The sequence below is a fragment of the Streptomyces sp. MH60 genome, from assembly GCF_002939385.1.
Lineage (GTDB): Bacteria > Actinomycetota > Actinomycetes > Streptomycetales > Streptomycetaceae > Streptomyces.
In genome coordinates, this window is record NZ_MULI01000038.1 from 1 (window position 1) to 57,671 (window position 57,671).

Sequence of the window (57,671 nt, forward strand, 5' to 3'; positions counted from 1 at the left end):
AGCCCGGCGCCGGTGAGGGCCCCGGCGGCGGTCAGCGCGGCGGCGGGGCGGATGCGGCCGGACGGCAGGGGGCGGTGGGGGCGTTCCGCGGCGTCCTCCGCACGGTCGGCCCAGTCGTTGAGGGCCATGCCGGCCTCGTACAGACACAGGGAGGAGCCGATGGCGAGCAGGGTGCGGGGCCCGGGGCGCGCACCGGCCGCCGCCGCGCCGGCCAGGGCGTCCCCGGGGACGGTGAACAGGGCGGGCAGGCGCAGCAGTTCGGCCCAGGCGCCGGCGCGGGAGGAGCGGGTGCCGGGTGTGCTCCGCCCGGGACGGCCGGAGGGCGGTGCGGTGGTCCGGGAGCCGGGGGCGTCCTCCGTCGGCCGCGCTCCGGCCTCCCGCCGCGCTCCGGGCTCCCGTGCGGTCGTCTCCCCGCCGGTGGCGACGGTGCGGTTCATCGCCGCGCCCCGCCTTCGTCGGCGGCGTCGGCGGCGTCGGGGGCGTCGGGGGCGGAGTCGGCGCCGGCATCGTCCGCCAGCCGCCCGGCGAAGCGTTTCAGCTCCGTGTACTGCTCGGCCAGGGACGACGGTCCGTCCCCCACCGGGTCCTTGAAGAAGAAACCCAGTTCGCCCAGCGGACCGGACAGCCCCCGCTGGTGGGCGCGGGCGACCAGGCGGGCCAGGTCGAGGACGAGCGGCGCGGCGAGGGACGAGTCGCAGCCCTGCCAGGTGGTCTGGAGAATCATGCGGGCGCCGAGGAAGCCGTCGAAGGCGATGTGGTCCCAGGCGGTCTTCCAGTCGCCGAGCGCGGGCACGTCGTCGATGTGGACCTCGCCCTCGACGGGGGCGCCCAGGGTGTCGGCGAGGACGCGTTCCTTGCCGGCGTTCTTCGCCGCGGCGGCCGCCGGGTCGGCGAGGGCGGCGCCGTCGCCGCCGCCCAGCAGGTTCGTGCCCGACCAGGCGCGCACCGCCAGCGCCCGCTGCGTGAACATCGGGCCCAGCACCGAGCGCAGCAGCGTCTGCCCGGTCTTGCCGTCCCGGCCCGCGTAGGGCAGGCCGCTCACGGCTGCCGGTGCGGCCAGCGCCGGGTGGTGCAGACCGGTCGACGGGGTGAAGTTGACGTACGGGCAGCCGGCGCGCAGGGCGGCGGCCGCGTACAGCGAGCTGGCGGGGAGGGCGTCTCCGGTGGGCGCGGGCTCGGTGGAGGCCACGTTCACCACCACGGTCCGCTCCGCTCCCGCGCGTCGTGCGAAGTCGGTGATGTCCGCGGCGAACGCGGCGATCAGCGTCTCCTCGTCACGGGTGTCGCCGGGCAGCGGGCCGCCCGGGCGGATCTCGCGGTCGGCCGCGGCCAGTTCGGCACCGACGGCCGAGGGCAGTCCGTGCGGCAGCACGCCCCCCGCGGCCAGGGCCTCCGCCCGCTTGGGCAGGGGGCAGTCCACGGTGTCGTGACCGCCGAAGACGAGGGAGGAGAGCGCGGGCAGTGCGGTGCCGGCGAAGTCGGGGGTCTCGGTGACCATGCCGGTCGGGGGGTTCAGCCCCGCGGTCACGGCGGCGCAGCCCGCCACCACCGTGGTGGCGACGGAGCCGCGGGCTCCGATCAGCCAGACACCGGTACGGGAGCCACGGGAGGAAGCAGAGGGGGACGCGGACATGGGCAGCCTCCTTGTCGAGCGCGTCGGGCACACACGAGCGGTGGTACAGCCGGGGGTGTTCCGTTCGGGGTGACGGCGGGCGGAGGTCCGGCGTCCTCCGCCCGCCGCCGTTCCGGTCGCCCCCTCAGGGGCGGGTCCGCCCTAGGAGGGCAGTTCCTTCAGCTGGATGTCGCGGAAGGAGACCTGGTCGTCGGCGCCGTGGTTCTGGAGGCCGATGTAGCCGTCGGTCAGGCTCCGCTCGGGGTCCTTGTTGGTGAAGTCGTTGATCTTGACTCCGTTGAGGAACACCTGGAGGCGTTCGCCCTGGACCTTGATCTCGTAGGAGTTCCACTGGCCGGGCGGCCGCAGAACCTGGTCACGGGCCTTGATGTTCGCCGCCTTGAACGTGTAGATCGCACCGGTGGTGCGGTCCACGGCGTCCGTGGCGTCGATCTGGATCTCGTAGCCCTTGTTCACCGCGGACCAGGGGTCGTCGGAGGCCGGGAAGCCCACGAAGACACCGGAGTTGTCGTCGCCCCGCATCTTCCAGTCGAGCTTGAGGGAGTACGACTTCAGCTCCTTGGCCTGGTACCAGAGCAGGCCCATGCCGCCCTCGGACTCCAGGACGCCGTCCTTGACGTTGAACTTGCCGGGACCGGCCTGCTTCCAGCCGTCCAGGGTCTGGCCGTTGAAGATGTCCCGGTAGCCCTTGGCCGGCTTGCAGTCGGCCTTGGCCTGGCCGGTGGCGTACTGCATGCCGCCGAGCAGGTGGCCGCGGAAGGCCTCGTCCGCGTAGGACTCCTTGGTGTGGCCCATGCCGGTGTAGAAGGAGCGGCCGCCGCCGTAGCTCTGGCACCAGGCGATCGGGTGGTCGCCCTTCATGGTGCCGCCGGAGTAGGTCGTCTCGTCCAGGGTGGCGAGGACCTTGGCCTGCTCACGCGGGTTGGTGCGGTAGTTGTACCACTCGTCGGTGCGCTCCCAGGCGTCGTCCAGGTGCGCGGTGGCCGGGTGGTCGTGGTCCTCGACGCGGACGGTGGCCTTCTGGATGGCCGGGTGCGAGTCGAAGTAGGCGCCGACCAGGCCGCCGTAGAACTCCCAGTCGTACTCGGTGTCGGCGGCGGCGTGGATGCCCAGGTAGCCGCCGCCGTTCTTGACGTAGTTCTCGAACGCCTTCTGCTGGTCGGCGTTGAGGACGTCACCGGTGGTGGACAGGAAGGCGACCGCGTCGTACTTGGCGAGGTTGGCCGTGGTGAACTGCCCGGCCTCCTCGGTCGCGGTCACGGAGATGCCGGCCGGGGTGCCCAATTCCTTCAGGGCGGCGATGCCCGCCGGGATGGAGTCGTGGCGGAAGCCGGCGGTCTTGGAGAAGACCAGGACCTTCTTGCCGGCCGTGAACGGCTCCTTGGAGAACTCGAAGTCGTCGAGGTCGAACAGCGCGCCCTGGCCGCCCCGGAAGACCAGGTAGACGTCGGTGGTCTTCTTGGGCAGGGCCCGCAGCGGCACGTCGACGTTCTGGAAGGTCTCCCAGCTGCCGGTCGGCGGGATGTACGCCGAGCCGTGCAGCGGGCCGGTGGGCGAGCCGGTGCGCACCTCGACGTAGCCGCCGGCGCCACCGGAGGAGGCCCGTACGGTCAGCTTCTTCTGCCCGTCGAACTTGTAGGGGCTGAAGGAGATCCAGTCGCCGTCGTCGATGTTGCCGACGGTCTTGCCGCCGTTGGCGCCGGTCTTGTCGATCGGCGACACGCCCTGCTGGGCGGTGAAGTGCTCGGCCTGGCGGTGCGGGGGCTGGATCACGGTGCGGGCGGTTCCGGTCAGGGCCTCCTGGCCGTTGGCACCGCCGTCGGTGTAGCTGGCGCCGACGACGCCGTAGATGTTGGCGTTGGGGTCGTGGCCGCCGTCGCCCGGCGGCGGGTTGAGGGTGCCCTCACAGCCCATCTCGCTGGTCAGCTCGTGGGCGTGGGAGTCGTGGCCGAGGCTGTAGGCGACCTTGACCTTGGAGCAGTCGATCGTCTCCTCGGGGTCGGTGACCTTCACCTTGAAGGGAATGGGCTGCCCCATGGGGAGCAGGGTGCCGTTGCCGGGGGTCTCGATGACCACCTTGGGCTCGGTGTTGCCGACCACGATCCGGACGCTGGCGTGACCGGTGTTGCCCTCGGGGTCCGTGGCCGTGAAGGTCGCGGAGTAGGTGCCGACCTTCTTGTACTTGTGGGTGGGCGTGAGGCCCTCGCCCTTGGTGCCGTCGCCGAAGTCCCAGCTGTAGGTGAGGTCCGGGGAGTCGGCGTCCTTGGCGGAGCCGGTGAAGGCGACCTTCAGACCGGCCGCGCCGGACGTCTTGTCGGCGCTCACCTCGGCGATCGGGGAGAAGCCGTCGGAGGCGTTCTCGATCCGGTACAGGGCGGAGTCCTTGTCGCCCTGGAACCAGGACAGGCCGTAGTCCAGGACGTAGAGGGCGCCGTCGGGGCCGAACTCCATGTCCATGATCTGGGTGCCGGTCCACGGGAAGTCGTTGATCTTCGAGACCGCGCCGTCCTCGGTCTGCTCGATCCGCTTGATCCAGCGGCGGCCGAACTCGCCGGCGAAGAAGTCGCCGTCGTACTCCTCGGGGAACTTGACCTTGGAGTCGAGGTCCGGGTCGTAGCGGTAGACCGGGCCGCCCATCGGGGACTCGGAGCCGCTGCCGAACTCGGGCACGGAGTCGTCGTCGTACGGGATCCACGCGGCCTGCGCGGGCGGCAGGTCGGTGAGACCGGTGTTGTGCGGGGAGGTGTTCTTCGGGGCCGCGCAGTCGAAGGTCTCGCCGGAGGTCTTGGTCGCGAAGTCGTAGTCGACGTACGGGTCGTTGTCACCGGTGCAGAAGGGCCAGCCGAAGTTGGCGGCCTTGGTGACCTTGGCGAACTCGACCTGTCCCGCCGGGCCGCGCTTCGGGTCCGCGGCGCCCGCGTCGGGGCCGTAGTCGCCGACGTAGACCGTGCCGGTCTTCTTGTCGACGCTGATCCGGAACGGGTTGCGGAAGCCCATCGCGTAGATCTCGGGCCGGGTCTTCTCGGTGCCGGGCTCGAAGAGGTTGCCCTCCGGGATGGTGTACGAGCCGTCCTCGGCGACCTTGATGCGCAGCAGCTTGCCGCGCAGGTCGTTGGTGTTGCCGGCGCTGCGGCGGGCGTCGAAGGCCGGGTTGCGGTCCGCGCGCTCGTCGATCGGCGTGTAGCCGTCGGAGGCGAAGGGGTTGGTGTCGTCGCCGGTGGAGAGGTAGAGGTTGCCCTCGGCGTCGAAGGCGATGTCGCCGCCGACGTGGCAGCAGGTGCCTCGGGAGGCCGCGACGTCCAGGACCTTCTTCTCGCTGGCCATGTCCAGCGTGCCGTTGGCGTTCAGGACGAAGCGGGAGAGGCGGTTGACGCCGTCGAACTTCTTGAAGTCCTCGGCGGTGCCGTTCTCCGGGGCGTCGCCCGCGGGGGTGTCGAGCGGCGGGGCGTAGTAGAGGTAGATCGCCCGGTTGTTCTTGAAGTCCGGGTCGATGCCGACGCCCTGCAGGCCCTCCTCGTCGTGGTTGTAGACGGGGATCTTGCCGGCGACCTTGGTGACGCCGCCCTGGTCGGTCAGGCGCAGTGTGCCGTCGCGGGCGGTGTGCAGGACGCTGCGGTCCGGGAGCACCGCGAGCGACATCGGCTCGCCCATCTCGGGCTCGCCCTTGGCGAGCGGTACCTGCTGGAACTGACCCTCGGCGACGGGTGCCGTCTCGTCGTGCTCCGGGTGGCCCGGGTGGGCGCCGGCGACGGTCGCCGGGGTGCCCACGGCCAGCAGGAGGCCGGTGAACAGGGCGAGGGTGGTGCGAAGCCTGGGGCGCCTCGCGGTCGTGGTGCCGTTGAGTCTGGTTCTGTGCACGAAGTCCCTCCGGGAACGGGTGGCCGTACGGGATGGGTGCGGAGACGTGCGATGCGGGCGCCGGGGTGCGCCGTCACCCCGGAGGCGTGAGTGTCCTGAACACTTCAGGGACGGTAACCGCGTTCTTCCGCGGCCAACACCCCTTGGGCCAGGACCCGTTTAACTTTTACCCAACTCAGGACAAAGCGGGATTCGGGCAGCCCGGACCGGGGACCGGCGGTGCTCCGGTCCCCGTCCCGGCCTGCGCCGGGCGCGCGGATCAGCTGTTGAACGCGGCGTCGAAGGACGCGCTGGGCGGCTCGAAGTCGAAGGCCTTGAGCCGGCTCAGGGCCTCGGGCGCGCCCTGCAGCCGGTCCATGCCGGCGTCCTCCCACTCGACGGAGACGGGACCCTGGTAGTCGATGGAGCGCAGCATGCGGAACACGTCCTCCCAGGGGACGTCGCCGTGCCCGGCCGACACGAAGTCCCAGCCGCGCCGCGGGTCGCCCCACGGCAGGTGCGAGCCGAGCCGTCCGTTGCGGCCGTCGAGGCGCTTGCGGGCCTCCTTGCAGTCGACGTGGTAGACGCGGTCGCGGAAGTCCCACAGGAACCCGACGGGGTCGAGGTCCTGCCACACGAAGTGCGAGGGGTCGAAGTTCAGGCCGAACGCGGGCCGGTGGTCGACCGCCTCCAGGGCGCGCTGCGTGGTCCAGTAGTCGTAGGCGATCTCGCTGGGGTGCACCTCGTGGGCGAACCGCACGCCCTCGGCGTCGAAGACGTCGAGGATCGGGTTCCAGCGGTCCGCGAAGTCCTGGTAGCCGCGCTCGATCATCGACTCGGGGGCGGGCGGGAACATGGCCACCAGGTGCCAGATCGCCGAGCCGGTGAAGCCGATGACCGTGTCGACGCCCAGGCGGGCGGCGGCACGTGCGGTGTCCTTGATCTCGGCCGCGGCGCGCTGCCGTACGCCCTCCGCGTCGCCGTCGCCCCAGATGCGCGCGGGCAGGATCGCCTCGTGGCGTTCGTCGATGATGGCGTCGCAGACGGCCTGGCCGACCAGGTGGTTGGAGACGGCCCAGCACTTGAGGCCGTACTTGTCGAGCAGCTGGTGCCTGGATGCGACGTAGGAGGGGTCGGCCAGGGCCTTGTCGACCTCGAAGTGGTCGCCCCAGCAGGCGAGTTCCAGGCCGTCGTAGCCGAAGTCGCGGGCGAGGCGGCAGACCTCCTCCAGCGGCAGGTCCGCCCACTGTCCGGTGAAGAGCGTGAAGTTGCGTGGCATGGCGCTGCCGGCCTCCTCAGGGCATGATCGGGGTGTAGACGGAGTTCTTCTCGGCGCTCTCCTCCACGGCCGCGAGCACGCGCTGCACCTGCAGCCCGTCGGCGAAGGAGGGTTCGGGGCTGCGGCCCTCGGCGGCGGCGTGGACGAGGTCGCGCGCCTGGTGCACGAAGGTGTGCTCGTAGCCGAGCCCGTGGCCCGGCGGCCACCAGGCGTCCAGGTAGGGGTGTTCGGGTTCGGTGACGAGGATGCGGCGGAAGCCCGCGTGCTCCCCCGGCTCGGTGCCGTCGTGGTACTCCAGCTCGTTGAGCCGTTCCAGGTCGAAGGCGAGGGAGCCGCGCTCGCCGTTGAGTTCGATGCGCAGGGCGTTCTTGCGGCCGGTGGCGTACCGGGTGGCCTCGAAGGAGACCAGGGCGCCGGAGGTGAGGCGGCCGGTGAACACGGCGGCGTCGTCCACGGTGACCTGTCCCGTCACCCCGTCCGCCGAGCCCGCGGACAGGCCCCGGGAGGCGCCGGCGGGCAGCGGGCGTTCCCGTACGAAGGTCTCGGTGAGCGCGGAGACGCCCGCGATCCGCTCCCCCGACAGGTACTGGGCGAGGTCGACGATGTGGGCGCCGAGGTCGCCGAGCGCCCCCGACCCGGCCAGCTCCTTGCGCAGCCGCCAGGTGAGCGGGGCCTTCGGGTCGACCAGCCAGTCCTGGAGGTAGGTCACCCGCAGGTGCCGCAGCCGGCCGACGCGGCCCTCGGCGACCATCCGCCGGGCCAGCGCGGTGGCCGGCACCCGGCGGTAGTTGAAGCCGACCATCGCCAGCTGCCCGCGCGCCCCGGCCGCCTCGGCGGCGCGGGTCATCTCCTGCGCCTCCTCGACGGTGTTGGCCAGCGGCTTCTCGCACAGGACGTGTTTTCCGGCGGCGAGCGCGGCCAGTGCGATCTCGGCGTGGCTGTCGCCGGGGGTGCAGATGTCGACGAGGTCGATGTCGTCCCGTTCGACCAGGGTCCGCCAGTCGGTCTCGGTGCTCGCCCAGCCGTGCCGGTCGGCCGCGAGGCGGACGGCGTCGGCGTCCCGCCCGCAGATCGCGGCCAGCACCGGGTTCAGCGGCAGGTCGAAGACGCGGCCGGCGGTGCGCCAGCCCTGGGAGTGGGCGGCGCCCATGAAGGCGTAGCCGACCATGCCGACGCGCAGGGGCGGTCTGGTCGCGGACGCCCCCGTCGCCGCCCCGGCCCCGGCGTCGGTCCCGGTATCGGTCCCGCTGTCGGTCCCGGCGGCTGCCTCCTCGGCGCCGGCCCCCTCGGGCTGCTGCGGCTGTCCCATGCGGATGTCCTCCTCGTCGTGGTGGCGCGGTGGGGGTGGGCCCCGCCCCGGCGGACCGGCTGGTCAGGCCGCCGCCGGGGCGGCGCCCGTCACTTGAAGCCGGTGGACATGTACTGGTCGACGTTGCCCTTGTCGACGACGGCCGAGTAGCAGGTGACGGTCGAGGGGATCTCGAACTCGGCGAGACCGCTGACGCCCTTGCCCTGGCCGAGCGCGCGGGCCAGGTCGATCGCGGAGGCGGCCATGGTGGGCGGGTAGAGCACCGTCGCCTTCAGGACGCCGCGGTCGGCCTTGATGGCCTCGAAGGCGGAGAGCGCGCCCGCGCCGCCGACCATCAGGAAGTCGTCGCGTCCGGCCTGCTCGATGGCGCGCAGGGCGCCCACGCCCTGGTCGTCGTCGTGGTTCCACAGGGCGTCGAAGTCCGACTGGGCCTGGAGCAGCTGGGCCATCTTGGCCTGGCCGGACTCCACGGTGAACTCGGCGGCCTGGCGGGCCACCTTCTTGATGTTCGGGTAGTTCTTCAGTCCGTCGTCGAAGCCCTGGGTGCGCTGCTGGGTCAGTTCCAGGTTGTCGATGCCGGCCAGTTCTATGACCTTTGCGTTCGGCTTGTCCTTGAGCTTCTCGCCGATGTAGTGGGCGGCGTTGAGGCCCATGCCGTAGTTGTCACCGCCGACCCAGCAGCGGTACGCCTGGGGGCTGTTGAAGATGCGGTCCAGGTTGATGACGGGGATGCCGGCCCGCATCGCCTTCAGCCCGACCTGGGTGAGCGCCTTGCCGTCGGCGGGCAGCACCACCAGGACGTCGACCTTCTTGTTGATGAGGGTCTCGATCTGGCCGATCTGCTGCGCGGTGTCGTTGGACCCCTCGGTGACCTCGAGGGTGACCTCCGAGTACTTCTCCGCGCGCTTCTTGGCCTGGTCGTTGATGGCGTTGAGCCAGCCGTGGTCGGCCTGCGGTCCCGCGTAGCCGATGGTGATCGGCTTGCCGGGCTTGTCGTCCGCGGCCGGCTGGGTGTCCGCGGCGGCCTTGTCGTCGCCGTCGTCGGGGTCGTTGCTTGTGCACCCCGTGAGGACGGCACCGGCGGACACGGCGGCGGCTCCGAAGAGCAGCCCTCTGCGACTCGTGAGCTTCGTCATGACGGTGAACCCTTTCCTCAATGCGTGCTTGCGGTACGGCGCTGGACCAGCACGGCGGCGACGATGATCGCGCCCTTGGCGATCTGCTGCACGTCGGTCTGCAGGTTGTTCAGGGCGAAGATGTTGGTGATCGTGGTGAAGATCAGGACGCCCAGCACGGAGCCGAGGATGTGGCCCCGGCCGCCGGTCAGCAGGGTTCCGCCGATGATCGCGGCGGCGATGGCGTCGAGTTCGTAGAGGTTGCCGTTGGTGTTCTGGCCGGAGCCGGCCAGGACGATCAGCAGGAAGGCCGCGATGCCGCAGCACAGCCCGGACAGCAGGTAGAGGTAGAGCCGCTGGCGGCGGACGTCGATGCCGGCGAGACGGGCGGCCTCCGCGTTGCCGCCGACGGCGACGGTGCGCCGTCCGAAGGTGGTCCGGTTGAGCACCAGCCAGCCGATGACGGTGACGGCCGCGAACACCAGGACCAGCGGCGGGATGCCGAGGACGTAGGCGTCGCGTTCGCCGAGGTCCAGGACGCTGGAGACGGAGACGACCTGGGTGCGGCCGTCGGTGATCTGGAGCGCGAGGCCGCGCGCCGAGGCCAGCATGGCGAGGGTGGCGATGAACGGGACCATCTGGCCGAAGGCGATGAGCACCCCGTTGACCAGACCGCAGCCCACTCCCACCACGATCGCGGTGAACAGGATGCCGAAGAACCCGTACTCCTGGGTGGCGACCGTGGTCGCCCACACCGAGGCGAGGGCGACGATGGCGCCGACCGACAGGTCGATGCCCCCGGAGACGATGACGAAGGTCATGCCGACGGTGACGACGCCGATCACGGACGCCTGGGTGAGCACCAGCTGGAGGTTGCGGGTGTCGAGGAACGAGTCGGGCTGGGTGATGCCGCCGATGAGGACCAGTACGGCGAGCACGCCGAGCAGGGTGAGGGTGCGGACGTCGGCGCGGCCCAACCGGACCCGCCAGGCGGGCGGAGCGTCCACGGGTGCCGCCTTGCCGGTGCCGTCCCGCGGCGGGGACACGTGCTGCGTCATGACGCCGGACTTCCTTCCATCACGAGGTCGAGTACGCGGTGTTCGTCGAGTTCGCGGGCGGGGGCCTCGTGCACGACGCGGCCCTCGCGCAGTACCAGTACGCGGTCGGCGAGACCCAGTACCTCGGGCACCTCGCTGGAGACCAGCAGGACGGCGAGGCCCTCGTCGGCCAGGCGCCGGATGACGGCGTACAGCTCGGCGCGGGCGCCGACGTCGACGCCGCGGGTGGGTTCGTCGAGCAGCAGGACCCGGCAGCCGCGCAGCAGCCAGCGGGCGAGCACCGCCTTCTGCTGGTTGCCGCCGGAGAGGGTGCGCACGGGCACCGACGGGTTGTCGGGCCGCAGCGACAGCTCGCGGGTGGCCTCGCGGGCCGCTCCGAGTTCGGCGCCGCGGTCGATCCAGCCGCCGCGCGAGAAGCGGGACATGGCGGAGACCGACACGTTGCGGGTGACGGACTCCAGCATCAGCAGGGCCTGGGCCTTGCGTTCCTCGGGGGCGAGCCCGAGCCCGGCGCGCACCGCGGCGCGCACACTGCCCGGCCTGAGCGGTCGCCCGTCGACGAGGACCTGGCCGGCGCTCGCCTTCCGGGCTCCGTAGACCGTCTCCAGGATCTCGGAGCGGCCGGAGCCGACGAGTCCGGCGAGTCCGACGATCTCGCCGGGGCGCACCTCCAGGTCGAGCGGGGCGAACTCGCCCTGCCGGGCCAGGCCCCGGACGCTCAGCACGGGTTCGCCCGCGGGCGGTGCGGTGGGCCGGTCCGGGAAGACGTACTCGACGTTGCGTCCCGTCATCAGCGCCACCACCTCGCGGGTGGGCGTGGACTCGGCGGGCAGGCCGCGGGCCACCGCCCGGCCGTCCTTGAGGACGGTGACCCGGTCGCCGATGCGGCGGATCTCCTCCAGGCGGTGCGAGATGTAGACGACGGCGACTCCGTCGGCGGTGAGGTCGGCGACGATGCGGAAGAGGTTGTCGACCTCGTCCGGGTCGAGCGCGGCCGAGGGCTCGTCCATCACGATCAGCCGTACGTCGTGCGAGAGTGCCCGCGCCATGGACACGATCTGCTGCTGGGCGGCCGACAGTTCGCCGACCAGCCGCCCCGGGTCGACCTCGGGGTGCCCGAGCCGCTTGAGCAGCGCGGCAGTCGACGCCTTGGCCGCCCTGCCCCGTACGACGAAGCCGGCGGCGGTCGGCTCGTGTCCGAGGTGGACGTTCTCGGCGACCGACAGGTGCTCGACCAGGTCGAGTTCCTGGTAGATGGTGGCGATGCCCAGTCGCATGGCCGCGATGGGCGAGCGCAGGGTGACCTCCTCGCCGCGCCAGCGGATGGTGCCGGTGTCGGGCTGGTGGGCGCCGGCCAGCACCTTGATGAGGGTGGACTTCCCGGCGCCGTTCTGGCCGAGGAGGCAGTGCACCTCACCGGCCTGGACGTCGAGGTCGACGCCGTCCAGGGCCCGGACTCCGGGGAACGACTTGGTGATGCCGGACATGCTGAGCAGCGGTGGTTCTGGTGCCATGTGAGGTCCCCTCGGCGGGCGTGCGGGCCGGTGTCAGGGCAGAGCAGGGCGTGGCGGAACGGGGCGTGACGGAGCAGGACGGTACGGAGCAGGGCAGGGCTGAGCAGAGCGCTGTGCGGGTGGAGCTCGTGAACCGAACGGTGGTTACGCGGGTGAGAACAGGTGGTCGCTGATCAGCCGGGCCGCGCCGATGACTCCGGCGGTGGGTCCCAGCTCCCCGAGGACGATGGGCAGGTTGCCGGTCGCCAGGGGCAGCGACTGGCGGTAGACCTGGGTGCGGATCGCGGCGAGCAGGTTGTGGCCGAGGCCGGTCACCCCGCCGCCGATCACCACCAGGCCCGGGTTGAAGAAGCTGACCAGGCCGGCGATGACCTGGCCGGTGCTGCGGCCGCCCTCCCTGATCAGGTCCAGCGCGGTGGCGTCGCCCGCGGCGGCCGCGGCGGCGACGTCGGCGGCACTGAGGCCCCCGTTCGCCTCCAGCCGGTTCGCGAGCTCCGCCGACTGACCCTGCTGGGCGGCCTCCGTGGCGTCGCGGGCCAGGGCCGCGCCGCTGAAGTGGGCCTCCAGGCAGCCACGGTTGCCGCAGGCGCACTGGCGTCCGTCGGGCACCGCCTGGATGTGTCCGATGTCGCCCGCGCTGCCCGTGGTCCCGCGGTAGACCTCCCCGCCGACGACGATGCCGCAGCCGATGCCGGTGCCGATCTTGACGATGAGGAAGTCGTGCTGGGTACGGGCGACGCCCGCGTGCTGCTCGCCCAGCGCCATCAGGTTCACGTCGTTGTCGACCATGACCGGGCAGCCGAGTTCCTGGCTGAGTGCCTCCCGTACGGGGAAGCCGTCCCAGCCCGGCATGATCGGCGGAGCCACCGGCACGCCCTCGGGGAAGCGGACCGGTCCCGGGACGCCGATGCCGGCGCCGTCGAAGCCCTCCGCGAGCCCGGAGGCGCGCAGCTTGGCGGCCATGGACAGCACCTGCTCGAAGACCGCGACCGGGCCCTCGCGCACGTCCATGGGCTGGTTGATGTGCCCGAGGATCTCCAGCTCGGCGTTGGTGACGGCGACGTCGACCGAGGTCGCGCCGATGTCGACGCCGAGGAAGCGCAGTTCGGGGTTGAGGCGGACGTTGTGGCTGCGGCGCCCGCCGCGCGAGGCGGCGAGTCCGTCGGCCACGACGAGACCGGTCTCCAGCAGCCGGTCCACCTCGACGGCCAGTTTGGACCTGGAGAGGTCGACCTGGTCGCCCAGCTGGGCACGGGAGTTGGGCCCGCCGTCGCGCAACAGCTGGAGCAGTCGCGCTTGGTGGGCGTTCGCGGGTCGTGCGGTCATGCGTCTCACGAGCCCCTCCCCGCCTCAATCGGCCTTGAGTCCGCCGGTTTCCGGCCACGTCCCTGGCTTGCTTCCGTGGCGTGCTTTCGGAGGGAACGTAGCAGCGGGCGCCGGGTGTGGGAAGAAGTCACGCATGAATTGCTGCGAACTTTCTCCTCTGAGTGGACAAAGAAGTGCGCGGTATCCGACGGCCCCGGACACGGCGAGGCCGCCCGGCCAAGGTGCCGGACGGCCTGTGCACGCGTCCCGAACGGGCGCTGACCTCAGGACTCTCCGCGCTCGTGGTACGAGCGGCGGGTGTGCTCGGTGTGCTCGCGCATCAGCCGGGTCGCCGCCTGTTCGTCCCGTTCGGTGATGGCGGCGATCAGCTTGCGGTGCTCGATCCAGGACTGACGGCCGCGCTGCCGGGCGACCGGGGTGTAGTACCAGCGGACCCGGCGGTCGACCTGCGCGGCGAGTTCGGCCAGGACCGCGTTGCCCGCCAGCTCCATGACCTTGCCGTGGAAGCGGGCGTTGACGGCGACGGTGGCGTCCACGTCCTCGGCGGCGACGGCCCGCTCCCCCTCCTCGCACAGCTCCTCCAGCGCGGCGATGCCGGCACTGGAGGCGTTGGCCGCGGCGAGCCGGGCCGCTTCGGCCTCCAGGAGCGTGCGCACCGTCAGGAGCTGGTCCGCCTCCTCCTCCGTCGGCTCGTGCACGAACGCCCCCTGCGCGGGGCGCAGATCGACCCAGCCCTCGGTGTTGAGCCGCTGCAGCGCCTCGCGCACCGGCTGCCGCGACACCCCGAGGTGACCGGCGAGTTCGCTCTCGACGAGGTGCTGGCCGGGCCGCAGGGCCCGGGTGGTGATGAGTTCGAGCAGCGCCTCGTAGACACGGTCCCGCAGCGGGCCGGGCCGTTCGAGCCTGGGCACCGCGCCCTGCGGCAGTCCTGCGGACAACATCGGTCCCCCCTCGACGGCCGGAACACAACCAGTACGCGAAGTATTGATTGTCTTTCGTCTACAGTCTACGGCGCGCTCGGCCGCGGGACCGGGGTGTAGGCCACGTCACATCGGGGGCGCCGGGGTCCTCAGGGGCAGCGGACGACCTGTCCGGCGTAGGAGAGATTGCCGCCGAAGCCGAAGAGCAGCACCGGGTCGCCGGTGGTGATCTCGCCCCGCTCCACCAGCTTGGACAGCGCGAGCGGGATGCTCGCCGCGGAGGTGTTGCCGGACTCGACGACATCGCGGGCGATCACGGCGTTGACGGCACCGATCTTCGCGGCGAGGGGTTCGATGATGCGCAGGTTGGCCTGGTGCAGGACGACCGCGGCGAGGTCGGCCGGTTCGAGGCCGGACCGCTCGCAGGCCCGGCGCGCGATGGCGGGCAGCTTGGTGGTCGCCCAGCGGTAGACGCTCTGTCCCTCCTGCGCGAACCGCGGCGGCGTTCCCTCGATGCGGACCGCGTTGCCCATCTCGGGCACCGACCCCCACAGCACGGGACCGATCCCCGCCTCCTCGCCCGGCGCGCAGGCCTCGACGACGGCGGCCCCCGCCCCGTCGCCGACCAGTACACAGGTGGTGCGGTCGGTCCAGTCGACGACCTCGGTCATCTTGTCCGCGCCGACGACCAGTGCCCGGGTCGAGGAGCCGGCCTGTACGGCGTGGTCGGCGGTGGCCAGGGCGTGGGTGAAGCCCGCGCACACCACGTTGAGGTCCAGCGCGGCGGGGCCGGGGATGCCGAGGCGGGCGGCGACGCGGGCGGCGGTGTTCGGGGAGCGGTCGATCGCGGTGGAGGTGGCGACCACGACCAGGTCCACGTCGGCGGGGGTCAGCCCGGCCGCCGCGAGCGCCTTCGCGGCGGCGTGGCCGGCCAGCTCGTCGACCGGCTCGTCGGGTCCGGCGATCCGGCGCGAACGAATGCCCACCCGGCTCCTGATCCACTCGTCGCTGGTGTCGACCATGCCCGCCAGGTCCTCGTTGGTGAGGATCCGGGCGGGCTGGTAGTGGCCGACGGCGGTGATGCGGGAGCCGTGGTGCATGGGTGGAGTCCTCGCTGCCTCGGGGTACGGGATCCACCAGTGTGATCAGTGACCGACGGGTACGACGGCAGGTGATACGACAGGAATCCGCGGCCCGGCTTGTCGGCTTCGGTCAGCATCCTCCGCCGCCCCCGGCCGTCCGGCTCGCCGGCGTCCGCCCTCACCCGGTGAAGAGCTGGGTCGCCTTCCGCACGAGTTCGTACAGCCCGTAGGCGAGCGGCGCGCCCACCCAGAGCCAGGTGAAGGCGATCAGCGGCCGCCGGTCGGGCACCTCGGCCGCCTCAGGCGGACTCTGGCTGGTGTCGGGTGACATCGTTGCCCTCCTTCGGCGCGGGGGTGGTGGTCGCGGGTTCGTGGTGCCGGGCGTGGACGGGGCGGACGAGTTCGTTGGCGACGAAGCCGACCACCAGCAGCCCGATCATGATGAGGAAGGAGGTGCCGTACAGGGCCGAGCCGTGCCGCCCCGCCTCCTCCTGGTGGTCGGCGATCCAGTTCACGATCAGCGGCCCGAGGACGCCGGCGAGCGACCAGGCGGTGAGCAGCCGCCCGTGGATGGCGCCGACCTGGTAGGTGCCGAAGAGGTCCTTGAGGTAGGCGGGAGCCGTGGCGAAACCGCCGCCGTAGAAGGAGAGCACGACCAGGGCGCACAGGACGAACAGCGGCTTGGAGGCGTCGCCGAACAGCGCGATCAGGGTGTACATGAGCGCGCCGACGCCGAGGTAGACGCGGTAGATGTTCTTGCGCCCGATCAGGTCGGAGGCCGAGGACCAGCCGATCCGGCCCGCCATGTTGGCCGCCGACAGCAGGGCCACGAATCCGGCCGCCGCGGTCGCCGACACCGGGGTGGAGGTGTCGGCGAAGAAGTCCGTGATCATCGGCGCGGCCTTCTCCAGGATGCCGATGCCGGCCGTGACGTTCATGCAGAGCACGATCCACAGCAGCCAGAACTGCGGGGTGCGCATGGCCGAACGCGCCGAGACCTGGACCCCTTCGAGCGGGGCGGGCCGGCCGTCCGCCCCCTCCCTGGGACGCGGCACCCGCACCAGGAGCACGCCGAGCAACATGAAGACGGCGTACGTCAGTCCGTGGACGAGGAAGGCGAGGGCGATCCCCGAGCTGTCGGTGCCGAAGGACTCCAGCATCTGCGCCGACCAGGGCGAGGCGATGAGGGCGCCGCCGCCGAAGCCCATGATGGCGATCCCGGTGGCCATGCCGGGCCGGTCGGGGAACCACTTGATCAGCGTCGACACGGGCGAGATGTAGCCGATGCCGAGGCCGATCCCGCCGACGAAGCCGTAGCCGAGGACGATCAGCCAGTACTGCTCCACCGCCGCGCCGAGCGCGGAGAGCAGGAAGCCGGACGAGAAGCAGACCAGGGCGACGGTCATCGCCCAGCGCGGTCCGTGCCGTTCCACGAGCGTGCCGCCGAACGCGGCCGACAGACCGAGCATGACGATGCCGAGCTGGAAGGGCAGCGCGCTCTGCGTGCCGCTGAGGCCGAGCGCGGACTCCAGGGGCGGTTTGAACACGGACCAGGCGTAGGCCTGGCCGATGGAGAGGTGGACCGAGAGAGCGGCCGGGGGTACGAGCCAGCGGCTCCAGCCCGGGGGTGCGACGGGGGGACTCATGGGTCCCCAACCGTAGGCATCCGGAAAGCGCTTGAGAAGACTGTTGAGCCGACAACTACAGAAGCCGATCACCCGACTACAGACCACCACCACTCCTGCACAAAGCCTTGCCGCCCCAACTTCCATACTGTAGACAATATTTCGTCGACATCATCGAGACTTCCCCGACCGGTCTCCTCCCAGTTCCTCGGTATCCCTCGACCGAACGGAGCTCCCCCGCCATGAAAGTCGCAGTCCTCGGCGCCGGGGCGATCGGCGCCTACGTCGGCGCCGCGCTCCACCGTGCGGGCGCCGACGTGCATCTCATCGCCCGTGGACCGCATCTGGCGGCCATGAGGCAGTACGGAGTACGGGTGCGCAGCCCGCGCGGCGACTTCACCGCGCACCCGCGCGCCACCGACGACCCGGCCGAAGTCGGCCCGGTCGACTATGTGTTCCTGGGTCTGAAGGCCAACTCGTACGCGGCGTGCGGGCCGCTGATCGAGCCGCTGCTGCACGGGACCACGGCGGTCGTGGCCGCCCAGAACGGCATTCCCTGGTGGTACTTCCACCGGCACGGCGGCCCCTGGGACGGGCGTCGTCTGGAGAGCGTGGACCCGGCCGGCGCGGTCAGTGCGGTGCTCGCGCCCGAACGGGCCGTCGGCTGCGTCGTGTACGCGGCCACCGAACTGGAACAGCCGGGCGTCGTACGGCATGTGGAAGGCACCCGGTTCTCGATCGGCGAGCCCGGCCGGGAGGTCTCGCCGCGGTGCCTGGCGCTCAGCGAGGCGATGCGGTCGGGCGGCCTGAAGTGCCCGGTCGAGCCGGACCTGCGCAACGACATCTGGCTGAAGCTGCTGGGCAACATCTCCTTCAACCCGATCAGCGCCCTGGTCCGGGCCACCATGCGCCAGATGTGCCGGCACGGCGGCACCCGCGAGGTCATCGAGACCATGATGACCGAGACGCTGGCGGTCGCCGCGGCCCTCGGCTGCGAGGTCGGCGTCTCCATCGAACGCCGGCTCGCGGGCGCCGAGCGGGTCGGCGACCACCGCACCTCCACGCTCCAGGACCTGGAGCGCGGCAAGCCGCTCGAACTCGACGTCCTGCTCGCGGCGGTCGTCGAGCTGGCGGAGATCACCGGGGTCCCGGTGCCCACCCTGCGCACCGTGCACGCCCTGTCGGACCTGCTCGCGTCGAGGAGCGCCGCATGACGAAACGCGACCGAACCCCCAAGACCTACACCCGCCTCACCCACCCTCTGGTGCGGGACTCGCGCGAGGAGCCCTTCCGCCGGGCGACCTGGGAGGAGGCCCTGGACCGCACGGCCCGGGGCCTGGCGGCGGCGCGCGGCGCGTTCGGGATGTTCTCCTGCGCGCGGGCGACCAACGAGATGAACTACGTGGCGCAGAAGTTCGCCCGGGTGGTCATGGGCACCCACAACGTCGACTCCTGCAACCGCACCTGTCACGCGCCGAGCGTCGCGGGCCTGTCGGCCGCCTTCGGCTCGGGCGGCGGCACCTCCTCCTACGAGGAGATCGAGCACACCGACGTCATCGTGATGTGGGGCTCCAACGCCCGCTTCGCGCACCCGATCTTCTTCCAGCACGTGCTGAAGGGCATACGGGGCGGCGCCCGCATGTACGCCGTCGACCCGCGCCGCACCTCCACCGCCGAGTGGGCGGAGAGCTGGCTCGGGCCGAACGTGGGCACGGACATCCCGCTGGCACACGCGGTCGGCCGCGAGATCATCCACGCGGGCCTGGCCAACGAGGCCTTCATCGAACGCGCGACGACGGGCTACGACGACTACAAGGCCCTGGTCGAACCCTGGACCCTCTCCCTCGCCGAAAAGGTGACGGGCGTACCGGCCGCCGCCATCCGGGAGCTGGCGCACGCCTACGCCCGCGCCGAGCGCGCCCAGCTGTGCTGGACCCTGGGCATCACCGAGCACCACAACGGCACGGACAACGTCCGCGCCCTGATCAACCTCTCCCTGCTCACCGGCCACGTCGGCCGCTACGGCTCCGGCCTCCAGCCGCTGCGCGGCCAGAACAACGTGCAGGGCGGCGGCGACATGGGCGCCATCCCCAACCGGCTCCCGGGTTTCCAGGACGTGCTCGACCCGGAGGTCCGCCGGAAGTTCGAGACGGTGTGGGACACGGTGGTCGAGCCGCGCCACGGCCTCACCCTGACGGAGATGTTCGAGGCGATGGATGACGGCACGCTCCGCGCCGTCTACTGCATCGGCGAGAACCCGGCCCAGTCGGAGGCGGACGCCGAACAGGCGATACGCCGCCTGCGCGCACTGGACTTCCTGGTGGTCCAGGACATCTTCCTCACGAAGACCGCCGAACTGGCCGACGTGGTCCTCCCGGCGACGGCCGGCTGGGCGGAGACCGAGGGCACCACCACCAACAGCGAACGACGCGTCCAACGCGTGCGACGGGCCGTGACCCCGCCCGGAGAGGCCCGCGAGGACATCGACATCCTGTGCGACCTCGCCGCCCGCCTCGGCCACGACTGGAAGTACGCCGACGCGGAGGCGGTCTGGAACGAGCTGCGCTCCCTCTCCCCCGACCACCACGGAATGACGTACACCCGCCTGGCGGAGCACCAGGGCATCCAGTGGCCGTGCCCGAGCACGGAGGAACTGGAACCGCCGTACCTGCACGGCAGGCTGTGGGCCCGGGACCCGGCCGCCCGTGGCCGCCTCGCCCCCTTCGGCATCGTCCGGCACGACCCGCCGGTGGACCTCACCGACGAGCAGTACCCGATCCGGCTGACCACCGGACGCCGCCTCGACTCCTACAACACGGGGGTGCAGAGCGGGAGTTACGCCTCTCCGCTGCGCCGCGGCGAGTCCGTCGAACTCTGCCCGGAGGACGCCGAACGCTACGGGGTCGTGGTCGGCGAGGAGGTCCGGGTGACCTCACGGCGCGGCTCGTTGCTGGCCCCCGTCTGGGTCGACACGGCCCTGCGTCCGGGCCTGGCGTTCATGAGCTTCCACTTTCCCGACGAGGTGGACACCAACCAGCTGACCATCGAGGCCAACTGCCCGATCGCCGGGACGGCGGAGTTCAAGGCCTCGGCGATCCGGATCGAGAAGGTGAGCACCGGTGGACCTGCGCTTCGGTGACGGCAAACCCACGGACGAGGAACGCGAGGCCGTGGACGCCCTGCTCGGCCCGCCCGAGTCGTCCTGGGAGGGCGCGGCCCGCGACGGGACGGACGCCGCCGACCTCAGATGGGCCCGGGGCGGCCGAGAGGCCCGGGACCGCCGCGACCAGCTCCTCCCGGCCCTGCACGCGCTCAACGACCGGGTCGGCTGGATCAGCGAGGGCGCCCTGGACTACGTGTGCCGCCGCCTGACCGTCCCCCCGGCCGAGGCGTACGGGGTGGCCACCTTCTACGCCATGTTCTCGGTCCGCCCCCGCCCGGCGACCGTCCTGCACGTCTGCACGGACCTGGCGTGCACGGCGGCGGGGGCGAGCGGCCTGTGCACGGCCGTGGAGGCACGCCTGGGCCCGGAGAGCGGCGTGAAGGTCGAGCGGTCTCCGTGCCTGGGCCTGTGCGAACGGGCCCCGGCGGCCTTGGTGGTCCGGGCGGGTGAATCAGCCCTTCCGGCCCAGGGGGACCTTCCAGCCCGTCCGGCGTTTGAGGACGAGGCCGTCCGGGCCGAAAGCGGGGGCCCGGGGGCGGCAGCCCCCGGGGACGGGAAGGGGAAGGGGCGGCGGGGGCGAAAAACCCTCCACGCGACGGCGGTATGCGCCCCCGCGACCCCCGACCGGGCGGTCGCTGCGGCCACCGCCCCCGAAACCGCCCCAGCAGAACCCGCCCCCGCGCTCGCCGTCCCCCAGACCGGCGACCCCACCCTCACCCTCCTCCACCGCATCGGCACCACCGACCCCGCCTCTCTGGACGACTACCGCGCCCACGGCGGCTACACCGCCCTCCGCCGCGCCTTCGCACTCGGCCCCGCCGCCGTCATCCGCGAGGTCACGACGCCGGTCTGGTCGGCCGCGGCGGCGCCGCCTTCCCCACCGGCCGCAAGTGGCAGGCGACGGCCGCCCAGCCCGACCACCCGCACTACCTGGTCTGCAACGCCGACGAATCCGAACCCGGCACCTTCAAGGACCGCGTCCTCATGGAGGGCGACCCGTACGCCCTGGTCGAGGCCATGACGATCGCGGCCTACGCGACCGGCGCCCACCGGGGCTTCCTCTACCTCCGCGGCGAGTACCCCCGCGCCCTCGCCCGCCTCACCCACGCCGTCGAACAGGCCCGCACCCGCGGCCTGCTCGGCGACGACGTCCTCGGCCAGGGCTACGCCTTCGACATCGAGATCCGGCGCGGCGCCGGCGCGTACATCTGCGGCGAGGAGACGGCCCTGTTCAACTCCATCGAGGGCTACCGGGGCGAGCCCCGCTCCAAGCCCCCGTTCCCCGTCGAGAAGGGCCTGTTCGGCAAACCCACGGTCGAGAACAACGTGGAGACCCTGGTCAACGTCCTCCCCATCCTGACGATGGGCGCCGAGGCCTACGCCGCGATCGGCACCCCCACGTCCACCGGCCCGAAGCTGTTCTGCGTGTCGGGCACCGTGGCCCGCCCCGGCGTCTACGAACTCCCCTTCGGTGCCACGCTCGGCGAGCTGCTCACCCTCGCCGGGGTCCGCGACAACCTCCGCGCGGTCCTGCTCGGCGGTGCCGCCGGCGGCTTCGTCCGCCCCGACGAACTGGACATCCCGCTCACCTTCGAAGGCACCCGCGAGGCGGGCACGACCCTGGGCTCCGGTGTCGTCATGGCCTTCGACGACACGGTCCCGCTCCCCCGCCTGCTGCTGCGGATCGCCGAGTTCTTCCGCGACGAGTCGTGCGGTCAGTGCGTACCGTGCCGGGTCGGCACCGTCCGCCAGGAGGAGGCGCTGCACCGGATCGTCGACCGCACGGGCGCCGACGCCGCCTCCGACATCACCCTGCTGCGCGAGGTCGGCCGCGCGATGCGGGACGCCTCGATCTGCGGTCTGGGGCAGACCGCGTGGAACGCCGTGGAATCCGCCATCGACCGTCTGGGGGCGTACGAATGACCGCGATACCGCTCGGAGTGCCGCGCCGCCTGGTGGAGTTCACCCTCGACGGGCAGGAGGCCAGGGTCCCGGAAGGGTCGACGATCCTCGACGCCTGCCGGGCGGCCGGGAAGGACGTCCCGACCCTGTGCGAGGGCGACACGCTCACCCCGAAGAACGCCTGCCGGGTCTGCGTGGTGGACGTGGAGGGCGCCAGGACCCTCGCGCCGGCCTGCTCGCGCCGGGCGGAGCCCGGCATGGTGGTGCGTACGGACACCGAGCGCGCCCGGCACAGCCGCAAGGTCGTCCTCGAACTCCTCGCCTCCTCGGTCGACCTCTCGACGACCCCTTCGGCCGACGGGTGGATCAAGGAGTACGAGGCGAAGCCCGACCGTTTCGGCCCGGACGCGGCCCGCGTCGACGAGGAACCGCGCGTCGACAACGACCTCTACGTGCGCGACTACGGCAAGTGCATCCTCTGCTACAAGTGCGTGGACGCCTGTGGCGACCAGTGGCAGAACAGCTTCGCCATCTCCGTCTCCGGTCGCGGCTTCGACGCCCGGATCTCGGTCGAGCACGACGGCCCGCTGACCGACTCGGCGTGCGTCTACTGCGGCAACTGCATCGAGGTGTGCCCCACGGGGGCGCTGTCCTTCAAGTCGGAGTTCGACATGCGGGCGGCGGGCACCTGGGACGAGGAGCGGCAGACCGAGACGACGACGGTGTGCGCCTACTGCGGAGTGGGCTGCAATCTCACGCTCCATGTGCAGGACAATGAGATCGTGAAGGTCACCTCTCCGCACGACAACCCGGTGACCCACGGCAACCTCTGCATCAAGGGCCGTTTCGGCTACCAGCACGTACAGAACCGGGACTGACCGGCACAAGGGGCACGACATGGGACGAGTCACGGAACGACGCAAGGTCATCCGCATCAGGGACGGGGCGGTCTCCTCCCGCCCGGACACGCTCGTCGCCGAGGAACCGCTGGAGATCCGGCTGAACGGCAAGCCGCTCGCCATCACGATGCGCACCCCCGGCGACGACTTCGCGCTGGCGGCGGGTTTCCTGGTGAGCGAGGGAGTGCTCGCCGAGCAGGCCGACCTCCAGAACATCGTGTACTGCGCGGGCGCCACCGTCGACGGGTCCAACACCTACAACGTGGTCGACGTGCGGACCGCCCCCGGCGTGCGCGTCCCGGACATCACCCTGGAGCGCAACGTCTACACCACCTCGTCCTGCGGGCTGTGCGGCAAGGCGAGCCTGGACGCGGTGCGTACGACGGCCCGCTGGCCCATCGCCGACACTCCCCCGGTCCGCGTCACCCCGGAACTGCTGGCGGACCTGCCCGACCGGCTGCGCGCCTCCCAGCGGGTCTTCGACCGGACCGGCGGGCTGCACGCGGCGGCCCTGTTCACCGAGGAGGGCGAACTGGTGGACGTACGGGAGGACGTGGGGCGGCACAACGCGGTGGACAAGCTGGTCGGGCGCGCCCTGCAGAACGGGGACCTGCCGTTGTCCCGGTCCGTGCTGCTGGTGTCGGGCCGGGCCTCCTTCGAGCTGGCGCAGAAGGCCGTGATGGCGGGCATCCCGGTGCTGGCCGCGGTGTCGGCGCCGTCCTCGCTGGCCGTGGACCTGGCCGCCGAGACCGGGCTGACCCTGGTGGGCTTCCTGCGCGGCAGCTCCATGAACGTGTACGCGGGTGAGGACCGGGTCGCCCTGCGGGCCGCGGCCGTCAAGGGCTGACCCGCCTCCCCGCGACACGGCGGCGGGGCCCCTGGCGGCGGGGAGCGCCCCCTGCGCCGCTGGGGCCCCGCCTCAACCGCGCCGGCCGTCCGCGCCGGCCGTCCGCGTCAGACCTCCAGCTCCGTGCCGGCGATCCTCCGGACCAGGTCGGTCAGCCGCGCCCGCTCGTCCTCGGTGAGCGGCGCGAGCAGCTCGTCGTTGGCCACGCGCGCCGCCTCCTCGCAGCGCGCCAGGACCCGGCCGCCCTCCTCGGTGAGCGACACGGCGTTCTTGCGGCGGTCCCCGGGGTCCGGCACCCGGACGAGGAGTGAGGCGGACTGCAGGTCGTTGAGGACGCCGACCAGGTCCTTCGGATCGAGACCGATGCCGCGCCCCAGGTCGGCCTGGGCGACCGGGGCGAGGTCGCGGACGGCGGAGAGCACCACGTGGTGCCACATCTTCAGTCCCTCGGCCGCCAGCGCCTCGGCGACCAGCGCCCGGCCCCGGGCGGCGGCGCGGCCCAGCAGCCAGCTGGGGAGGGAGCGGATCTCGGGCAGGGGTGCGGTGGCCATGGAGCCACCCTAGCGAAAAGTCGTTGGACTTCCCCATGACTGTCCGCATATCGTTGGGACCTCCAACGAGATTCCTCGGCTCCCGACCTCCCGGAGGTGCTCCCATGCGCCGTGTCCGTTACACGTCCACCGGCGGCCCGCTGTTCCTGGAGGAGGCGCCCGTCCCGGAGCCGGACGCCGGTGAGGTCCTGGTGCGCTGCGAGGCGGTCGGTGTCACGCTGCCCGTCGTCCGCAAGGTCACCGAGGCCGCCGAGCCCGTACCGCTGGGCGGGGAGGTCGCCGGGGAGATCGTGGCGCTCGGGGCCGAGGTCACCGGCCTCGCGGTGGGCGACCGCGTGACGGGGCTGTGCTTCGGGCACGGGTACGCCGACTTCGCGGTCCTGCGCCAGGAGATGTCCTCGCCCGTGCCGGACGGGGTCGGCGCCGTCGACGCGGTCGCGCTGGTCCGCAGCGGCCTGGTGGCCCTCGGCGCGCTGACCGCCGCCCGCCCCTCGCCCGGTGAGACGGCACTCGTGACGGCCGCCGCGAGCGGGGTCGGCCACCTGGCCGTACGGCTCGCCCGCATCCGTGGCGCCTCGCGCGTCGTGGGCGCCGTCTCCGACCCCGCGAAGGCGGACTTCGTGCGTGCCCTCGGCGCCGACGAGGTGGTGGCCTACGGCGACGACGGCTGGGGCGAGCCCGTCGACTACGTCCTCGACGGCGTGGGCGGCGACCTGCTCACCCCGGCGGTCGGCGCCCTCGCCCCGGGCGGCCGGCTGGTGGCGTACAGCTCGGGCGGCGGGACCGTGCGGGCGTACGACCTGCTGGTGGGGTCCAGGACGGTGACGGGGTTCCAGATGGCGCGGATCGCCCGCGAGATGCCGGAGGTGTACGACGGCTGGCGGCGCGAGCTGTGGCGCCTGTACGCGGAGGAAGGGCTGCGGCCCGCCGTGCACGGGCCCTTCGCCCTGGAGGACGCGGCGCAGGCGCACCAGGCCGTCACCTCGCGCGGCAACCTCGGGAAGGTCGTGCTCGTCCCCTGAGCGCCGCAGCCGCTCCTGCCGCCCCGACACGCGGGTACCGGCGCGGTCCCCGCGGACACGGGACGCCTCTTGTACTCATGTCCGGACGAGCACCCCCTCCCACCAGCCGCCCGAAGGGCAGACCGCGCCATGCCGCCCCGACCTCTCCGCCCCCTCTGGCTCGCCCTGGCCGCCTCGTGCGCGCTGGCCCTGTCCCCTCCCCCGGCGCACGCGCGACCCGACGGCCGCGCGGCCGGGTTCGAGGAGCAGGTGCTCTTCGACGCGGCCCGCGATCCCGGCGGTTACGCCTGCTTCCGCATCCCGGCGATCGTGCGCACCACGGACGGCACCCTGCTCGCCTTCGCCGAGGGCCGCGTCCTCGACTGCGGGGACGCCGGCGACATCGACGTCGTCCTCAAGCGCTCCACCGACGGCGGACGCACCTGGGGCCCGCTCCAGGTCGTCAACGACGGCGGCGGCGACACCCACGGCAACCCGGCCCCGGTCGTCGACCGGGCCACCGGCCGCGTCCTCCTGCTGGAGACGTACAACGCGGGCCGCACCGACGCCGCCAACTGCGCGGTCCCCTGCGCCCGCACACCGCACCTCCAGCACAGCGACGACGACGGCCGCACCTGGTCCGCGCCCCGCGACCTGGGCCCCGAGCTCCTGCCGCCCGACTGGAACTCCTGGTACGCCACCGGCCCCGTGCACGGTGTCCAGCTCACCGGCGGCACTCACCCGGGCCGGCTCGTCGTCGGCGTCAACGCCGAGACCTGGGACGGCGGACGCATCACCGCCAACCACGCCGCCCTCGTGGTCAGCGACGACGGCGGCGAGCACTGGAGCACCGGCGCCACCGACACCTGGCCCGTCGCCGCCGACGGCACCTTCCGGCAGAAGCCCTCCGAACTGACCCTCACCGAACGCGCCGACGGCGCCCTCCTGGTCAGCGGCCGGGAGGAGAACGGCACCGACCTCGGCCACCGCACCCAGGCCCTCAGCCGCGACGGCGGCGACAGCTTCGCGGCTCCCTTCCGGGCCCTGCCCGACCTGTACGCCCCGCAGGTGCAGGGCGCGGTGCTGCGCCTCGGCGACCGCACCCTGCTGTCCGTGCCGGCCGACCCCGACCGCCGCCGGACCATGACGGTCCGCTCCTCCTGGGACGGCGGCGCCACCTGGGACAGCGTGGACCGCGGCACGGTCGTCACCCGGGACTGGTCGGGCTACTCGGACCTGGTGGCCGTCGACGACGGCACCGTGGGCCTGCTGTACGAGGGCGGCAAGTCCGACGCCCGCGACGAGATCCGCTTCGCCCGCTTCACCGAGGACTGGCTCGCGCCGCGCCGCCCCGCCGACCCCACCACCCCCGACCTCGCGCCCGGTGCGGCGCCCGCGGCCGTACTCGGCGGCGCCGGGACGGCGGACGGCGCGGTGGGCGACGCGCTCGCGTTCGACGGCGCCGACGACGGCGTACGACTGCCCTACGACGGGCGTCTGGCGCTCGGGGAGGGGGACCTCACGGCGTCGCTGTGGTTCCGGTACTCGGGCGTCGGCGGGGAGCAGCCGCTGCTGTGGATGGGCGGCATCGGCACGACGCAGCCCCAGGTGTGGCTGCGTGCCGAGCCGGACGACGGGCGGGTGCAGGGCCTGATCACCGCGCGCGACGGCGCGGCGGCCCCGCGCTCGGCGTGGGTGCGCACCGACCGGGCCCTCGACGACGGACAGTGGCACCGTCTGGCACTGCGCCGCGGCGGGGGCCGGCTCACGCTGTTCGTCGACGGTACGGCGACGGCGGAGGCGGCGGACGTGCCGGGTTCGGTCAGCCGGAACTCGCCCTTCGGGGTGCACATCGGCGAACGGATGGACGGCCGGGCCCGCTTCACCGGGGCCGTCGACGACGTGCACGTGTGGAACCGGGCCCTGACGGACGCGGAGATCGCCGCGGGCGACCCGCCCGCCGCCACCGGGAACACCGTCCTGCACCTGCCCCTGGACCGGGTGGACGGGGCGGGCGCGGGCGGCTGACCGGCACCGCGCGGGTGCGCGGGCCTCAGCGGGAACGGCCGCCGGTGCCCACCGCGGTGCGCGCCGGGGCGGCCGACTCCTGCGACGGGACCGCCTCCGGGTCGCGCGACCGCCGCTTGGCGATCACCGCGCACACCATCAGCTGCATCTGGTGGAAGAGCATCAGCGGCAGTACCGCCAGGGACGCCTGGGCGCCGAACAGGACGCTCGCCATGGGCAGTCCGGCGGCGAGCGACTTCTTGGACCCGGCGAACTGGATCGCGATCCGGTCCTCCCGCCCGAAGCCGAGACCCTTCGCCCCGTACCAGGTCAGAAGCAGCATCACGGCCAGCAGGACCGCCTCGACGACCAGCAGCCCGGCCAGCCGCACCGGGCTCACCTGGTGCCAGATGCCCTGGACCATGCCCTCGCTGAACGCCGTGTAGACGACCAGCAGGATCGAGCCGCGGTCGACGAGCCCGAGCACCTTCTTGTGCCGGGCGACGAAACCCCCGATCCACCGGCGCAGCAGCTGCCCGGCCACGAACGGCACCAGCAGTTGCAGCACGATCTCCACGACCGAGTCGGCGGAGAACCCGCCCCCGCCGCCGCCCAGCAGGGCGGCGGCCAGCAGCGGTGTGACGACGATGCCGACCAGCGAGGAGAAGGACCCGGCGCAGATGGCGGCGGGCACGTTGCCGCGGGCGATGGAGGTGAAGGCGATCGACGACTGGATGGTCGACGGGACCAGGGTGAGGAAGAGCAGGCCCTGGTAAAGGGGGTCGGTCAGGAAGACCGGCACCAGACCGCGCGACGCCAGGCCGAGCAGCGGGAAGACCACGAAGGTGCAGGCCAGCACCGTGACATGGAGCCGCCAGTGCCGTACCCCGTCCATCGCCTCACGGGTGGACAGCCGGGCACCGTAGAGGAAGAAGAGGAACGCGATCGCGCCGGTCGAGGCGCCGGAGGCGACGTCCGCGCCCGTGCCGCGGGCCGGCAGCAGCGCCGCGAGGCCCACCGTGCCCAGCAGCAGCAGGATGTACGGGTCGATCGGCATCCAACGCGGCCAACGCAGGCGTTTCACGGTGCTCCACTTGCTCGCTGCTCACTCGTTCTGCTCGTTCGGCGGGGTCACGGGTCCCCGCTCCATCGTGCTCCCCCACCCGGCGATCGGGAATCCGGTATACCGCTCTGACTGTCATCACGATCACCGATGACCACGCTAGTCTGGCGGCATGTACGACCCCTCCCACCTGCGTACCTTCCTGTCGGTGGCCCAGACGCTGAGCTTCACGCAAGCCTCCCGGCGGCTCGGGCTGCGCCAGTCGACGGTGAGCCAGCACGTGCGGCGCCTGGAGGACGCCACCGGGCGGCAGCTGTTCAGCCGGGACACGCACTCCGTGGAGCTGACGGAGGACGGGGAGGCGATGCTCGGGTTCGCGCGCCGGATCCTGGAGGTGCACGAGCAGGCGACGGCCTTCTTCACGGGCACCCGGCTGCGCGGACGGCTGCGGTTCGGCGCGTCCGAGGACTTCGTGCTGACCCGGCTGCCGGAGATCCTGGAAACCTTCCGGCACGACCACCCCGAGGTCGATCTGGAGCTGACGGTGGAGCTGTCGGGCACGCTGCACGAGCAGCTGGCGGCCGGGAAGCTGGACCTGGTGCTGGCCAAGCGGCGGCCCGAGGACCCGCGCGGCGAGCCGGTGTGGAGCGACCGGCTGGTGTGGATCGGAGCGCCGCGGCTGCGCCTGGACCCGGACCGGCCGGTGCCGCTCATCGTCTATCCGCCGCCGGGCATCACCCGCGCGCTGGCCCTGGACGCCCTGCAACGCCAGGGCAGGGCGTGGCACGTCGCGTGCACCAGCGGCAGCCTCAACGGCCTGATCGCCGCCGCCCGCGCGGGCCTGGGCGTGATGGCGCACTCCCGCGGCCTCGTCCCGCCCGGTCTCGTCCGGGTGCCGGACCGGGCCGGGCTGCCGGAGCTGGGCCGCGTCGACTTCGTCCTGGTGCACGGCCGGCGCCGTCCCTCGGCACAGGGCGCGGCGGACGCCCTGGCGGCGGCGATCCTGGCGGGCGGCGACCGGCTGCACCGGCCTCAGCGCACGGGGCTCGGATAGATGAGCTGCTTGATCCGGCGCAGGAACGGCGAGGCCTCCACGTGCTGGACGCCCTCCAGGCGGCCGAGCGGACCGCTGAGGTAGGCGTAGAGGTCGGCGGTGTTGCGGAAGACCGCGGTGGCGACGATGTTGGACGGGCCCGCGGTGGCGGCGGCGTGGGCGATCGCGTCGTGTGCGGCGAGGGCCTCGCCGACCCGGTGCAGCGCGGCCGGGCTGGTGGTGAGCCACAGCACGGCGGCGGTGCGATGTCCGAGCATCTCCACGTGGTACTCCACGTCGATGTACACGGCGCCGGAGCCGAGCAGTGCGGCGAGACGGCGTTTGACCGCGGACTCGGAGCGGCCGGTGGCGCGCTGGAGTTCGGGGAGTCCGGCGCGCCCGTCGCGCTCCAGGACGTCGAGCAGCGGCTCGTCCTCGGGGTCGATGCGGGCCGGCCCCGGCGGGCGCGGTCCGGTGTCCGGGCGCAGCGCCGCGACCTGGTCGTCGCCGAGGACGCCGAACTTGCCGAGCCAGCCGCTCGGGCCGCCGTAGAAGCGGTGCAGGATCTGGTGGGCGTGGATCTCCAGGACCCGCGGGGTGCGCGGCAGCTTGCCGAGGAGCAGGTCGTCCCGGTCGCCGGGATTGCGGGGCCGGGTACCGAAGAGCACCTCGGTGCCGCCCGCGGCCAGTCCGATCCAGTTGGTGTCGGGCCGCTTGGCGAGGGCGTCCGCGATGGCGAGCGCGCTGTCGGGGACGCAGCGCAGCCGCAGCGTCCAGTGGTCCTGGCCGAGCCGCTCGGCGTCCCGGACGGCGACCACCCGCAGCCCGCCCTCGGCGCACAGTCTGCGGTAGCGGCGGGCGACCGTCTGGTCGGAGACGCCGAGCACCGTCCCGATGCGGCTGAAGGAGGCGCGGCCGTTCACTTCCAGCGCGGCGAGCACGCTCAGGTCGAGTTCGTCGAAGGTGTCGGATTCCATCCGCAACATGCGCTCTCCCATCGGATTCCGTCACACGAGCGCCGTTGACGGGGTCGAACTGCCGGTGTCGGTCCATCGTACGGAGGCACGGACACTCGTAGCACACAGGAAGAAGACGGAACATGCGTATATGGGGGCCGCTCACGGCGGTGTGCCTGGGGACGTTCATGCTGCTGCTGGACGTGACGATCGCGGTCGTTGCACTGCCGGACATGGCCAGGGGGCTGCACGCGTCGCTGAGCGATCTGCAGTGGGTGATGGACGGCTACGCGCTGGCGCTGGCCGCGCTGCTGCTGGGGCTGGGCGCCGCGGCCGACGTGCTGGGACGGCGCCGGGTGCACGTGGCGGGCGTGGTGCTGTTCGCGGCGGCGTCGCTGCTGTGCGGGCTGGCCACCGGGCCGGGGATGCTGGTCGCCGCGCGCGGACTGCAGGGAGTGGGCGCGGCGGCGATGTTCGCCACCACGCTGCCGCTGCTCGGCTCGGTCTACCAGGGGCGCCGGCGGTCGATGGCGCTCGGGGTGTGGGGCGCGGTCAGCGGGGCGGCGGCGGCCGTGGGGCCCGTGCTGGGCGGGCTGCTCACCGACGGTCCGGGCTGGCGCTGGATCTTCTGGGTGAACCTGCCGGTGAGCGTGGCGGCGGTCTGGCTGACGCTGCGCGTGGTGCCGGAGTCCCGCGGGGCGGCCGGACGCCGCGTGGACTGGGCCGGTACGGCCACGTTCGCGGCGTTCGCCGGGGCGGTGACGTACGGGGCGGTGCGGGCCGGGTCGCACGGGTGGACGGAGGGCGGCACGCTCGTCTCCTTCGTGCTCGCGGCGGTGGCGCTGGGCGCGTTCGTCGCCGTGGAGCACCGGGTCGCCGATCCGCTGCTCGACCCGCGGCTGTTCCTGCGGCCCGCGTTCTCGGGCGTGATGCTGGGCGGGCTGGCCTTCAACGCGGCGGCGTTCGGGGTGATGGCGTACACCTCCATATGGCTGCAGACGCTGCTGGGGATGAGCCCGGTGCGGGGCGGTCTGGTGTTCGTGTGGCTGTCGCTGGCGTCGTTCCTGGTGGCCGCGGCGGGCGGGCGCCTGCTGCACGGGGTGCCGGCGCGGCTGACCATCGGGGGCGGGCTGCTGCTGATCGCGGCGGGCCAGTTCTGCATGGCGTTCCTGGACGCGGACTCGACCGCGTCCGCCCTGGTGCCGGGGCTGCTCCTGGTGGGTGTCGGAACGGGCCTGGTCTCGCCCGGCATCGCGGGCGCGGCGCTGGCGGCGGTCCCGGCGGAGCGGTCCGGCATGGCCGGGGGCGCGGTCAACACCTTCCGGCAGCTCGGGTACGCGCTCGGCATCGCCGTGTTCGGCACGGTGCTGACCTCGCGGATGCAGGACACGCTGCCGCACGACGCGGCGCACGGTCTGGCGGGCGGTGCGGCGGGGGCCCTGCGGGGCGCGTTCGGCGAGCACGCGCTGCGGGCCGCGTTCGCCTCCGGACTGAACGCGGCGGCGGTGGCCGCGGGTGCGGTCGCGGCGGTCGCCGGGGTGCTGGTGCTCGTCCTGGTCAGGGCCGAGCGGGGCGGCGGGGATGGCGGTGTGACACATTCCGCGAACCCCGCGCTGAAAGAGGAGGGGGCCGTTCCGGCACCCCCGTACCGGCGGTAAGCGGGTCGTACAGATTCGGTGGAGATTACGGCACCGAAACTTACTCAACCGTCAGGAATCTGTCCGACCCTTCCCCATGTGAGCGCATTTTGCCTCGTTGACCAGCGCGAACATGAGCCCTGTTCGATTTTGGCACCCCTCCCGTCCCCGCGTCGGGTGGGGTAGCTTTCACCGCGCTGTGCGGGGGTCATCGAAAAGCGGGGAGCGGGGTTTGCGCGAGTTCACCAGTCCTCCGTTGACGTTGGCACCGCCGGTGGGCGGTCTGGCCGACGTCGTCTTCGAGCATGCCCAGGAGGATCCGCGGCACATCGCGCTCGGCCGCAAGGACGAGGCCGGGCAGTGGCGGGACGTCACCGCCGGTGCCTTCCGCGACGAGGTGCTGGCCCTCGCCAAGGGGCTGCTGGCCCAGGGCATCCGCTTCGGCGACCGGGTCGCCATCATGTCCCGCACCCGCTACGAGTGGACCCTCTTCGACTTCGCCCTGTGGACGATCGGCGCCCAGGTGGTGCCCGTCTACCCCACCTCCTCGGCCGAGCAGTGCATGTGGATGCTCTACGACGCCGAGGTGACGGCCGCGGTCGTGGAGCACGAGGACCACGCGATGACCATCGCCACCGTCATCGACCGGCTGCCGCACCTGCGCGGCCTGTGGCAGCTGGACTCCGGCGCCGTGCAGGAGCTGTACGACGCGGGCGCGCACCTCGACGACGAGGTGGTCCACCGGCACCGCAAGGCGGTCACGCCGGAGTCGGTGGCCACGGTCATCTACACCTCGGGCACCACCGGCCGCCCCAAGGGCTGCGTGCTGACCCACGGCAACTTCATGTACGAGGCGGACACCGTCATCGCGCGCTGGGAGCCGGTGTTCCACTCCAAGCGGGGCGACGAGGCGGCGACCCTGCTGTTCCTGCCGCTGGCGCACGTCTTCGGGCGGATGGTGGAGGTCGCGGCCATCCGCGGCCGGGTCCGCTTCGGCCACCAGCCGCAGCTCAACGCCGCGGCCCTCCTGCCCGACCTGGCCGCCTTCCGGCCGACCTTCATCCTGGCGGTGCCGTACATCTTCGAGAAGGTGTTCAACGCGGCGCGGCGCAAGGCCGAGAAGGAGGGGAAGGCCGGCCCCTTCGAGAAGGCCGTCGACGTGGCCGTGAAGTACGCGGAGGCGGTGGAGGCGAAGGCCTGGGGCGACGGCCCCGGCCCGTCGGCGGGCCTGCGCATGCAGCACCAGCTCTTCGACAAGCTCGTCTACTCCAAGGTGCGCGCCGCGATGGGCGGACGCCTCCGCAACGCCATGTCGGGCGGCTCGGCGATGGACCGGCGCCTCGGGCTGTTCTTCGCGGGCGCGGGCGTGCAGATCTACGAGGGCTACGGCCTGACCGAGTCCACGGCGGCCGCCACCGCCAATCCGCCCGAGCGCACCCGCTACGGCACCGTGGGGCAGCCCGTGCCGGGCGTCACCGTGCACATCGCGGACGACGGCGAGATCTGGCTCAACGGCGACAACCTCTTCGAGGGCTACCTGAACAACCCCAAGGCCACCGACGAGACCCTGCACGACGGCTGGCTGGCCACCGGAGACCTGGGCGCCCTGGACGAGGACGGCTACCTCACCATCACCGGCCGCAAGAAGGAGATCCTGGTGACCTCCGGCGGCAAGAGCGTCTCCCCCGGGCTCCTCGAGGAGCGGGTGCGCGACCATCCGCTGGTCAACCAGTGCATCGTCGTCGGCAACGACCGCCCCTACGTGGCCGCCCTCATCACCCTCGACCAGGAGGCGGTCGAGCACTGGCTGACGATGCGCAACAAGCCGCGGATGTCCCCGGCCGACCTGGTGCACGACTCCGACCTGGAGACGGAGGTGCGGCGCGCGGTCGTCGCGGCCAACACGCTGGTGTCGCAGGCCGAGTCGATCCGCACCTTCCGGATCCTCGCCCAGCCGTTCACCGAGGAGCACGGGCTGCTGACCCCCTCGCTGAAGCTGAAGCGCAAGGCCATCGAGAACGCCTACGGCACCGAGGTCGAGGCGCTTTACACCGCGTGAGTTCCACGGTCAGGAATGCGTCGGGGCTCGTGATCGTTGACGATATGCGTACCACCTGACCACAACCGAAGGATCAAGAGCTCGTGAGCAGCAAGGTCCCCCCGATCATCCTGAACAACGGCGTCGAGATGCCCCAGCTGGGCTTCGGCGTCTGGCAGGTGCCGGACGACGAGGCCGAGACGGCGGTCGCCCAGGCGCTGGAGGCCGGGTACCGCAGCATCGACACAGCGGCGATCTACGGCAATGAAGAGGGCACCGGCAGGGCGATCGCCTCCTCCGGGCTGGCCCGCGAGGATCTCTTCGTCACCACCAAGCTCTGGAACAGCGACCAGGGGTACGACTCCACCCTCCGCGCCTTCGACACCTCGATGGCGAAGCTCGGTCTGGAGTACCTCGACCTCTACCTGATCCACTGGCCCGTGCCGGCCAAGGAGAGGTACGTCGACACCTACCAGGCGTTCGAGAAGCTCCTGGCCGACGGACGGGTCCGCGCCATCGGCGTGTCCAACTTCCTGCCGGAGCACCTGGAGCGGCTGACCGCCGAGACCTCCGTGATCCCGGCCGTCAACCAGATCGAGCTGCACCCCCACCTCCAGCAGCACGCCGCCCGCGAGGTGCACGCGGAGCAGGGCATCGCCACCGAGGCCTGGTCGCCGCTCGGCTCCGGCAAGGGCATCCTGGACATCCCGGCGATCGTCGCGATCGCCCAGAAGCACGGGCGCACCCCGGCCCAGGTCGTACTGCGCTGGCACCTCCAGCTGGGCAACGTGGTGATTCCGAAGTCCGTGACGCCGTCCCGGATCAAGGAGAACATCGACGTGTTCGACTTCACCCTGGACACCGAGGACCTCGCGGCGATCAGCGCGCTGAACGAGGACCGGCGTCTCGGCTCGGACCCGGCGGACGTCAACTCCTGAGCGGTGCCGCACACGGAAGAGGGGCCCGGCCTCGCTCGCGGGCCGGGCCCCTCTTCCGTGTCCCGCATGTGTCAGTTGGGCTGTCCCAACGGCCGTACGACCACGGTGTTGACGTCGACCCCGGCGGGCTGGGTCATGGCCCAGACGACCGAGTCGGCGATCTGGTCGGCGGTGAGCAGTTCGCCGGGCGGCAGACCGCCGGTGGCGTCCCAGAACGGGGTCTCCACCCGGCCGGGCGCGATCAGGGTCACGCCCACGCCCCACTGCGTCACCTCGCGCCGGGTGTTCTCGGCGAGGCCGGTCACCGCCCACTTGGTGGCGCCGTAGATGTTGCCCGGCGTGTTCACGAAGCCGGCGACGCTGCCCACCAGCACGATCCGCCCGCGGGTCTCCTTGAGCGCGTCGATGGACGCCCTGATCAGCAGGGCCGGGCCCAGCACGTTGGTCAGCACCATCTCGGTCCAGCCCGCGGGGTCGCCCTCGGCGACCGAGTCGTGGGTGGCGAAACCAGCGTTGGCGACGACCGTGTCGAGACGGCCGAACTCCTTCAGCGTGGCCTCGACCGCGGAGACCACCTGGTCGTGCTCGGCGGCACTGCCCCGGATCGTCAGCAGGCCCGCCGGGTCACCCAGCTCCGCGCTGAACGCCCGCAGCCTCGCCTCCCCGCGCCCCGTGACGGCCACCCGCTGCCCGGCGTCCAGCAGGCGCCGGGCGACAGCGGCTCCGATGCCGCTGCCGCCTCCGGTGATGAGCGTGACCGGTGTGTCGGTCATGAGTCCCCCTGTGTCTGTCGGTGCTTCCCTCACGGACAGCGGGGAGTCCATCACTTGGAGTGCTCTCGAAGTCAAGCCCCGGCCTCAGACCGGCCGGACCGCCGTGTACACGGTGTGCGCCACCAGCACGAACACGTCCTGACGCCGGTGCACGCCCGCCTCGTCGGCGGGGTCGAGCAGCCGGTCCAGGGCGGCGCGGTCCTCGGCGTCGAGACGCTCGCCGATCCGCTCGCGCAGCCGGGACAGTGACGTGGTGACGTAGTCGCGGGCGGCGTCGGAGAGGGGCGCGGGCAGGTCGAGGAGGAAGCTGCGGGTGCCGGTGTGCTTCAGTCCCGCGGCGGTCAGCATCGCGGGCCAGTCCTCGGTCTCGGCCACGGAGTCCGGCAGGTCCGCGCGCATCTCGGCGAACACGTCCTCCTCCACGGCGCGGATCCTGGCCTGGAGCCCGGGACGCCCGATCCCGATGTCGCGGGGCAGGAAGCGGGCGGGCAGTCCGCCCTCCAGGATCGCCAGGGTGCCGCCGGGTGCGAGGTGCCCGCCGAGAGCGGCGAGGGCCGCCCGCTGGTCGGGCAGGTGGTGCAGGCTCTGGCTGGCCCACATCAGGTCGACGGGGTAGTCCAGCTCGGACAGTGCGCCGGGCAGGTCCCCGGCGAGGGTGCCGAAGCGGTCGGCGAACCCGAGGCGTCCGGCACGGGCACGGGCCCGTTCGAGCAGCGGTCCGGTGCCGTCGGCGGCGACGACGCGGGCGCCGGGGAAGGTCTCGGCGAACAGGCAGGAGACGACGCCGGGGCCGCTGCCGACGTCGACGACCAGTCCGGGTTCGGTCACCTCCCGGGCCAGCCAGTCCAAAGCCTGCCGGTACAACGGCGTGTACAGCTCGGCCTGCGCCTCCAGGTGCGGGGCCATCTCGGCCCAGTCGAGGTCGGCGTGGTCGTGGGTGTGTCCGTGCGCGTGCCCGTGGGCGGGGCCGTGGGTGTCGTGGTGATGGTGGTCGTGCGCCATGCCGGTCAGCCTCCCGTTCGTGGTGCCGTCAGGGTGCGACGACTCACCGGGCGGGGGCAACAGATGTTGCCGCTCCCGCAAAAAAGGGGAGGCCACCGGGGCCCGGCCCGCAAGGACCGGACCCCGACGGCTCACCCGCGCGGTGGGCGCGGGAATCCGCTCACGACAGGGGCGGGTAGGCGTTCTTCATGAGCTCCTGGAACTGCGCGGAGAACCACTTCCCGGAGAGCGGGGCGTCCGGGAGGGCACCGGACATGCTGTTGCCGTTGCGCGCGTTACCGGTGTACGTCGGGTCGCACATCCGGTCGAATCCCTTGCCCTCGTCGTTCGGGATCTCCTTGCTCGCGCCGTCCGACTCACCCGGCGGCTTCATCCACACGTAGGCGTCGATGCCCGGCTCGGGGTTGGCCTTGGGCCGTTCACCGAGACCCGCCCCGGACTGGTTGCACCAGTTGCCGAGGTGGATGCGGCGGTCGTAGCGGCCGCCGTTGACGTAGGTGTCGACGTTCGTCGTGGCGCCGGGACCGGTGGGCCGCTGGGTGCCGCCCCAGCCGTTGCGGGAGGTGTCGATCAGCATGCCGATCTTCGAGTCGAAGCCGATCGAGACCAGCTTGTCGCGCATGGCCTGGGCGTAGGACAGCTCGTCGGTGTAGCGGTTCCAGTCGACCCACTTGGACTGGCGCACGGACGTGCCGTTCACACTGTCCGTGATCTTGAAGTTGTCCTCCTTCAGCGCGCTGTAGTTGGCGGTGTTGACGATGAAGCCCTGGACGTCGTCGACGGTCGCACCCTCGGTGGTGGCCGCCGTCTTGAACATGTCGGCCGAGGCACCGAAGTTGTCGTCCCAGCCGAGCCAGCCGTGGTGGCCGGCGTCGATGTAGTTGTAGACGTTGCCGATGTCACCGAGCTTGTTCAGGGCGTAACCGACGCCCTTCTGGTAGTTGCCGTTGGCCTTCATCACGTCGCAGTTGGGCGTGGCGGTCGGCCGGCCCGAGACGTTGGTGACGAGGTTGGGCAGCGAGTCGATCTCGACCGTGGTGACGATCCGGAGGTCCGCGTACTTCGAGTCCGAGAGGATCTCGGCGATCGGGTCGATGTACTCGGTCTTGTACCGGTCGATCTCGGTCGGGCCCAGTTCGCCGTTGGAGGCGAGGGCGGAGCAGTCACGTCCCGGCAGGTTGTAGATGACGAGCTGGATGTACAGGTCGTCGGAGCCCTTCTGCCTCAGCGCCTCGTCGAGGTGGTCGCGCAGGCCCATGCCGCCGTTGGCGCCCTCGATGGCCGCGATCCGGTCCAGCCAGACACCGGTGGGCTGGTTGGCGATCCGGCTGCCGCCGGGTTCGGCCGCCGCCTTCTCGGACCACTCCGGGTTCACGTATCCCTTGGCGCCGGCGTAGGGGTTGTCCACCCGGTCGGACGGACCGGTGGGGTCGGTCGGGTCCGTGGGGTCGGTCGGGTCGGTGGGGTCGGTGGGCCCGCCGTCCACGTTGCAGGTCACGCCGTTGAGGGTGAAGGTGGCCGGGACGGCGTTGCTGCCGCTGTAGGTGGCCTGGAAGCCGAAGCTCGCCGATCCGCCGGTGGACAGGGTGCCGTTGTAGGACTCGTTGCTCGCGGTGACGGCGGCACCGCTCTGACTGACCTTCGCGTTCCAGCCGTTGGTGACCTTCTGGCTGCCGGCGTAGGTCCATCCCAGCGACCAGCTGGACGTGGCGGCACCGTTGTTGGTGACGGTCACGGCAGCGGTGAATCCGCTTCCCCAGTCGTTCTGCACCTTGTAGTCGACGGTGCAGGCGGCGGCCGCGGCTCCGGCGCTCGCGGAATGGGCGGCCAGTGCCGTGCCGGAGGCGCCGGCGACCAGCGTCAGGGCGGCGAGCATCGCGGTTCTGGTACGGGTCATGAGTGCGGGTTCCTTCTTTCGTGGGGGTGCGGCTGTCGTCCTGGGACGCGCTCGCATCGGCGCGGCCCGCTGCCGATCGGCATGGGGGTGCCGTGGTGATCGGAGGTCAGGAACGGCCCGCGGGCACGGCGGAGCGGCCCGAGGGGTGAGCGAACCGGCGCACCGGCCGGCAGGGCGTCGGACAGGTAGCGGCCACGGCTGCGGCAACGGCTAAAAGTCCTGAACGCGGAGGGTGGAACGGGGGGTGGCGCATGAGCGACTCCTTGCAGTTCGGACGCGCCGTGACGGACGCGTCGACTGATGGAACCGCTCCCACTGGTGCAGCGAAGGTAGCGCCAAGTGACGGCAAAGAACAGAGGAGTTACCGACTTTCTCCGCGCCGGACCCGTCGAATCTTTTCGACTCTCCACACATCTTGACCGCACCAGGCGCCCTCCCCACTATGGGAGCGCTCCCACTGGTTCAAGGCTTGTTGCTCCTCCCCCACTCCCCCGCCCCGAGCCGCAAGGAGGAACCAGCACCATGCACTCAGGACACAGACCCAGACGCCGCACCGCGCGGCGCTGGTGGACCGCCGCGCTGGCGGCGTTCGCACTTCCCCTCACGATGCTGGGCACAGGTTCGACTCCGGCCCAGGCGGCCGCACTGCGGTGCAGCGTGGACTACAAGACCAACGACTGGGGCGCCGGCTTCACCGCGGAGCTGACGCTGACCAACCACGGCACGGACGCCATCGACGGCTGGACGCTGACGTACTCCTACGCGGGCAACCAGAAGCTCACGAACGGCTGGAACGGCGCCTGGTCCCAGTCCGGCCGGAACGTCACCGTGAAGAACGCCTCGTACAACACGCGGATCGCCGCCGGGGCCGCCGTCTCCACCGGCGGGCAGTTCACGTACAGCGGCAGCAATGCCGCGCCGACCGGCTTCGCGGTCAACGGCACCTCCTGCACCGGCGCGCACCAGCCGCCGATCACCGTGCTGACCAGCCCCGGGGCGGGCGCCGTGTACTCGCAGGGCGAGGCGGTGCCGCTGGCGGCCACGGCGGCCGCGGCCGACGGCGCCACCATCAGCAAGGTGGAGTTCTACGACGACACCAAGCTGCTGGGCACCGACACCAGCTCGCCCTACACGTACTCGGCCACGGGCTTGACCGTGGGCAGTCATTCCCTGGTGGCGAAGGCCTACGACAGCATGGGCGCCTCCGCGGACTCGACCCCGGTCGGCGTCACGGTGGCCGCCGGACCGACCGTGGTCGCCTCGCCGAGCCAACTGGGCGTCCAGCAGGGCGAGTCGGGGACGTACGAGGTCAAGCTGTCTGAGCAGCCGACGGCGAACGTGACCGTCACGACCTCCCGCGCGAGCGGCAACACGGGCCTGACGCTGACCGGCGGGGCGCGCCTCACCTTCACCCCGTCGAACTGGGACACCGCCCAGCGGGTGACCGTCTCGGCGGACACCTCCGGCAGCGGGTCGGCGGTCTTCGAGTCGACGGCCCCCGGCCACGGCAAGGCCGCGGTCACCGTGACCCAGCTGGCCGCGGCGAAGGACTACGACGCCCGCTTCCTGGAGCTGTACGGCAAGATCACCGACCCGGCGAACGGCTACTTCTCGCCCGAGGGCATCCCGTACCACTCGGTGGAGACCCTCATCGTCGAGGCGCCGGACCACGGCCACGAGACCACGTCGGAGGCGTACAGCTACCTGCTGTGGCTCCAGGCCATGTACGGCAAGGTGACCGGCGACTGGACGAAGTTCAACAACGCCTGGGAGATCATGGAGACGTACATGATCCCCACCCACGCCGACCAGCCGACCAACTCCTCCTACAACGCCTCGAAGCCGGCGACCTACGCGCCCGAGCTGGACACGCCGAACGAGTACCCGGCGCCGCTGGACGGCTCCGTGCCGGTCGGCGCGGACCCGATCGCCGGTGAGCTGAAGTCGGCGTACGGCACGGACGACGTCTACGGCATGCACTGGCTCCAGGACGTCGACAACACCTACGGCTACGGCAACTCGCCCGGCAAGTGCGAGGCGGGCCCCTCCGACACCGGCCCGTCCTACATCAACACCTTCCAGCGCGGCGCGCAGGAGTCGGTGTGGGAGACGGTGCCGCAGCCGACCTGCGACGCGTTCAAGTACGGCGGGAAGAACGGCTACCTGGACCTGTTCACCGGTGACGCCTCCTACGCGAAGCAGTGGAAGTTCACCAACGCCCCGGACGCCGACGCGCGCGCCGTGCAGGCCGCGTACTGGGCGGACATCTGGGCCGGTGAGCAGGGCAGGAGCGGCGAGATCTCCGCGACCCTCGACAAGGCCGCGAAGATGGGCGACTACCTGCGCTACGCCATGTTCGACAAGTACTTCAAGAAGATCGGCAACTGCGTCGGTCCGTCGAGCTGCCCGGCCGGCAGCGGCAAGGACTCGTCCCACTACCTGCTGTCCTGGTACTACGCCTGGGGCGGCGCGGTGGACACCTCGGCGGGCTGGGCCTGGCGCATCGGCTCCAGCCACACCCACGGCGGCTACCAGAACCCGCTGGCCGCCTACGCGCTGAGCACCGACGCCGACCTGAAGCCGAAGTCGGCGACGGGCCAGTCGGACTGGGCCAAGTCCCTGGACCGGCAGGTGGAGTTCTACCGCTGGCTGCAGTCCGACGAGGGTGCCATCGCGGGCGGCGCGACCAACAGCTGGGCGGGCCGGTACGCGACGCCGCCGGCCGGTACGCCGACCTTCTACGGCATGTACTACGACGAGAAGCCGGTGTACCACGACCCGCCGTCCAACCAGTGGTTCGGCTTCCAGGCGTGGTCCATGGAGCGGGTCGCCGAGTACTACCAGCAGAGCGGTGACGCCGACGCCAAGGCGGTCCTGGACAAGTGGGTCGACTGGGCGCTGTCGGAGACGACCGTCAACCCGGACGGCACCTTCCGGATCCCGTCCACGCTCCAGTGGTCGGGCCAGCCCGACACCTGGAACGCCTCGTCCCCGGGTGACAACGGCGGCCTGCACGTCACGGTCGCGGACTACACCAACGACGTCGGTGTGGCGGCGGCCTACGCCAAGACCCTGACGTACTACGCCGACCGCTCGGGCGACACCGAGGCGGCCTCGACCGCCAAGGCGCTGCTCGACGGCATGTGGGAGAACAACCAGGACGCGCTCGGCATCGCCGTCCCGGAGACCCGCGCCGACTACAACCGCTTCGACGACGGCGTCTACGTCCCGAGCGGCTGGAGCGGCACCATGCCGAACGGCGACACGGTCGACGCGTCGTCGACCTTCGCCTCGATCCGCTCCTTCTACCAGGACGACCCGGCCTGGTCGAAGATCGAGAGCTACCTCAAGGGCGGTGCCGCGCCCACGTTCACGTACCACCGGTTCTGGGCCCAGGCGGACATAGCCCTCGCCATGGGTTCGTACGCGGAGCTACTGGAATAGCCCCCGCGAAGCGCTCCGCGGGGTGCGCGGTTCTCTGGCTGCGGGCTGTGTGTGGCTGGCCGCGCAGTTCCCCGCGCCCCTGCGGGGCGCTTGACGGCTCCGCGTCATCGGTCTCGTCACCGGACGACGGGACCAACCGACCGGGCGGCCCCGACCACGCCGGGGCCGCCCGGTCCTCGCATGTGTTCTGTTCCTGACGGAAGGACGGTTCCCCACCGTGCGAAGAACCCGGATCCTCACCGTTCTCCTGGCCCTCGCGGCCGGGCTGCTCGCGGGCAGCCCGCCCACGGCGCTGGCCGCCGGTCCAGCGCCGCGGGCGGCCGTCGCCGCCGACAGCTACACCTGGCAGAACGCCCGCATCGACGGGGGCGGCTTCGTCCCCGGCATCGTCTTCAACCGCGCCGAGAAGGACCTGGCCTACGCCCGCACCGACATCGGCGGCGCCTACCGCTGGCAGGAGGCGTCCCACACCTGGACGCCGCTGCTCGACCACGTCGGCTGGGACGACTGGGGCCACACCGGCGTGGTCAGTGTCGCCTCCGACTCCGTCGACCCCGACCGGGTGTACGCGGCGGTCGGCACGTACACCAACGACTGGGACCCGACGAACGGCGCGGTGCTGCGCTCCGCCGACCGGGGCGCGAGCTGGGAGAAGACGGACCTGCCGTTCAAGCTGGGCGGCAACATGCCGGGCCGCGGCATGGGCGAGCGCCTGGCCGTCGACCCGCACGACAACGACGTGCTGTACCTGGGCGCGCCCAGCGGACACGGCCTGTGGCGGTCCACCGACGCGGGCGTCACCTGGTCCGAGGTGACGGCCTTCCCGAACCCGGGCGACTACGCGCAGGACCCGGGCGACACGTCCGGCTACGCCTCCGACAACCAGGGCATCACCTGGGTCACCTTCGACGAGTCGACGGGCGGCGCGGGCACGGCGACGAGGACGGTCTACGTCGGGGTCGCCGACAAGGAGAACGCGGTCTACCGCTCGACGGACGCCGGCGCGAGCTGGCAGCGGCTCGCCGGGCAGCCGACGGGCTATCTGGCCCACAAGGGCGTGCTGGACGCCGAGAACGGCTACCTCTACCTGGCCTACAGCGACACGGGCGGCCCGTACGACGGCGGCAAGGGCCGGCTGTACCGGTACGCGACGGCGACCGGTACCTGGACGGACATCAGCCCGGTCGCGGAGGCGGACACCTCCTACGGCTTCAGCGGCCTGACCGTCGACCGGCAACACCCGGGGACGGTGATGGCGACCGCGTACAGCTCGTGGTGGCCGGACACGCAGATCTTCCGCTCGACGGACAGCGGCGCGGCCTGGACCCAGGCGTGGAGCTACACGTCGTACCCGAACCGCGAGAACCGCTACACGATGGACGTGTCCTCGTCCCCGTGGCTCACCTGGGGCGCGAACCCCACGCCGCCCGAGCAGACGCCGAAGCTGGGCTGGATGACGGAGGCGCTGGAGATCGACCCGTTCGACTCGGACCGGATGATGTACGGCACGGGGGCCACGATCTACGGCACGGAGGATCTGACCGACTGGGACGACGCGGGCGGCACCTTCGGCATCGAGCCGATGGTGCGGGGCCTGGAGGAGACGGCGGTCAACGACCTGGCCTCGCCCCCGTCGGGCGCCCCGCTGCTCAGCGCGCTCGGTGACGTCGGCGGCTTCCGGCACACCAGCCTGACCGAGGTCCCGTCGATGATGTACACCTCGCCGAACTTCACCACCACGACGAGCCTGGACTTCGCGGAGAAGAACCCGGATACGGTGGTCCGGGCCGGCCACCTCGACTCGGGCCCGCACATCGCGTTCTCCACGGACAACGGCGCCAACTGGTTCGGCGGGACCGACCCGTCGGGGGTGAGCGGCGGCGGCACGGTGGCGGCGGGCGCGGACGGCAGCCGCTTCGTGTGGAGCCCGGAGGGCACGGGCGTCCAGTACACGACGGGCTTCGGCACCTCGTGGCAGGCGTCGTCCGGTATCCCGGCGGGCGCGGTCGTCGAGTCCGACCGTGTGGACCCGTCGACCTTCTACGGCTTCAAGTCCGGGACGTTCTACGTGAGTACGGACGGCGGCGCGACCTTCACCGCCTCGGCGGCGACCGGGCTGCCCGCCGGTGACAGCGTCCGTTTCAAGGCTCTGCCGGGCGGGGCGGGCGATGTCTGGCTGGCGGGCGGGGCGGCGGACGGCCCGTACGGCCTGTGGCACTCGACGGACGGCGGCAAGACCTTCGCCAAGCTGCCGGGTGTCGACGCGGCCGACACCGTCGGCTTCGGCAAGGCGGCCCCGGGCGCCTCCTACCAGACCCTCTTCACCAGCGCCGAGATCGGCGGGGTGCGCGGCATCTTCCGCTCCACCGACAAGGGGGCGACCTGGACCCGGGTCAACGACGACGCCCACCAGTGGGGTTGGACGGGCGCGGCCATCACCGGCGACCCGCGGGTCTACGGCCGGGTGTACGTGTCGACCAACGGCCGGGGTGTCGTCTACGGCGACACCTCGGACACCGGCGGCGGCACCGATCCGGGACCGGGGCCCGGTGCCTGCGAGGTGACGTACACGGTCACCAACCAGTGGCCGGGCGGCTTCCAGGCGGACGTCCGGCTCACCAACACCGGCGCGTCGGCCTGGAAGGGCTGGTCCCTCGACTGGACGTTCCCCGGTGACCAGGAGGTGACCCGGATGTGGAACGCCGAACACACCCGGACCGGCACGACGGTGACGGCGAGGGACGCCGGCTGGAACGCCGTGGTGGCACCCGGCGCCTCGGTGAGCTTCGGCTTCACCGGCAGCAGCTCGGGTACGAACGCGAAACCCGCGTCGTTCCAGCAGGGCGACCAGGTCTGCGCTCGGAGATGACCGACCGGGAGGGCGCGTACCGGCGACGCGCCCTCCCGGCTCCGTGACCGGTGCGCCCGCGCCGCGTGGCGCGGGCGCGTGAGGATCAGGGTGTGTGGACCGACGGCCTCGGGGCCGTGGGCATGCCCGCGCCGAGGAAGAAGCTCGGGTGCGGGGGCTGGTTGTAGGCCGTATTTTGCCAGGCCAGGGCGGTGCGGTACTGGGTGTCGTGGAGGAGGGTCGTGATGCGGGTGTCCGTGTCGTACGGGGTGGAGTAGATGCGCAGGGCGGTGTTGTCCGAGGTGCGCCAGACGACCTCCTCGCGCCAGTCGCCGAGGATGTCCCCGGCGAGGACCGGGGTGGCCTTGGTGCCGTTGTTGGAGGCGACGCCGGAGCCGGTGAGGAGGCGGGTGTCGCCGGAGGTGCCGTACTTGTCGACGTGGGTGCCGTCGAGGAGTTCGCGGACGGTGTCGCCGTCCCACCAGGACAGGAAGTTGGCACTGGAGGGCTTGCGGCTGTTCACGACGGTGCCCTTGGGACCCCGGATGCCGCTCTCCGCGGACGACCAGGACTCGGCGCCCGCGCTGCCCGGCCAGATGTCGGCGGAGACGCCGCGGCCGTTGTCGCCGCTCGCGCCGGTGGACCACAGGATCTGGCCCGTGCGGGCGTCCGCCATCCACGACGAGGGCTTCGAGCCGTCCTCGTCCACCTTGAACTCCTCCAGGCCCGCGCGGGACGGGTCGAGGTCGCCGACGTGCATGGCGTCGCCGTGGCCGTTCCTCGTGGTCCACAGGGCGTTGCCGTTGTCGTCGACGGCCATCGCGCCGTAGACGATCTCGTCCCTGCCGTCGCCGTCCACGTCCGCGACGGAGAGCTGGTGGTTGCCCTGGCCGTCGTAGCCCTTGCCGCTGTTGGTGGAGGAGTTGGTGTCGAAGGTCCAGCGGCGGGTGAACTGCCCGTTCCGCCAGTCCCAGGCCGCGATCACCGTGCGCGTGTAGTAGCCGCGCGCCATGATCACGGAGGGCCGGGAGCCGTCCAGGTACGCCGTGCCCGCGAGGAAGCGGTCGACGCGGTTGCCGTAGGAGTCGCCCCAGGAGGAGACCGAGCCGCGCGCGGGGACGTAGTCGACGGTGCCCATGGCCTTGCCGGTCCGCCCGTTGAACATCGTCAGGTACTCGGGGCCGGACAGCACGTAGCCGGAGGAGTTGCGGTGGTCGGCCGAGGAGCTGCCGATGACCGCGCCGGTGCCGTCCTTGGTGCCGTCGGCGGTCTTCATGGCGACCTCGGCCTGGCCGTCGCCGTCGTAGTCGTACACCTGGAACTGGGTGTAGTGGGCGCCGGAGCGGATGTTGCGGCCCAGGTCGACGCGCCACAGGCGGGTGCCGTCGAGCCGGATGCCGTCGACGATCGTGTTGCCGGTGTAACCGGACTGGGAGTTGTCCTTGGCGTTGGTCGGCTGCCACTTGAGGACGATGTCGAGGGCGCCGTCGCCGTCGAGGTCGCCGACGGAGGCGTCGTTGGCCTCGTAGCCGTAGGAGACGCCGTCGGGGGTGGTGCCGCCGGACGGCGGGCTGATCGGTACGTCCTTGTAGCCGGCCCGGAACTGGATCGCGTGGACGGAGTCGCCCTGCTCCGTGCCGTTCACGACCGCGCGGACGGTGTAGTCGGCCTGGGCGGGGGCGCCGGCGTGGAAGTAGGTGGTGGAGCCGGTGACCGGGCTGGAGTTGACCTTGGTGCCGGCCCGGTAGACGTTGAAGGAGACGTTGTCCGGATCGGTGCCCAGCCAGCGCCAGCCGACCAGGTTGCCGTCGCCGGTGTGGACGCTGACGACGCCCCGGTCCAGTGCCTCGACCTGGCGCGCGGTGGCGGCCTCGGCGGTGTCGGGAGCGAGCGTCGTCAGGCCCGCGCCCACGAGTCCGGCGGCGGCGAGGGCCGCGGCCAGGGCGAGGGGGCGTCTGCGGTGCGTGCGGGGAACGCGGGAGCCGGTGCGGGGGTGCCTCACGGGACGAACCTCCTGGAGGACGGACGGATTCCGCCTCTCAGTCGCCGCCCGGGGCAACCGGGTTGCCGCCCTTCGCCCACGACTTCCTGAACGCCGCGAGGGTGAAGACCGGGTCGGGCCGGGGCCGGTCCTGGTCCGGCAGGGCGGCCAGCCGCGCGGCGAACTCCTCGGCGAGCGGCTCGCCCGGCGGCAGCGTGACGAACCAGCCGCGCCGCAGGTCCGCGACCGTGCGGCGGGGGCTGCGGCCCTGCCCGTGGCCGGTGAAGCGGGCCCGGCCCGCGGGGGTCAGTCCGTGCTCGCGGGCGTACTCCTCGACGAGGCGGGCGGCGTCGTGCGCGATGCCGGGCGGGCGGGCGGCGAGCACGGCGTCGATGTCGCTGCCCACGTTGTGCGAGGCGCCCTTGTCGACCGTGGTCACATACGTCCCGCCGGGCCGCAGCACGCGGGCGCACTCGGCGACGATCGCCCGCACGTTCTCCGCGCCGCCGGCCAGGTGCAGCAGCCACACGCTGCTGACGGCGTCGAACTCCCCCTCGCGGAAGGGAAGTCGGCGGCTGTCGGCGAGGACGACGGCGCCGGGCAGCCGGGCGGCGGCGCGGCGGGCCATGGCGGGGGCGAGGTCGACGCCGGTCACCCGCAGGCCGTCGCGTCCGGCCACGATCCGCCGGGTGACGATGCCGGTGCCGCAGGCCACGTCCAGCAGCCGGCGGGCCTGCCGCGGCACCAGGTTCAGCACGGCCTGCGCGGCCGCCTCGGCCCGGGGCTCGCCGCCGCGGGAGTCGTCGTACCGCTCCGCTTCCTTGTCGTAGTCGAGCACACCGTCAGTGTGCCCCGTGACCGGCGGCCAGGTCCTCCACCCTGCGGGCGAGCTCGACGTCCTTCCCGGTGACGGCGCCGCCCGCGCTGTGGGTGTGGACGGCGAGGGCGACCGTGTCGTAGCCGAGGGTCAGGTCGGAGTGGTGGTCGAGTTCCTCCTGCACCTGGGCGATGTGGACGACCATCGCGGTCGCCGCGAAGTGGGAGCCGAGCCGGTAGGAGCGGGTGAGGCGGCCGGCGTCGAGTGACCAGCCGGGCAGGGCGGCCAGCTGCTCCTCGATCTCCTGTGGCGACAGCGGTTCTACGGGCATGTGCTGCGCTCCTTCGCTGATGGTGCTCGACGGTCGGGTCCGCTTCAGCGTGCCACAGCGCGGCCGCTCCGGCGCGGCCCGCGGTCGACTACCGTGCTGCGTATGACCGCACTCATGTCCGGTACCGCCCCCACCACCGACCGGGGCGTGGGCCCGCTGCTGCGGGCCTGGCGGGAGCGGCGGCGGGTCAGCCAGCTGGAGCTGGCACTGCGCGCCGATTCCTCCGCCCGCCACATCAGCTTCGTCGAGACGGGCCGTTCGAGGCCGAGCGAGGAGATGGTGCTGCGCCTCGCCGAGCACCTGGACGTCCCGGTGCGGGAGCGCAACGCGCTGCTGCTGGCGGCCGGTTACGCCCCGCGCTACCCGGAGACCCCCCTGGACGACCCCGCACTCGGTGCCCTGCGTGAGGGCATGGAGCGGCTGATCCGGGGCTACGAACCGTATCCGGCGCTGGTCGTCGACGCGACGTACCGGGTGCTGGCGGCCAACCGGGGGATCACGATGCTGATGGACGGCGTCGCGGAGCACCTGCTCGCGCCGCCGCTGAACGCGATCCGGCTGACGCTGCACCCGGAGGGCCTGGCGCCGCGCATCCGCAATCTGCGCGAGTGGCGCGGGCACCTGCTGGAGCAGATGGAGCGGCAGATCGCCCTGCACCGCTCGCGGCCGCTGCGGGAGCTGTACGACGAGGTGGCGGCGTATCCGGTGCCGGAGACCGCGCCGGGCGCCGCGCCGGACGAGCCGGTGCCGTACTTCGCGCTGCCGATGCAGATCGAGCACGACGGCCGCGTCCTGTCGTTCATCTCGTCCATCTCCACGTTCAACACCCCGATGGACGTGACGGTCGCCGAGCTGGCCATCGAGACGCTGCTCCCGGCCGACCCGGCGACGGTCGCGTACCTTCACTCGCTGCTGCCCTGACCCCGCCTCAGGGCGCCGTACCGGAGCAGCGCGAGGTGGGCGAGCGCGCTGGCGCCGGTCACCGCCGCGTCGAGGGCGAGGAGGCGGCGGTGCATCAGCCGCGGCTCGGCCGTACGGGCGAGTGCGGCGAGCTGGTGCGTGGACATGACGAGTCAGCCTCCGTCGGGTCGGACATGCTGGGGTGGGGGCCGGGCCCCGGGCCGGAGTGCGCCGGTCCGGAACCCGGTGGCTCCACGATCCCGCCCGGCGCGGGCGCGGTCGATTACCCGGCGGGTCATACGTCCGGGCCGAGAATGATCCACGAACACCCCTGTGAGACTGACAGAGGAACATGACAGACTGCGGTGAGACTTGGGCGCGTTGGGGAGGCGTGGCGTGAGCGAGCGGCGGGCCGCACCCACCGTGGGCCAGGTGGTCCTCGGCAGACGGTTGCAGGAACTGCGGGAGACGGCGGGCCTCAAGCGCGAGGAGGCCGCCAAGGTGCTCCGGGTGGCCCCGGCGACGGTGCGGCGCATGGAGATGGCCGAGGTCTCGCTGAAAATACCGTACGTCCAGATACTGCTGACGGCGTACGGAGTCGCCGGTGACGAGGTCGCGGCGTTCGTGGCGCTCGCCGAGGAGGCGAACCAGCCGGGCTGGTGGCAGCGGTACCACGACGTGCTGCCGGACTGGTTCAGCCTGTACGTGAGCCTGGAGGGCGCCGCGCGGATCGTCCGCTCCTACGAGCCGCACTTCGTCCCGGGGCTGCTCCAGACCGAGGACTACGCGCGCTCGGTCCTGGAGGCCGGGACCATCGGCAACGCGGGCGGGGACGCGGTGGAGCGCCACGTCTCCCTGCGCATGGAGCGGCAGCGGCTGCTCGACCGCCCGGACCCGCCCCACCTGTGGGTGGTGATGGACGAGACGGTGCTGAAGCGGCCGGTGAGCATCCACGGCCGGGTGATGCGCGAGCAGCTCGACAAGCTGCTGGAGTTCGCCGGCCGGGACCGGGTGACGCTCCAGGTCGCCGAGTTCGAGGACGGGCCGCACCCGGGGACGTACGCGCCGTTCACCCTGTTCCGGTTCGCGGAGCCGGAACTGCCGGACATGGTCTTCACCGAGTACCTGACGGGCGCCCTGTACCTGGACTCCCGCACCGAGGTCTCGGCGCACCTGGAGGTCCTGGACCACATGACGGCGCGGGCCGCCTCGACCCAGCGCACCGAGAAGATCCTGCGCGCGTACCGCGAGAACTTCTGACCGCGACGCCCCGCCACCGCAGCCCCCGAGGAGACGACACCGCATGACCGGTTCCGAGCCCGCGCCCCTCGACACCAGCCGGCCGCACCCGGCCCGCGTCTACGACTGGTGGCTGGGCGGCAAGGACAACTACCCGGTGGACGAGGAGCTGGCCCGCAGGATCCTCGCGGCGGACAGCACGGCGGTGCGCGGGGCGCGGGCGAACCGCCGGTTCATGCACCGGGCGGTCCGCACCCTCGCCGAGGCCGGGATCCGCCAGTTCCTCGACATAGGCACCGGCATCCCCACCGAGCCGAACCTGCACCAGGTGGCCCAGGCGGTGGCGCCCGAGTCGCGGATCGTCTACGCCGACAACGACCCGATCGTCCTCAGGCACGCCGAGGCGCTGCTGCACGGCTCGGCTCAGGGCGCCACCGACTACGTCCACGCGGACGTCCGGGACCCGGACCTGATCCTGCGGCTGGCGGGCGAGTCCCTGGACTTCGACCGGCCCCTGGCCCTGTCGCTGGTGGCCCTCACCCACTACCTCGGCGACGCGGTCGAGGGCGACGACGTGTACGGCCTGCTCGGGCGGTACGCCGACGTGCTGGCGCCGGGCAGCTTCCTGGTCCTCTCGCAGGTCACGCCCGACCTGAATCCCGAGGCGGTGGGCAAGGCCGCGGAGCTGTTCGCCCGCAGCGGCACGCCGTTCCACCCGCGCTCCCTCCCCGAGTTCGCGCGCTTCTTCGACGGCCTGGAACTGCTGGGCCCCGGCATCATCCCGGTCACCGGCTGGCGTCCGGACCCGGAGGACGTGGCGGTCCAGGCGGAGGGCATCGTGCCGGTGTACGCGGGGGTGGCGCGCAAACCCTGACCCGGACGTCCGGCGCCCTCTCCTGACCCGTACGGGCGCCGCGAACGGGTGCGCTCCCGCGCCCGGCCCTAGGTTCGGGACTCAGGGCGAGCAAGGGAGCGCACGTGACCGACACGCGGACACCGCCCACCGAGCCGGGCGCGGCGCTGCTGCGCGCGGGACGGTTCTTCCGGCCGGGCACCGCGGCACCCGACCTGCACAGCATCGGGCTGGTCGGCGGGCGGGAGTCGGACGCCTTCTACCGGGACCGCTGGAGCCACGACAAGGTCGTGACGTCGACGCACGGGGTGAACTGCACGGGTTCGTGCCGGTGGAACGTGTACGTCAAGGACGGCATCATCACCTGGGAGACCCAGGCCACGGACTATCCGTCGGTCGGCCCCGACCGCCCCGAGTACGAGCCGCGCGGCTGCCCCCGGGGCGCGGCGTTCTCCTGGTACACCTACTCGCCGACCCGGGTGCGCTACCCGTACGTGCGCGGGGTGCTCCTGGAGATGTACCGGGAGGCGAAGGCCCGGCGGGCGGACCCGGTGCTGGCCTGGGCCGACCTCCAGGGCGACCCCGAGCGCCGCGGGCGCTACCAGCGGGCGCGCGGCAAGGGCGGTCTGGTCCGGGCGAGCTGGGACGAGGCGGTCGAGATGATCGCCGCCGCCCATGTGCACACCCTCCGCGCCCACGGCCCCGACCGCATCGCGGGCTTCTCCCCCATCCCCGCGATGTCGATGGTGTCGCACGCGGCGGGCGCCCGCTTCCACTCGCTGATCGGCGCCCCGATGCTGTCGTTCTACGACTGGTACGCCGACCTTCCCGTGGCCTCCCCGCAGGTCTTCGGCGACCAGACGGACGTGCCGGAGTCGGGCGACTGGTGGGACGCCGCGTACCTGATCATGTGGGGCACGAACGTGCCGGTGACCCGCACCCCGGACGCGCACTGGATGGCGGAGGCCCGCTACCGGGGCCAGAAGGTGGTCGTGGTCTCGCCCGACTACGCCGACAACACCAAGTTCGCCGACCAGTGGCTGCACCCGCACCCCGGGACGGACGCCGCGCTGGCGATGGCGATGGGGCACGTGGTGCTCAAGGAGTTCTTCGTCGACCGCGTCACCCCGTTCTTCGACGCCTACGTGCGGCGCTTCACCGACCTGCCGTTCCTGGTGACGCTGACCGAACGGGACGGGGCGTACGTGCCGGGCAAGTTCCTGCGCGCCGCCGACCTCGGACAGGGCGGTGACGACGCCCAGTGGAAGACGGTCGTCCTGGACGAGGCGACGGGCCGCGCGGTCGTCCCGAACGGCTCGCTGGGCTTCCGCTGGAACGAGGCCGACCAGGGGAAGTGGAACCTGGACCTGGGCGACGTACGCCCCCGGCTGAGCCTGCACGGCCACCCGATGGCGTCGGGCGTGCAGGTGCTGCTCCCCCGCTTCGACACCGAGGGCGGCCCGCACGGGCAGGGGCGCGGCGAGGTGCTGCGCCGGGGCGTCCCGGCGACACGACTGGGCGGCGCTACCGGACCGCTGGTGACGACGGTCTTCGATCTGCTCCTCGCCCAGTACGGCGTGGGGCGGCCGGACCTGCCGGGCGACTGGCCGGCGTCGTACGAGGACGCGGACGCGCCCGCGACCCCCGCCTGGCAGGAGACGCACACCTCGGTCCCGGCGGCGGCCTGTGTACGCATCGCCCGGGAGTTCGCGCGGACGGCGGAGCGGTCCAAGGGCCGCTGCATGATCCTGATGGGCGCGGGCACCAACCACTGGTTCCACTCCGAGACGATCTACCGGAGTTTTCTCGCCCTGCTCCAGCTCACCGGCTGCCAGGGCCGCAACGGCGGCGGCTGGGCGCACTACGTCGGCCAGGAGAAGTGCCGTCCGGTGACCGGCTGGGCGTCGCTGGCCGCCGCGTCGGACTGGTCGCGCCCGCCGCGCCAGGCGATCGGCACCGGGTACTGGTACCTGCACACCGACCAGTGGCGCTACGACCGCTTCCGCGCCGACGTGCTCGCCTCACCGCTGGGCGAGGGACGGCTGGCCGGGATGGCGGGCGCGGACTGCCTCGCCCTGTCGGCGCGCACGGGCTGGATGCCCTCGTACCCGACCTTCGACCGCAATCCCCTGGAGCTGGGCGAGACCTTCGGCGACCCGGTGGCCAACGCGGTGGCCGAACTGCGGGCGGGCACCCTGAAGTTCGCGGGCGAGGACCCGGACGCGCCGGAGAACTGGCCGCGGATCGTCACCCTGTGGCGTGCCAACCTGCTCGGTTCCTCCGGCAAGGGCGCCGAGTACTTCACCAAGCACCTGCTGGGCACCCAGTCCTCGCTGCGCGCCGAGGAGGCGTCGCCGGGCGAGCGGCCCCGGGACGTGGTCTGGCACGAGGAGGCGCCCGAGGGGAAGCTCGACCTGCTGCTCTCGCTGGACTTCCGGCACACCTCGTCCACACTGCTCTCCGACGTGGTGCTGCCCGCCGCGACCTGGTACGAGAAGCACGACCTGTCCAGCACGGACATGCACCCCTACGTGCACGCCTTCTCCCCGGCGGTGAACCCGCCGTGGCAGGCGCGCACCGACTTCGACACCTTCAAGCTCCTCGCCGAGAAGCTGAGCGAGCTGGCCGAGGACCACCTCGGGGTGCGCAAGGACCTGGTGGCCGCGCCGCTCCAGCACGACACCCCCGGCGAGATCGCCCAGCCCGGCGGTGTCGTACGCGACTGGCGGCGCGGGGAGTGCGATCCGGAGCCCGGGCGGACCATGCCGAACCTCGTCGTCGTGGAGCGTGACTACACGGCGATCGGGGCCAAGTTCGCCGCGCTGGGCCCGCTGGTGGAGGCCAAGGGCCTGCCCGCCAAGGGCATCACGCTGCGGCCGGACGAGGAGGTGGCGCGGCTGCGCGACCTGAACAGCACGGTGCGCGGCGGCCCGGCCGACGGGCGTCCGGCGCTGGACACGGCGGTGAAGGCGGCCAACACCATCCTGGCCCTGTCCGGCACCACCAACGGGCGCCTGGCCACCCAGGGTTTCCACACCCTGGAGGCGAAGACCGGGCAGCAGATGGCCCACCTGGCCGCCGAGCAGGAGGGCAGGCGGATCACCTACGCCGACACCCAGGCGGCGCCCGTGCCGGTGATCACCTCCCCGGAGTGGTCGGGCAGCGAGGCGGGCGGGCGGCGCTACACGGCGTTCACGATCAACACCGAGCACCTCAAGCCCTGGCACACCCTCACCGGCCGCCAGCACTTCTTCGTCGACCACGACTGGATGCACGAGCTGGGCGAGGCGCTGCCCGTGTACCGGCCGCCGCTGGACATGCACCGGCTGTTCGGCGAACCGCGGCTCGGTTCCGACGGGCACCGCGAGGTGACGGTCCGCTACCTCACCCCGCACAACAAGTGGTCCATCCACTCCGAGTACCAGGACAACCTGTTCATGCTGGCGCTGTCCCGGGGAGGCCAGACCATCTGGATGTCCGCCGAGGACGCCGCGGCGATCGGCGTCGCGGACGACGACTGGATCGAGGCGGTCAACCGCAACGGCGTGGTGGTGGCCCGCGCGATCGTCTCGCACCGCATGCCGCCGGGCACGGTCTTCATGCACCACGCCCAGGAACGCACGGTCAACGTGCCGCTCGCCGAGACGACCGGCAAGCGCGGCGGCGTGCACAACTCGCTCACCCGCCTGCTCCTCAAACCGACCCATCTCATCGGCGGCTACGCCCAGTTGTCCTGGGCGTTCAACTACCTGGGCCCGACGGGCAACCAGCGCGACGAGGTGACGGTCATCCGGCGCCGCTCCCAGGAGGTCGAGTACTGATGCGCCCGATGGCCCAGGTCGCGATGGTCATGAACCTCGACAAGTGCATCGGCTGCCACACCTGTTCGGTCACCTGCAAACAGGCGTGGACCAACCGGCGGGGCATGGAGTACGTCTGGTTCAACAACGTGGAGACCCGCCCGGGACAGGGCTACCCGCGCCGCTACGAGGACCAGGAGAAGTGGCGGGGCGGCTGGGAGCTGAACCGGCGCGGCGCGCTGAAGCTGAAGGCGGGCGGCCGGTTCAAGAAGCTCGCCGGGATCTTCTCCAACCCGCGGCTCCCGGAGATCAAGGACTACTACGAGCCCTGGACGTACGACTACAAGAACCTCACCGACGCCCCGCTCGGCACCGACTACCCCGTCGCGCGGCCGGTCTCGCAGCTCGACGGCAAGCCGATGAAGATCGGCTGGTCCTCCAACTGGGACGACAGCCTGGGCGGCGCCCCCGCCTACGGCGACCTGGACCCGATGGTGGAGCGCACGCGTCAACAGGCTTCGGAGAAGGTGCGGTTCGCCTACGAAGAGACGTTCATGTTCTACCTGCCGCGCATCTGCGAGCACTGCCTCAACCCGTCGTGCGTGGCGTCGTGCCCGTCCGGGGCGATGTACAAGCGCGTCGAGGACGGCATCGTCCTGGTCGACCAGGACCGCTGCCGGGGCTGGCGGATGTGTGTGACCGGCTGCCCGTACAAGAAGGTGTACTTCAACCACCGCACCGGCAAGGCCGAGAAGTGCACCTTCTGCTACCCGCGCATCGAGGCGGGCCAGCCCACCGTCTGCTCGGAGACCTGTGTGGGCCGGCTGAGGTACCTCGGGGTCGTCCTCTACGACGCCGACAAGGTGACCGAGGCCGCCGAGACGCCGGACGAACGCGACCTGTACGAGGCGCAGTTGAGTGTCCTTCTCGACCCGGAGGACCCTGAGGTGCGGCGGGCCGCCGAGGAGGCGGGGATCTCGTTCGACTGGATCGAGGCGGCCCGGCGCTCCCCCGTGCACGCGCTGGTCAGCAGGTACCGGGTCGCGCTGCCCCTGCATCCGGAGTACCGGACGATGCCGATGGTCTGGTACATCCCGCCGCTGTCGCCGGTGGTGGACGCGCTGACGGAGACGGGGCACGAGGGCGAGGACGCGGACAACCTGTTCGGCGCGATCGACACGCTGCGCATTCCGCTGGAGTACCTGGCCGAGCTGTTCACGGCCGGTGACACCGGTCCGGTGCGGGCGTCGCTGGAGAAGCTGGCGGCGATGCGCGCCCACATGCGGTCGGTGAACCTCGGCGAGGACCCCGATCCGGCCGTCTGCGCGGGCGTCGGCATGCGCCCCGAGGAGGTCGAGGAGATGTACCGGCTGCTGGCGATCGCCAAGTACGAGGAGCGGTACGTGATCCCGACGGCGGCCGTCGGGGACGCGCACCGGCTGGAGGCGTCGGCGCTTGAGGGGCTCCCGGACACGTGCAGCCTGGACACCGACGGCGGCCCCGGCATGGGCGGCGACGGGCCGTTCGGCCAGGACTCCGGGCGCAAGCGGCTGCCGCTGGTGCCGGTGGAGAACTTCCACATCCTGCGCAGGCGGCAGACCGCTGACGACGAGAGGGAGGTCTGAACCGATGCCCGGCTTCGAGGTGCTCTACCAGGCGGCGGCGCTCTGTCTGACGTATCCCGACGAGGACTTCCGCGCCCGGCTGCCCCTGCTGCGCGAGGCGGCGCCGCAACTGCGCGGCTTCACCGACCACGCGGCGGCGACCGGGCAGGGCGAACTCCAGGCGCACTACGTGGAGGTGTTCGACTTCAAGAACCGGCACAGCCTCTACCTGAGCTGGTGGACCGACGGTGACACCCGCAACCGCGGGATGTCCCTGGTCCGCTTCAAGGAGCTGTACCGCGCGCACGGCCTGGAGTTCACCGGCGAGGAGCTGCCGGACTTCCTGCCGGCGGTCCTCGAGTTCGTCTCCCGCACCGGGGACATGGAGATGCTCACCGAGCACCGTGCCGCCCTGGACCAGCTGCGCACCCGGCTCACCGCCTTCGGCACGCCCTACGCGTGCGTCCTGGACGCCGTGTGCGCCACCCTGCCGCCCGCACCCGCCGGAGCCCGCCGATGAACGTCTTCCTGTGGGGCGTCCTGCCCTACGCCGCCTTCGCGCTGCTGATCGCGGGACTGGTCTGGCGGCACCGCTACGACCGCTTCGGCTGGACGACCCGCTCCTCACAGGTCTACGAGTCCAAGCTCCTCAACATCGCCTCACCGGTCTTCCACTACGGCATCCTGTTCGTACTCGCCGGCCACCTGATCGGCCTGTTCGTCCCGGCGTCCTGGACGCAGTCGATCGGCATCAGCGAGCACGCGTACCACCTGTTCTCGCTCTACGGCGGCACGGTCTCCGGGGTCCTCGCGGTCGCCGGGATCGGCCTCCTGATCTACCGCCGCCGCACCAACGCGCCCGTCTTCCGGGCCACCACGGCCAACGACAAGCTCATGTACGTCTTCCTGTTCGGCGCCCTGCTCCTGGGCATGATCGCCAAGCTGTCCGACACCTCGGGCAACGGCTACGACTACCGGAGCACCATCGCCCCGTGGTCGCGCAGCCTGTTCACGCTGAACCCGAGGACGGAGCTGATGGCGGGCGTGCCGGTGCTGTACCACGTGCACGCGGTGGTCGGGATGGTGCTGATCGCCCTGGTGCCCTACACCCGCCTGGTGCACATGTTCAGCGCGCCCCTGCAGTACCTGACCCGCCCGTACGTGGTCTACCGGTCGCGCGACCCCAGACAGCTGGGGCCGCGCCCGGACCGGCGGGGCTGGGAGCGCGCGGGCTCCTGAACCGGGCCGCCTACCTCCCCGCCAGCGGTTCCGGTCTCAGCATCAGGGCGCGGAGCTGCTCACGGGTCAGGGGCGGGGTCCGCAGCAGGGGGCCGAGCTGTCCATGGCCGCGGTAGCCGGCGCTGTCGCGGACGAACAGGGTCCGGCCGTCGGGGAGCACGAGCCGGCCGGTGAGTTCCTCGGCCCACTCCAGGCCGTCCTCGTTCCGCT

The 57,671-nt window shown here is 72.0% G+C and carries 43 protein-coding genes and 1 pseudogene (1 of these 44 running past the window's edge); 20 read left to right on the forward strand and 24 right to left on the reverse strand.

The features are described from left to right. The 13 genes from BZZ08_RS39615 to BZZ08_RS22515 all read right to left on the reverse strand — a co-directional run. A partial coding sequence (locus BZZ08_RS39615; protein WP_241965538.1) for a UbiA family prenyltransferase occupies nucleotides 1-437 on the reverse strand: 437 nt, incomplete at its 3' end. Further along, nucleotides 434-1,633: an inositol-3-phosphate synthase gene (locus BZZ08_RS22465; RefSeq protein ID WP_104634050.1), complete on the reverse strand. Its 1,200-nt coding sequence runs from the start codon at nucleotides 1,631-1,633 to the stop codon at nucleotides 434-436. The genes BZZ08_RS39615 and BZZ08_RS22465, both read right to left, overlap by 4 nt. Before the next feature lie 141 nt (nucleotides 1,634-1,774). Then, complete coding sequence (locus BZZ08_RS22470) at nucleotides 1,775-5,491, reverse strand: ThuA domain-containing protein (RefSeq protein WP_104634051.1); 3,717 nt, start codon at nucleotides 5,489-5,491, stop codon at nucleotides 1,775-1,777. 259 nt (nucleotides 5,492-5,750) lie between these two features. After that, nucleotides 5,751-6,749 (reverse strand): sugar phosphate isomerase/epimerase family protein, encoded by a 999-nt coding sequence (locus tag BZZ08_RS22475; RefSeq protein WP_104634052.1) that lies wholly within the window; start codon nucleotides 6,747-6,749, stop codon nucleotides 5,751-5,753. Between the two features lie 16 nt (nucleotides 6,750-6,765). Then, entirely contained in the window at nucleotides 6,766-8,058 is a 1,293-nt protein-coding gene (locus tag BZZ08_RS22480) for a Gfo/Idh/MocA family protein (protein WP_104634053.1), read from the reverse strand. A gap of 89 nt (nucleotides 8,059-8,147) precedes the next feature. Further along, a complete protein-coding gene (locus BZZ08_RS22485; protein WP_104634054.1) occupies nucleotides 8,148-9,194 on the reverse strand; it encodes a substrate-binding domain-containing protein in 1,047 nt (348 codons plus the stop codon). A gap of 17 nt (nucleotides 9,195-9,211) precedes the next feature. Further along, on the reverse strand, nucleotides 9,212-10,231 hold the full coding sequence (locus tag BZZ08_RS22490) for an ABC transporter permease (RefSeq protein WP_104634055.1): 1,020 nt from the start codon (nucleotides 10,229-10,231) through the stop codon (nucleotides 9,212-9,214). After that, nucleotides 10,228-11,745 carry a sugar ABC transporter ATP-binding protein gene (locus BZZ08_RS22495; RefSeq protein WP_104634056.1) on the reverse strand — a complete coding sequence of 506 codons (1,518 nt, stop codon included), beginning with the start codon at nucleotides 11,743-11,745 and terminating at the stop codon, nucleotides 10,228-10,230. Before BZZ08_RS22495 ends, BZZ08_RS22490 begins: the two co-directional genes overlap by 4 nt. A gap of 144 nt (nucleotides 11,746-11,889) precedes the next feature. Next, on the reverse strand, nucleotides 11,890-13,071 hold the full coding sequence (locus tag BZZ08_RS22500) for an ROK family transcriptional regulator (protein WP_104634057.1): 1,182 nt from the start codon (nucleotides 13,069-13,071) through the stop codon (nucleotides 11,890-11,892). Between the two features lie 263 nt (nucleotides 13,072-13,334). Further along, nucleotides 13,335-14,012: a GntR family transcriptional regulator gene (locus tag BZZ08_RS22505; protein ID WP_104634058.1), complete on the reverse strand. Its 678-nt coding sequence runs from the start codon at nucleotides 14,010-14,012 to the stop codon at nucleotides 13,335-13,337. Between the two features lie 128 nt (nucleotides 14,013-14,140). After that, a complete protein-coding gene (locus BZZ08_RS22510; RefSeq protein WP_104634059.1) occupies nucleotides 14,141-15,091 on the reverse strand; it encodes a beta-ketoacyl-ACP synthase III in 951 nt (316 codons plus the stop codon). 160 nt (nucleotides 15,092-15,251) lie between these two features. After that, nucleotides 15,252-15,404: an MFS transporter small subunit gene (locus BZZ08_RS39045; RefSeq protein ID WP_198601631.1), complete on the reverse strand. Its 153-nt coding sequence runs from the start codon at nucleotides 15,402-15,404 to the stop codon at nucleotides 15,252-15,254. Continuing rightward, a complete protein-coding gene (locus BZZ08_RS22515; RefSeq protein WP_104634060.1) occupies nucleotides 15,373-16,719 on the reverse strand; it encodes an OFA family MFS transporter in 1,347 nt (448 codons plus the stop codon). The genes BZZ08_RS39045 and BZZ08_RS22515 overlap by 32 nt, the downstream gene beginning before the upstream one ends. Nucleotides 16,720-16,940: 221 nt before the next feature. Here BZZ08_RS22515 and BZZ08_RS22520 point away from each other — a divergent pair, with 221 nt between their 5' ends. The 5 genes and pseudogenes from BZZ08_RS22520 to fdhD all read left to right on the forward strand — a co-directional run bounded on the left by BZZ08_RS22520 (nucleotide 16,941) and on the right by fdhD (nucleotide 23,509). Then, a complete protein-coding gene (locus tag BZZ08_RS22520) occupies nucleotides 16,941-17,912 on the forward strand; it encodes a 2-dehydropantoate 2-reductase (protein WP_104634061.1) in 972 nt (323 codons plus the stop codon). Further along, nucleotides 17,909-19,837, forward strand: a complete 1,929-nt coding sequence (locus BZZ08_RS22525; protein ID WP_104634062.1) for a molybdopterin oxidoreductase family protein — start codon at nucleotides 17,909-17,911, stop codon at nucleotides 19,835-19,837. Before BZZ08_RS22520 ends, BZZ08_RS22525 begins: the two co-directional genes overlap by 4 nt. Further along, nucleotides 19,818-21,784: pseudogene (locus BZZ08_RS22530) on the forward strand (NAD(P)H-dependent oxidoreductase subunit E). The gene BZZ08_RS22525 and the pseudogene BZZ08_RS22530 overlap by 20 nt, the downstream one beginning before the upstream one ends. Continuing rightward, nucleotides 21,781-22,641: a 2Fe-2S iron-sulfur cluster-binding protein gene (locus BZZ08_RS22535; RefSeq protein WP_104634063.1), complete on the forward strand. Its 861-nt coding sequence runs from the start codon at nucleotides 21,781-21,783 to the stop codon at nucleotides 22,639-22,641. The pseudogene BZZ08_RS22530 and the gene BZZ08_RS22535 overlap by 4 nt, the downstream one beginning before the upstream one ends. Nucleotides 22,642-22,660: 19 nt before the next feature. Continuing rightward, nucleotides 22,661-23,509, forward strand: a complete 849-nt coding sequence (fdhD, locus tag BZZ08_RS22540; RefSeq protein ID WP_104634064.1) for a formate dehydrogenase accessory sulfurtransferase FdhD — start codon at nucleotides 22,661-22,663, stop codon at nucleotides 23,507-23,509. Between the two features lie 107 nt (nucleotides 23,510-23,616). Here the strand turns inward: fdhD and BZZ08_RS22545 are convergent, their stop codons facing one another. Beyond that, nucleotides 23,617-24,060 carry a MarR family winged helix-turn-helix transcriptional regulator gene (locus tag BZZ08_RS22545; RefSeq protein ID WP_104634065.1) on the reverse strand — a complete coding sequence of 148 codons (444 nt, stop codon included), beginning with the start codon at nucleotides 24,058-24,060 and terminating at the stop codon, nucleotides 23,617-23,619. Between the two features lie 104 nt (nucleotides 24,061-24,164). On the opposite strand from BZZ08_RS22545, the gene BZZ08_RS22550 reads away from it, so the two are divergent. Together BZZ08_RS22550 and BZZ08_RS22555 are read left to right on the forward strand one after the other, a co-directional pair. Continuing rightward, the gene (locus tag BZZ08_RS22550) at nucleotides 24,165-25,082 is read left to right on the forward strand and encodes a quinone oxidoreductase family protein (protein WP_104634066.1); all 918 of its coding nucleotides are present in this window, start codon (nucleotides 24,165-24,167) and stop codon (nucleotides 25,080-25,082) included. A gap of 129 nt (nucleotides 25,083-25,211) precedes the next feature. Next, nucleotides 25,212-27,089, forward strand: coding sequence for an exo-alpha-sialidase (locus BZZ08_RS22555; RefSeq protein ID WP_104634067.1), 1,878 nt, complete (start codon nucleotides 25,212-25,214; stop codon nucleotides 27,087-27,089). A gap of 25 nt (nucleotides 27,090-27,114) precedes the next feature. Here the strand turns inward: BZZ08_RS22555 and BZZ08_RS22560 are convergent, their stop codons facing one another. Continuing rightward, nucleotides 27,115-28,125 carry a bile acid:sodium symporter family protein gene (locus BZZ08_RS22560; protein ID WP_198601634.1) on the reverse strand — a complete coding sequence of 337 codons (1,011 nt, stop codon included), beginning with the start codon at nucleotides 28,123-28,125 and terminating at the stop codon, nucleotides 27,115-27,117. A gap of 178 nt (nucleotides 28,126-28,303) precedes the next feature. Between BZZ08_RS22560 and BZZ08_RS22565 the strand changes: the two genes are divergently transcribed. Then, a complete protein-coding gene (locus BZZ08_RS22565) occupies nucleotides 28,304-29,185 on the forward strand; it encodes a LysR substrate-binding domain-containing protein (RefSeq protein WP_104634069.1) in 882 nt (293 codons plus the stop codon). On the opposite strand, the gene BZZ08_RS22570 is transcribed toward BZZ08_RS22565, so the two are convergent. Continuing rightward, nucleotides 29,164-30,150 (reverse strand): Lrp/AsnC family transcriptional regulator, encoded by a 987-nt coding sequence (locus BZZ08_RS22570; protein ID WP_198601632.1) that lies wholly within the window; start codon nucleotides 30,148-30,150, stop codon nucleotides 29,164-29,166. The genes BZZ08_RS22565 and BZZ08_RS22570 overlap by 22 nt on opposite strands. 113 nt (nucleotides 30,151-30,263) lie before the next feature. Between BZZ08_RS22570 and BZZ08_RS22575 the strand changes: the two genes are divergently transcribed. The 3 genes from BZZ08_RS22575 to BZZ08_RS22585 all read left to right on the forward strand — a co-directional run bounded on the left by BZZ08_RS22575 (nucleotide 30,264) and on the right by BZZ08_RS22585 (nucleotide 34,733). After that, nucleotides 30,264-31,778, forward strand: a complete 1,515-nt coding sequence (locus BZZ08_RS22575) for an MFS transporter (RefSeq protein WP_104634070.1) — start codon at nucleotides 30,264-30,266, stop codon at nucleotides 31,776-31,778. A gap of 211 nt (nucleotides 31,779-31,989) precedes the next feature. After that, nucleotides 31,990-33,816, forward strand: coding sequence for an AMP-dependent synthetase/ligase (locus tag BZZ08_RS22580; RefSeq protein WP_104634071.1), 1,827 nt, complete (start codon nucleotides 31,990-31,992; stop codon nucleotides 33,814-33,816). A gap of 83 nt (nucleotides 33,817-33,899) precedes the next feature. Beyond that, nucleotides 33,900-34,733, forward strand: a complete 834-nt coding sequence (locus BZZ08_RS22585) for an aldo/keto reductase (protein ID WP_104634072.1) — start codon at nucleotides 33,900-33,902, stop codon at nucleotides 34,731-34,733. 71 nt (nucleotides 34,734-34,804) lie between these two features. Here BZZ08_RS22585 and BZZ08_RS22590 read toward each other — a convergent pair whose 3' ends face one another. The 3 genes from BZZ08_RS22590 to BZZ08_RS22600 all read right to left on the reverse strand — a co-directional run bounded on the left by BZZ08_RS22590 (nucleotide 34,805) and on the right by BZZ08_RS22600 (nucleotide 38,405). Beyond that, nucleotides 34,805-35,506 (reverse strand): SDR family oxidoreductase, encoded by a 702-nt coding sequence (locus BZZ08_RS22590; protein WP_104634073.1) that lies wholly within the window; start codon nucleotides 35,504-35,506, stop codon nucleotides 34,805-34,807. Nucleotides 35,507-35,590: 84 nt separating this feature from the next. Further along, nucleotides 35,591-36,508: a class I SAM-dependent methyltransferase gene (locus BZZ08_RS22595; protein ID WP_104634074.1), complete on the reverse strand. Its 918-nt coding sequence runs from the start codon at nucleotides 36,506-36,508 to the stop codon at nucleotides 35,591-35,593. Between the two features lie 160 nt (nucleotides 36,509-36,668). Beyond that, the gene (locus BZZ08_RS22600) at nucleotides 36,669-38,405 is read right to left on the reverse strand and encodes a glycoside hydrolase family 6 protein (protein ID WP_104634075.1); all 1,737 of its coding nucleotides are present in this window, start codon (nucleotides 38,403-38,405) and stop codon (nucleotides 36,669-36,671) included. A gap of 522 nt (nucleotides 38,406-38,927) precedes the next feature. Between BZZ08_RS22600 and BZZ08_RS22610 the strand changes: the two genes are divergently transcribed. Both BZZ08_RS22610 and BZZ08_RS22615 read left to right on the forward strand, forming a co-directional pair. Further along, nucleotides 38,928-41,849, forward strand: coding sequence for a glycoside hydrolase family 48 protein (locus BZZ08_RS22610; RefSeq protein ID WP_104634076.1), 2,922 nt, complete (start codon nucleotides 38,928-38,930; stop codon nucleotides 41,847-41,849). Nucleotides 41,850-42,066: 217 nt separating this feature from the next. Further along, entirely contained in the window at nucleotides 42,067-44,718 is a 2,652-nt protein-coding gene (locus tag BZZ08_RS22615; RefSeq protein WP_104634077.1) for a cellulose binding domain-containing protein, read from the forward strand. Nucleotides 44,719-44,803: 85 nt separating this feature from the next. Here the strand turns inward: BZZ08_RS22615 and BZZ08_RS22620 are convergent, their stop codons facing one another. Genes BZZ08_RS22620 through BZZ08_RS22630 form a run of 3 tightly spaced genes read right to left on the reverse strand, consistent with a single transcriptional unit; the run spans nucleotide 44,804 to nucleotide 47,826 of the window. Next, complete coding sequence (locus BZZ08_RS22620) at nucleotides 44,804-46,699, reverse strand: rhamnogalacturonan lyase (RefSeq protein WP_104634078.1); 1,896 nt, start codon at nucleotides 46,697-46,699, stop codon at nucleotides 44,804-44,806. Nucleotides 46,700-46,736: 37 nt separating this feature from the next. Next, nucleotides 46,737-47,516: a class I SAM-dependent methyltransferase gene (locus BZZ08_RS22625; RefSeq protein WP_104634079.1), complete on the reverse strand. Its 780-nt coding sequence runs from the start codon at nucleotides 47,514-47,516 to the stop codon at nucleotides 46,737-46,739. Nucleotides 47,517-47,520: 4 nt separating this feature from the next. Then, on the reverse strand, nucleotides 47,521-47,826 hold the full coding sequence (locus BZZ08_RS22630; protein WP_104634080.1) for a 4a-hydroxytetrahydrobiopterin dehydratase: 306 nt from the start codon (nucleotides 47,824-47,826) through the stop codon (nucleotides 47,521-47,523). Between the two features lie 102 nt (nucleotides 47,827-47,928). On the opposite strand from BZZ08_RS22630, the gene BZZ08_RS22635 reads away from it, so the two are divergent. Next, the gene (locus tag BZZ08_RS22635; RefSeq protein ID WP_104634081.1) at nucleotides 47,929-48,747 is read left to right on the forward strand and encodes a helix-turn-helix domain-containing protein; all 819 of its coding nucleotides are present in this window, start codon (nucleotides 47,929-47,931) and stop codon (nucleotides 48,745-48,747) included. Here the strand turns inward: BZZ08_RS22635 and BZZ08_RS38860 are convergent. Next, nucleotides 48,729-48,893 (reverse strand): hypothetical protein, encoded by a 165-nt coding sequence (locus BZZ08_RS38860; protein ID WP_157953353.1) that lies wholly within the window; start codon nucleotides 48,891-48,893, stop codon nucleotides 48,729-48,731. The genes BZZ08_RS22635 and BZZ08_RS38860 overlap by 19 nt on opposite strands. Before the next feature lie 229 nt (nucleotides 48,894-49,122). On the opposite strand from BZZ08_RS38860, the gene BZZ08_RS22640 reads away from it, so the two are divergent. The 6 genes from BZZ08_RS22640 to narI all read left to right on the forward strand — a co-directional run bounded on the left by BZZ08_RS22640 (nucleotide 49,123) and on the right by narI (nucleotide 57,461). Beyond that, nucleotides 49,123-49,986: a helix-turn-helix domain-containing protein gene (locus BZZ08_RS22640; RefSeq protein ID WP_104634082.1), complete on the forward strand. Its 864-nt coding sequence runs from the start codon at nucleotides 49,123-49,125 to the stop codon at nucleotides 49,984-49,986. A 43-nt stretch (nucleotides 49,987-50,029) separates the two neighbouring features. After that, entirely contained in the window at nucleotides 50,030-50,839 is an 810-nt protein-coding gene (locus tag BZZ08_RS22645) for an SAM-dependent methyltransferase (RefSeq protein WP_104634083.1), read from the forward strand. Nucleotides 50,840-50,943: 104 nt separating this feature from the next. Continuing rightward, the gene (locus tag BZZ08_RS22650; RefSeq protein ID WP_104634084.1) at nucleotides 50,944-54,639 is read left to right on the forward strand and encodes a nitrate reductase subunit alpha; all 3,696 of its coding nucleotides are present in this window, start codon (nucleotides 50,944-50,946) and stop codon (nucleotides 54,637-54,639) included. Continuing rightward, nucleotides 54,639-56,243: a nitrate reductase subunit beta gene (gene narH / locus BZZ08_RS22655; protein ID WP_104634085.1), complete on the forward strand. Its 1,605-nt coding sequence runs from the start codon at nucleotides 54,639-54,641 to the stop codon at nucleotides 56,241-56,243. The genes BZZ08_RS22650 and narH overlap by 1 nt, the downstream gene beginning before the upstream one ends. Before the next feature lie 4 nt (nucleotides 56,244-56,247). Beyond that, on the forward strand, nucleotides 56,248-56,742 hold the full coding sequence (gene narJ, locus BZZ08_RS22660) for a nitrate reductase molybdenum cofactor assembly chaperone (protein WP_104634086.1): 495 nt from the start codon (nucleotides 56,248-56,250) through the stop codon (nucleotides 56,740-56,742). After that, nucleotides 56,739-57,461 carry a respiratory nitrate reductase subunit gamma gene (gene narI, locus BZZ08_RS22665; protein WP_104634087.1) on the forward strand — a complete coding sequence of 241 codons (723 nt, stop codon included), beginning with the start codon at nucleotides 56,739-56,741 and terminating at the stop codon, nucleotides 57,459-57,461. The genes narJ and narI overlap by 4 nt, the downstream gene beginning before the upstream one ends. 10 nt (nucleotides 57,462-57,471) lie before the next feature. On the opposite strand, the gene BZZ08_RS22670 is transcribed toward narI, so the two are convergent. Next, nucleotides 57,472-57,671, reverse strand: partial view of a hypothetical protein gene (locus BZZ08_RS22670; protein ID WP_241965539.1) — the end only. Its footprint extends 613 nt past the window's final position; the window shows 200 of its 813 coding nt (coding positions 614-813); its start codon lies beyond the right edge, outside the window; it ends in the stop codon at nucleotides 57,472-57,474.

Coding starts and splice junctions, on each gene's coding strand:
- BZZ08_RS22600 (WP_104634075.1), bottom strand. CDS start 38,405: ATGACCCGTACCAGAACCGCGATGCTCGCCGCCCTGACGCTGGTCGCC.
- BZZ08_RS22515 (WP_104634060.1), bottom strand. CDS start 16,719: ATGAGTCCCCCCGTCGCACCCCCGGGCTGGAGCCGCTGGCTCGTACCC.
- narJ (WP_104634086.1), top strand. CDS start 56,248: ATGCCCGGCTTCGAGGTGCTCTACCAGGCGGCGGCGCTCTGTCTGACG.
- narI (WP_104634087.1), top strand. CDS start 56,739: ATGAACGTCTTCCTGTGGGGCGTCCTGCCCTACGCCGCCTTCGCGCTG.
- BZZ08_RS22645 (WP_104634083.1), top strand. CDS start 50,030: ATGACCGGTTCCGAGCCCGCGCCCCTCGACACCAGCCGGCCGCACCCG.
- BZZ08_RS22595 (WP_104634074.1), bottom strand. CDS start 36,508: ATGGCGCACGACCACCATCACCACGACACCCACGGCCCCGCCCACGGG.
- BZZ08_RS22535 (WP_104634063.1), top strand. CDS start 21,781: ATGACCGCGATACCGCTCGGAGTGCCGCGCCGCCTGGTGGAGTTCACC.
- BZZ08_RS22590 (WP_104634073.1), bottom strand. CDS start 35,506: ATGACCGACACACCGGTCACGCTCATCACCGGAGGCGGCAGCGGCATC.
- BZZ08_RS22505 (WP_104634058.1), bottom strand. CDS start 14,012: ATGTTGTCCGCAGGACTGCCGCAGGGCGCGGTGCCCAGGCTCGAACGG.
- BZZ08_RS22550 (WP_104634066.1), top strand. CDS start 24,165: ATGCGCCGTGTCCGTTACACGTCCACCGGCGGCCCGCTGTTCCTGGAG.
- BZZ08_RS22630 (WP_104634080.1), bottom strand. CDS start 47,826: ATGCCCGTAGAACCGCTGTCGCCACAGGAGATCGAGGAGCAGCTGGCC.
- BZZ08_RS22570 (WP_198601632.1), bottom strand. CDS start 30,150: ATGTTGCGGATGGAATCCGACACCTTCGACGAACTCGACCTGAGCGTG.
- BZZ08_RS22485 (WP_104634054.1), bottom strand. CDS start 9,194: ATGACGAAGCTCACGAGTCGCAGAGGGCTGCTCTTCGGAGCCGCCGCC.
- BZZ08_RS22475 (WP_104634052.1), bottom strand. CDS start 6,749: ATGCCACGCAACTTCACGCTCTTCACCGGACAGTGGGCGGACCTGCCG.
- BZZ08_RS22490 (WP_104634055.1), bottom strand. CDS start 10,231: ATGACGCAGCACGTGTCCCCGCCGCGGGACGGCACCGGCAAGGCGGCA.
- BZZ08_RS22525 (WP_104634062.1), top strand. CDS start 17,909: ATGACGAAACGCGACCGAACCCCCAAGACCTACACCCGCCTCACCCAC.
- BZZ08_RS22565 (WP_104634069.1), top strand. CDS start 28,304: ATGTACGACCCCTCCCACCTGCGTACCTTCCTGTCGGTGGCCCAGACG.
- BZZ08_RS39045 (WP_198601631.1), bottom strand. CDS start 15,404: ATGTCACCCGACACCAGCCAGAGTCCGCCTGAGGCGGCCGAGGTGCCC.
- BZZ08_RS22555 (WP_104634067.1), top strand. CDS start 25,212: ATGCCGCCCCGACCTCTCCGCCCCCTCTGGCTCGCCCTGGCCGCCTCG.
- BZZ08_RS22500 (WP_104634057.1), bottom strand. CDS start 13,071: ATGACCGCACGACCCGCGAACGCCCACCAAGCGCGACTGCTCCAGCTG.
- BZZ08_RS22610 (WP_104634076.1), top strand. CDS start 38,928: ATGCACTCAGGACACAGACCCAGACGCCGCACCGCGCGGCGCTGGTGG.
- BZZ08_RS22465 (WP_104634050.1), bottom strand. CDS start 1,633: ATGTCCGCGTCCCCCTCTGCTTCCTCCCGTGGCTCCCGTACCGGTGTC.
- BZZ08_RS22560 (WP_198601634.1), bottom strand. CDS start 28,125: ATGCCGATCGACCCGTACATCCTGCTGCTGCTGGGCACGGTGGGCCTC.
- BZZ08_RS22520 (WP_104634061.1), top strand. CDS start 16,941: ATGAAAGTCGCAGTCCTCGGCGCCGGGGCGATCGGCGCCTACGTCGGC.
- BZZ08_RS22545 (WP_104634065.1), bottom strand. CDS start 24,060: ATGGCCACCGCACCCCTGCCCGAGATCCGCTCCCTCCCCAGCTGGCTG.
- BZZ08_RS22495 (WP_104634056.1), bottom strand. CDS start 11,745: ATGGCACCAGAACCACCGCTGCTCAGCATGTCCGGCATCACCAAGTCG.
- fdhD (WP_104634064.1), top strand. CDS start 22,661: ATGGGACGAGTCACGGAACGACGCAAGGTCATCCGCATCAGGGACGGG.
- BZZ08_RS22635 (WP_104634081.1), top strand. CDS start 47,929: ATGACCGCACTCATGTCCGGTACCGCCCCCACCACCGACCGGGGCGTG.
- BZZ08_RS38860 (WP_157953353.1), bottom strand. CDS start 48,893: ATGTCCACGCACCAGCTCGCCGCACTCGCCCGTACGGCCGAGCCGCGG.
- BZZ08_RS22575 (WP_104634070.1), top strand. CDS start 30,264: ATGCGTATATGGGGGCCGCTCACGGCGGTGTGCCTGGGGACGTTCATG.
- narH (WP_104634085.1), top strand. CDS start 54,639: ATGCGCCCGATGGCCCAGGTCGCGATGGTCATGAACCTCGACAAGTGC.
- BZZ08_RS22480 (WP_104634053.1), bottom strand. CDS start 8,058: ATGGGACAGCCGCAGCAGCCCGAGGGGGCCGGCGCCGAGGAGGCAGCC.
- BZZ08_RS22510 (WP_104634059.1), bottom strand. CDS start 15,091: ATGCACCACGGCTCCCGCATCACCGCCGTCGGCCACTACCAGCCCGCC.